The 57,671-nt window shown below is 45.3% G+C and carries 51 protein-coding genes (2 of these 51 only partly in view); 26 read left to right on the top strand and 25 right to left on the bottom strand.

What is annotated here, in order from left to right; genetic code table 11:
* Positions 1-696 carry the 3' portion of a substrate-binding periplasmic protein gene (locus QQL66_RS09135; protein WP_284380889.1) on the top strand. Its footprint begins 96 nt before the window's first position, so 696 of the gene's 792 nt are visible here — the last part of the coding sequence; its start codon lies beyond the left edge, outside the window; its stop codon occupies positions 694-696.
* A 78-nt stretch (positions 697-774) separates the two neighbouring features.
* On the opposite strand, the gene QQL66_RS09130 is transcribed toward QQL66_RS09135, so the two are convergent.
* Positions 775-3,534, bottom strand: a complete 2,760-nt coding sequence (locus QQL66_RS09130; protein ID WP_284380888.1) for a DUF349 domain-containing protein — start codon at positions 3,532-3,534, stop codon at positions 775-777.
* A 207-nt stretch (positions 3,535-3,741) separates the two neighbouring features.
* Complete coding sequence (locus QQL66_RS09125) at positions 3,742-4,707, bottom strand: class 1 fructose-bisphosphatase (protein ID WP_284380887.1); 966 nt, start codon at positions 4,705-4,707, stop codon at positions 3,742-3,744.
* Between the two features lie 212 nt (positions 4,708-4,919).
* Between QQL66_RS09125 and mpl the strand changes: the two genes are divergently transcribed.
* Positions 4,920-6,293, top strand: coding sequence for a UDP-N-acetylmuramate:L-alanyl-gamma-D-glutamyl-meso-diaminopimelate ligase (gene mpl, locus QQL66_RS09120; RefSeq protein ID WP_284380886.1), 1,374 nt, complete (start codon positions 4,920-4,922; stop codon positions 6,291-6,293).
* 7 nt (positions 6,294-6,300) lie between these two features.
* Positions 6,301-6,930 (top strand): flavin prenyltransferase UbiX, encoded by a 630-nt coding sequence (locus tag QQL66_RS09115; protein WP_284380885.1) that lies wholly within the window; start codon positions 6,301-6,303, stop codon positions 6,928-6,930.
* Between the two features lie 176 nt (positions 6,931-7,106).
* Here QQL66_RS09115 and QQL66_RS09110 read toward each other — a convergent pair whose 3' ends face one another.
* From QQL66_RS09110 to gatC, 4 genes are all read right to left on the bottom strand, one after another.
* Positions 7,107-7,298, bottom strand: a complete 192-nt coding sequence (locus QQL66_RS09110) for a PA3496 family putative envelope integrity protein (RefSeq protein WP_284380883.1) — start codon at positions 7,296-7,298, stop codon at positions 7,107-7,109.
* A gap of 206 nt (positions 7,299-7,504) precedes the next feature.
* The gene (gatB, locus tag QQL66_RS09105; protein ID WP_284380882.1) at positions 7,505-8,956 is read right to left on the bottom strand and encodes an Asp-tRNA(Asn)/Glu-tRNA(Gln) amidotransferase subunit GatB; all 1,452 of its coding nucleotides are present in this window, start codon (positions 8,954-8,956) and stop codon (positions 7,505-7,507) included.
* Positions 8,957-9,052: 96 nt separating this feature from the next.
* Positions 9,053-10,507, bottom strand: coding sequence for an Asp-tRNA(Asn)/Glu-tRNA(Gln) amidotransferase subunit GatA (gene gatA, locus QQL66_RS09100; protein ID WP_284380881.1), 1,455 nt, complete (start codon positions 10,505-10,507; stop codon positions 9,053-9,055).
* Positions 10,508-10,578: 71 nt separating this feature from the next.
* Entirely contained in the window at positions 10,579-10,866 is a 288-nt protein-coding gene (gene gatC, locus QQL66_RS09095) for an Asp-tRNA(Asn)/Glu-tRNA(Gln) amidotransferase subunit GatC (protein ID WP_284380880.1), read from the bottom strand.
* A 470-nt stretch (positions 10,867-11,336) separates the two neighbouring features.
* Between gatC and QQL66_RS09090 the strand changes: the two genes are divergently transcribed.
* The 6 genes from QQL66_RS09090 to QQL66_RS09065 all read left to right on the top strand — a co-directional run bounded on the left by QQL66_RS09090 (position 11,337) and on the right by QQL66_RS09065 (position 19,838).
* Positions 11,337-12,380: a rod shape-determining protein gene (locus QQL66_RS09090; RefSeq protein WP_284380879.1), complete on the top strand. Its 1,044-nt coding sequence runs from the start codon at positions 11,337-11,339 to the stop codon at positions 12,378-12,380.
* A 156-nt stretch (positions 12,381-12,536) separates the two neighbouring features.
* Positions 12,537-13,418 carry a rod shape-determining protein MreC gene (gene mreC / locus QQL66_RS09085; RefSeq protein ID WP_284380877.1) on the top strand — a complete coding sequence of 294 codons (882 nt, stop codon included), beginning with the start codon at positions 12,537-12,539 and terminating at the stop codon, positions 13,416-13,418.
* Positions 13,415-13,906 carry a rod shape-determining protein MreD gene (gene mreD, locus QQL66_RS09080; RefSeq protein WP_284380876.1) on the top strand — a complete coding sequence of 164 codons (492 nt, stop codon included), beginning with the start codon at positions 13,415-13,417 and terminating at the stop codon, positions 13,904-13,906. The genes mreC and mreD overlap by 4 nt, the downstream gene beginning before the upstream one ends.
* Before the next feature lie 17 nt (positions 13,907-13,923).
* A complete protein-coding gene (locus QQL66_RS09075) occupies positions 13,924-14,508 on the top strand; it encodes a Maf family protein (protein WP_284380875.1) in 585 nt (194 codons plus the stop codon).
* A complete protein-coding gene (gene rng / locus QQL66_RS09070; protein ID WP_284380873.1) occupies positions 14,493-15,995 on the top strand; it encodes a ribonuclease G in 1,503 nt (500 codons plus the stop codon). Before QQL66_RS09075 ends, rng begins: the two co-directional genes overlap by 16 nt.
* A 3-nt stretch (positions 15,996-15,998) precedes the next feature.
* Positions 15,999-19,838, top strand: a complete 3,840-nt coding sequence (locus QQL66_RS09065) for a YhdP family phospholipid transporter (RefSeq protein WP_284380872.1) — start codon at positions 15,999-16,001, stop codon at positions 19,836-19,838.
* 9 nt (positions 19,839-19,847) lie between these two features.
* Here QQL66_RS09065 and yjgA read toward each other — a convergent pair whose 3' ends face one another.
* From yjgA to QQL66_RS09000, 13 genes are all read right to left on the bottom strand, one after another.
* The gene (gene yjgA, locus QQL66_RS09060; RefSeq protein ID WP_284380871.1) at positions 19,848-20,366 is read right to left on the bottom strand and encodes a ribosome biogenesis factor YjgA; all 519 of its coding nucleotides are present in this window, start codon (positions 20,364-20,366) and stop codon (positions 19,848-19,850) included.
* A 36-nt stretch (positions 20,367-20,402) separates the two neighbouring features.
* Positions 20,403-21,776, bottom strand: a complete 1,374-nt coding sequence (mgtE, locus tag QQL66_RS09055; protein WP_284380870.1) for a magnesium transporter — start codon at positions 21,774-21,776, stop codon at positions 20,403-20,405.
* A gap of 110 nt (positions 21,777-21,886) precedes the next feature.
* Positions 21,887-22,156, bottom strand: coding sequence for an HPr family phosphocarrier protein (locus tag QQL66_RS09050; protein WP_284380868.1), 270 nt, complete (start codon positions 22,154-22,156; stop codon positions 21,887-21,889).
* Between the two features lie 114 nt (positions 22,157-22,270).
* On the bottom strand, positions 22,271-23,119 hold the full coding sequence (gene rapZ / locus QQL66_RS09045; RefSeq protein WP_284380866.1) for an RNase adapter RapZ: 849 nt from the start codon (positions 23,117-23,119) through the stop codon (positions 22,271-22,273).
* A 52-nt stretch (positions 23,120-23,171) separates the two neighbouring features.
* Complete coding sequence (gene ptsN, locus QQL66_RS09040) at positions 23,172-23,618, bottom strand: PTS IIA-like nitrogen regulatory protein PtsN (protein ID WP_284380864.1); 447 nt, start codon at positions 23,616-23,618, stop codon at positions 23,172-23,174.
* A 66-nt stretch (positions 23,619-23,684) separates the two neighbouring features.
* Entirely contained in the window at positions 23,685-23,972 is a 288-nt protein-coding gene (gene hpf / locus QQL66_RS09035; protein WP_284380863.1) for a ribosome hibernation-promoting factor, HPF/YfiA family, read from the bottom strand.
* 157 nt (positions 23,973-24,129) lie between these two features.
* Positions 24,130-25,719: an RNA polymerase factor sigma-54 gene (locus tag QQL66_RS09030; protein ID WP_284380862.1), complete on the bottom strand. Its 1,590-nt coding sequence runs from the start codon at positions 25,717-25,719 to the stop codon at positions 24,130-24,132.
* 172 nt (positions 25,720-25,891) lie between these two features.
* Complete coding sequence (lptB, locus tag QQL66_RS09025) at positions 25,892-26,617, bottom strand: LPS export ABC transporter ATP-binding protein (protein WP_284380861.1); 726 nt, start codon at positions 26,615-26,617, stop codon at positions 25,892-25,894.
* A 74-nt stretch (positions 26,618-26,691) separates the two neighbouring features.
* Positions 26,692-27,243: a lipopolysaccharide transport periplasmic protein LptA gene (gene lptA / locus QQL66_RS09020; protein WP_284380859.1), complete on the bottom strand. Its 552-nt coding sequence runs from the start codon at positions 27,241-27,243 to the stop codon at positions 26,692-26,694.
* Positions 27,227-27,802, bottom strand: a complete 576-nt coding sequence (gene lptC / locus QQL66_RS09015; RefSeq protein WP_284380858.1) for an LPS export ABC transporter periplasmic protein LptC — start codon at positions 27,800-27,802, stop codon at positions 27,227-27,229. The genes lptA and lptC overlap by 17 nt, the downstream gene beginning before the upstream one ends.
* A gap of 35 nt (positions 27,803-27,837) precedes the next feature.
* Entirely contained in the window at positions 27,838-28,362 is a 525-nt protein-coding gene (gene kdsC / locus QQL66_RS09010) for a 3-deoxy-manno-octulosonate-8-phosphatase KdsC (RefSeq protein ID WP_284380856.1), read from the bottom strand.
* 9 nt (positions 28,363-28,371) lie between these two features.
* Positions 28,372-29,343, bottom strand: coding sequence for a KpsF/GutQ family sugar-phosphate isomerase (locus QQL66_RS09005; RefSeq protein WP_284380854.1), 972 nt, complete (start codon positions 29,341-29,343; stop codon positions 28,372-28,374).
* Between the two features lie 59 nt (positions 29,344-29,402).
* Entirely contained in the window at positions 29,403-30,431 is a 1,029-nt protein-coding gene (locus QQL66_RS09000) for a calcium/sodium antiporter (protein ID WP_284380852.1), read from the bottom strand.
* 276 nt (positions 30,432-30,707) lie between these two features.
* Between QQL66_RS09000 and QQL66_RS08995 the strand changes: the two genes are divergently transcribed.
* The 5 genes from QQL66_RS08995 to hisD all read left to right on the top strand — a co-directional run bounded on the left by QQL66_RS08995 (position 30,708) and on the right by hisD (position 35,194).
* Positions 30,708-31,442 carry an MlaC/ttg2D family ABC transporter substrate-binding protein gene (locus tag QQL66_RS08995; RefSeq protein ID WP_284380851.1) on the top strand — a complete coding sequence of 245 codons (735 nt, stop codon included), beginning with the start codon at positions 30,708-30,710 and terminating at the stop codon, positions 31,440-31,442.
* Between the two features lie 127 nt (positions 31,443-31,569).
* Positions 31,570-31,797 (top strand): BolA family protein, encoded by a 228-nt coding sequence (locus QQL66_RS08990; protein WP_284380850.1) that lies wholly within the window; start codon positions 31,570-31,572, stop codon positions 31,795-31,797.
* Between the two features lie 83 nt (positions 31,798-31,880).
* Positions 31,881-33,143 carry a UDP-N-acetylglucosamine 1-carboxyvinyltransferase gene (gene murA, locus QQL66_RS08985; RefSeq protein WP_284380849.1) on the top strand — a complete coding sequence of 421 codons (1,263 nt, stop codon included), beginning with the start codon at positions 31,881-31,883 and terminating at the stop codon, positions 33,141-33,143.
* Between the two features lie 17 nt (positions 33,144-33,160).
* Positions 33,161-33,811: an ATP phosphoribosyltransferase gene (gene hisG, locus QQL66_RS08980; RefSeq protein WP_284380848.1), complete on the top strand. Its 651-nt coding sequence runs from the start codon at positions 33,161-33,163 to the stop codon at positions 33,809-33,811.
* 81 nt (positions 33,812-33,892) lie between these two features.
* Positions 33,893-35,194, top strand: coding sequence for a histidinol dehydrogenase (gene hisD, locus QQL66_RS08975; RefSeq protein ID WP_284380847.1), 1,302 nt, complete (start codon positions 33,893-33,895; stop codon positions 35,192-35,194).
* A gap of 119 nt (positions 35,195-35,313) precedes the next feature.
* On the opposite strand, the gene QQL66_RS08970 is transcribed toward hisD, so the two are convergent.
* Entirely contained in the window at positions 35,314-36,495 is a 1,182-nt protein-coding gene (locus QQL66_RS08970; protein ID WP_284380842.1) for a trypsin-like peptidase domain-containing protein, read from the bottom strand.
* Positions 36,496-36,699: 204 nt separating this feature from the next.
* Between QQL66_RS08970 and QQL66_RS08965 the strand changes: the two genes are divergently transcribed.
* Positions 36,700-37,464, top strand: a complete 765-nt coding sequence (locus QQL66_RS08965; protein WP_284380840.1) for a Nif3-like dinuclear metal center hexameric protein — start codon at positions 36,700-36,702, stop codon at positions 37,462-37,464.
* An 84-nt stretch (positions 37,465-37,548) separates the two neighbouring features.
* On the opposite strand, the gene QQL66_RS08960 is transcribed toward QQL66_RS08965, so the two are convergent.
* The gene (locus QQL66_RS08960; protein ID WP_284380839.1) at positions 37,549-38,028 is read right to left on the bottom strand and encodes a Z-ring associated ZapG family protein; all 480 of its coding nucleotides are present in this window, start codon (positions 38,026-38,028) and stop codon (positions 37,549-37,551) included.
* A 192-nt stretch (positions 38,029-38,220) separates the two neighbouring features.
* Between QQL66_RS08960 and zapE the strand changes: the two genes are divergently transcribed.
* From zapE to QQL66_RS08945, 3 genes are all read left to right on the top strand, one after another.
* Positions 38,221-39,336, top strand: coding sequence for a cell division protein ZapE (gene zapE / locus QQL66_RS08955; protein ID WP_284380837.1), 1,116 nt, complete (start codon positions 38,221-38,223; stop codon positions 39,334-39,336).
* Between the two features lie 185 nt (positions 39,337-39,521).
* A complete protein-coding gene (locus QQL66_RS08950; protein ID WP_284380835.1) occupies positions 39,522-40,205 on the top strand; it encodes a DsbA family protein in 684 nt (227 codons plus the stop codon).
* 132 nt (positions 40,206-40,337) lie between these two features.
* A complete protein-coding gene (locus QQL66_RS08945) occupies positions 40,338-40,592 on the top strand; it encodes a Rho-binding antiterminator (RefSeq protein WP_284380833.1) in 255 nt (84 codons plus the stop codon).
* A gap of 122 nt (positions 40,593-40,714) precedes the next feature.
* On the opposite strand, the gene QQL66_RS08940 is transcribed toward QQL66_RS08945, so the two are convergent.
* Complete coding sequence (locus tag QQL66_RS08940) at positions 40,715-41,899, bottom strand: thiolase family protein (protein ID WP_284380832.1); 1,185 nt, start codon at positions 41,897-41,899, stop codon at positions 40,715-40,717.
* A gap of 500 nt (positions 41,900-42,399) precedes the next feature.
* On the opposite strand from QQL66_RS08940, the gene QQL66_RS08935 reads away from it, so the two are divergent.
* The 4 genes from QQL66_RS08935 to QQL66_RS08920 all read left to right on the top strand — a co-directional run bounded on the left by QQL66_RS08935 (position 42,400) and on the right by QQL66_RS08920 (position 51,972).
* Entirely contained in the window at positions 42,400-45,723 is a 3,324-nt protein-coding gene (locus tag QQL66_RS08935; RefSeq protein ID WP_284380830.1) for a hypothetical protein, read from the top strand.
* A 62-nt stretch (positions 45,724-45,785) separates the two neighbouring features.
* Positions 45,786-47,597, top strand: a complete 1,812-nt coding sequence (locus QQL66_RS08930) for a DUF1302 domain-containing protein (RefSeq protein WP_284380829.1) — start codon at positions 45,786-45,788, stop codon at positions 47,595-47,597.
* 111 nt (positions 47,598-47,708) lie between these two features.
* Positions 47,709-49,082 (top strand): DUF1329 domain-containing protein, encoded by a 1,374-nt coding sequence (locus QQL66_RS08925; protein ID WP_284380827.1) that lies wholly within the window; start codon positions 47,709-47,711, stop codon positions 49,080-49,082.
* Between the two features lie 178 nt (positions 49,083-49,260).
* Complete coding sequence (locus tag QQL66_RS08920; RefSeq protein ID WP_284380825.1) at positions 49,261-51,972, top strand: LuxR C-terminal-related transcriptional regulator; 2,712 nt, start codon at positions 49,261-49,263, stop codon at positions 51,970-51,972.
* A gap of 89 nt (positions 51,973-52,061) precedes the next feature.
* On the opposite strand, the gene QQL66_RS08915 is transcribed toward QQL66_RS08920, so the two are convergent.
* Both QQL66_RS08915 and QQL66_RS08910 read right to left on the bottom strand, forming a co-directional pair.
* Complete coding sequence (locus tag QQL66_RS08915) at positions 52,062-52,865, bottom strand: hypothetical protein (RefSeq protein ID WP_284380824.1); 804 nt, start codon at positions 52,863-52,865, stop codon at positions 52,062-52,064.
* 212 nt (positions 52,866-53,077) lie between these two features.
* A complete protein-coding gene (locus tag QQL66_RS08910) occupies positions 53,078-53,953 on the bottom strand; it encodes a glucosaminidase domain-containing protein (protein WP_284380990.1) in 876 nt (291 codons plus the stop codon).
* A 265-nt stretch (positions 53,954-54,218) separates the two neighbouring features.
* Between QQL66_RS08910 and QQL66_RS08905 the strand changes: the two genes are divergently transcribed.
* Genes QQL66_RS08905 through QQL66_RS08895 form a run of 3 tightly spaced genes read left to right on the top strand, consistent with a single transcriptional unit; the run spans position 54,219 to position 56,209 of the window.
* Positions 54,219-55,301, top strand: a complete 1,083-nt coding sequence (locus QQL66_RS08905; protein ID WP_284380823.1) for a DUF3080 family protein — start codon at positions 54,219-54,221, stop codon at positions 55,299-55,301.
* 30 nt (positions 55,302-55,331) lie between these two features.
* Positions 55,332-55,724, top strand: a complete 393-nt coding sequence (locus QQL66_RS08900; RefSeq protein WP_284380822.1) for a hypothetical protein — start codon at positions 55,332-55,334, stop codon at positions 55,722-55,724.
* A 20-nt stretch (positions 55,725-55,744) separates the two neighbouring features.
* Entirely contained in the window at positions 55,745-56,209 is a 465-nt protein-coding gene (locus QQL66_RS08895; protein ID WP_284380821.1) for a hypothetical protein, read from the top strand.
* Positions 56,210-56,220: 11 nt separating this feature from the next.
* Here the strand turns inward: QQL66_RS08895 and QQL66_RS08890 are convergent, their stop codons facing one another.
* Positions 56,221-57,216 (bottom strand): AraC family transcriptional regulator ligand-binding domain-containing protein, encoded by a 996-nt coding sequence (locus QQL66_RS08890; RefSeq protein ID WP_284380819.1) that lies wholly within the window; start codon positions 57,214-57,216, stop codon positions 56,221-56,223.
* Positions 57,217-57,518: 302 nt separating this feature from the next.
* Between QQL66_RS08890 and QQL66_RS08885 the strand changes: the two genes are divergently transcribed.
* On the top strand, positions 57,519-57,671 hold the 5' portion of the coding sequence (locus QQL66_RS08885; protein ID WP_284380818.1) for an Mpo1 family 2-hydroxy fatty acid dioxygenase. Its footprint extends 324 nt past the window's final position; 153 of the gene's 477 nt are visible here — the first part of the coding sequence; it begins with the start codon at positions 57,519-57,521; the stop codon falls past the right edge of the window.

Here is a 57,671-nt window from a genome sequence, read left to right as displayed (position 1 = left end):
ACTGGGGATTTGTATCCACCCTATGTCGATAAAAGCCTGCCTGAAAACGGTCTGATGGTGCCGATCATTAAAAAAATATTTGATAAGACCGAAAACTATTACGACAACGAGATCATTTATCAACCTTGGGTTCGGGGCTATGAACAAACAAAGCAGGGAATACATTTAGGTACCTTCCCATATGTGTGGGATAAAGAGCGAGATAAGGACTTTTATTATTCTGAAGCCGTTTTTGATATTGGCAGCTATTTGTTTGTACGTGATGAAGTAGAAGAAGAGGAGTGGTCTGTTGAGCTGTTAAAGCAGAAAAACTGGACGCGTATTTGCCGTCCGAATGGCTATTCCGTTGAAGAATTAAGAGAACCTCTGCTCTCATTGATGGATTTCACGGTCTATTCACCTTCGGATTTACCAGACTGTTTTCGTCTTTTGGAGAAGGGCCGAATGGATATCATTCCGATAGAAAAACTCACAGGTGAATACACGCTGTTCAGTCATGTGGGTGGACTCAAGGTGAAGGTGTTCAAGAATTCAGTCTTTAAGGCAGGATTGTACTTTATTGTCTCGAAGCAACGAAAAGACGCAAAACAGATTATTCAGCAATTCAATGATGCATTGAAAGCGGCAAAGGAGTCGGGAGAATTTGATTTGTGGATTAAGGATTTTTACGATCGACTGGCGGTTGAACGTCAGTAAACTTAATCTGCATCGTTCGGCTGCATGGCACGACTTGATTGAATGCCCTGACCTGAGACGTCAGGGCATTCAAGCGCATTACTTATACTCTAGCGCCACCAGTAGGCGATTGAGATACTCGTCGAAGTTATGACTTGGTACTTCCAGGCTTAACCACTCAGAAAGCAACGAAGTGGTTGTTTCCTTTTGATTCTCACCTGATGTCATGCCGCGAGACAAACGCTCAACTTGCAGAGACATACGCAAGCTTTGGTCTGCGTCTGGCGAAGGCTTGTCTGCAATGATTTCACTGCGGATACACAACTCGCGTAACTTATCTTCAGTAGTTGGTTGCAGGCTGGATTTACCAGAAAGCAGGGCGCTCCATGCTGACTCCAACACTTTTCCAAGCTTATCATCGTCAATGTTGAGGGCCTGCCATTGTTGAGTTGCTTCGTCTTCTGGCAACGACTTGGTGCTGATGCTTTGATAGATTCGAAGTTTTTCAACCAGCGCTTCACCTTGTTTTGCTTTGTGAGCTCGCTTCAGTTCTGACATGCGTTCTTTAACGAGATCAGACGCTTCACGATAGCGTTCTTCCAAGGCTTCATAATGGTCTCTTGGCAGACTGCCTAAATTCCCATAATTACCTTGCAGTTCTCTTAATTTTGCAGCCAGCTCTTTGGCTTCTTCAACGTCTGATTGAGCCAGTTGTTTGATCTGGTCAATAATCTCAGCGGCTTGGTGAAGATTAGTTTCACGTTGATCTTGTTGCTCTTTCCATTGATCCGAGCGCTTACCGAACAGCTCATCACAGACCTCGCGGAATTCCTTCCATAGGTGTTGTTCCTGGCGACGGTGACAGATGCCTACTTCTTGCCATTGCTTCTGAAGCGTCTTCGCTTTATCGGTAGCTTGTTTCAGATTATCAAGCGATAGTAACTCTTTCGATTGCTCAAGAAGATCTTGTTTGGTTTGAGTGTTCTTATCGCGCTCAGCTTTGATACGGTCTTTCAGTAAATGCAAAGGTTGATCGAAACTGTCTTGGATTTTCTTCACTTCTGCACGATCCACCGGCGTTGCTTGCTTCCATTCTTCAATGGATTGCTTGTATAGCTTGTCGATGACTTTCCAGTCCGCTTTTTCCCAATCGACTTTTTCAACGAACTCGGTCAGCTGTGTAATGATGGATTTGCGGAGTTCGAGGTTCTGTTCACGCAATGCACCCACGGCTTCAAAGTAAGGTTTGCAGCGCTCATTGACCTTGTCGGACGCATCTTTGAAGCGATGCCAAAGCGCCTGGCCATAGTTGTTGTCGCCATAGCCCAGTTCGCGCCAATCGTTACGTGCTTGTTTTAACTGTGACGACAGGGTTTCTAGCGGCATGTCAGCATCAACCAGAGACTCCATGCGATCACACAACTCTTCCAGTTTTGGAAGAACCGCGTAGTCCTGCCAGTCTTTCATTTCTTTGAATTTGTATTGAAGTTGACGTAGACGCTTATTGATCTTGCGCTCGTTTGGCCAACTTTGCATCAGTTCCTGAGCCTGACGAAGGTTATGATAAATTCCTTTCAGGGTGCCTTCGGTCAGCATCTCTTCTGCCTTAGACAGTAATTCGTCTGCTTGTTTGCAGTCTTGCTTTAGGTTGCTGCGAACACGGCGTTGCTCTTTCTGTGCATCGCCCAAGGCATTGTGAGCCTGAGTCAGTAATTCTGGTTCTTTAAGCTCTGACGGCCAGTTCAGTGAAGCCAGGAAGGATTTCAACGCGTCCAGATCAGGCGTCTCAGAATTCAGAAGGGCTTGCAGCTCTTCTTTCTTTTCTTCCAGAGTATCTTTGGCTTGAATGAAGTGTTCTAGGGATTTACAGACACGAGCGTAACGATTTTCCAGAGACTTGGATGGTTTGGTGGTCTCGCAACTGTCTTGCCAACGGTTGGCTTGTGTTTTAAGTAACGCATTCAAGGCCGGGCTGTTGAAGTCGCCTTGTTCGATGATGCCATCTTGTTCGCTTTCAAGCAGAGTAATTGTTGCTTCCTGCTCTTCCTTAGCGTCTTTGTGTGCTTCAACCTGAGCCTGCTTCTCACTTTCTGCATGATAATGCTCGGCGATGATTTGCTTACACTGGTTTAGTGCGGTTTCAAACTGTGCTTGATACTCGCTGTTTGCATCGGCTTTAATTTTGTTCCAGCGCGTTTGTAGCGTATCCAGTTTTGCTTCACACAAAGGCTGATAAGGCAGTTTTGCCTGCTGTTCTGCGGCTTGAATGGTTTGGATGATCTCAGCTTCCGCCATCGCTTGGCGTTCGCGTGCTTCATTCAGTGAAGAAAGCTTGTCACGAATAATTTTCTGACAACCTTTGTCTTTGCCTTTTACTGCTTTCTCTAACTCTTCAAGAATGGCTTCATCGGAAATTTCAACGGTCGCTTGTTGTCGAACCGCAGCCACTCGTGCTTGCTCTGCAATTTTAGCCAGTTGTTTTTGATCGGTGATTTGCGACACCAGTTCGCTGATGGTTGGTAGATTTGGTAGGGAGATCACCAAGTCTCTAATTTGTTGCGGGTCTTTAGGCCAGTTTTGTTTGTTTTCAATTGAAAGCGTGTCGCTGAGTCGACCTTGAGCGAGAGATTGAATGCTTTTGTTGTTGCTGTGGCTTAGCTCAATCAGGTGATCGAGTTGGGAAATTTGAAGAATGGCAGTTTGTTTGACTTTGTCGGAGGTATCGTTGGTTAACACCTGGATCAGAATGTCTTTTTGCTCTGGGTTCTGATCGGAAAGTTGTGATACTGCAGTTGCTCTTACATCTTCTGATTTATGTTGCCATTTTGGTTTGAAAATTTGTTTAAAAAAGTTTGCCACAGTCTATTCCTCGATATTAGGCTGATCTTTCGATCAGCGTCGAGGGTTAAGTCGAAACTTAACCGCTCGATAGAGTAGGTAGTTAGTTTCTTGGGCTTGGCCTAGACCTAGCCCGGATGGGGATTACCCCGTTGTTATTCTTGTGCAACTTGTTTGCAGTCCGATCGTTGTAGTACAACTGGGAATCAGCACTGCCCACCCGTTGTACTAGGAATTGTGGTACGACGCTGCTCTTTCTACTTCTTCTTTTGAGCCCAGGAATACCGGAACACGTTGATGGATTTCAGTTGGCTGAACGTCCAACATGCGTTCTTTATCGGTACAGCATAAACCGCCTGCCTGCTCGACCAAAAACGCCATAGGATTACCTTCATACATCAAACGTAGTTTACCTGGCTTGTTTGGTTCACGGCTGTCCCATGGATACATGAAAATTCCGCCGCGAGTAAGAATACGGTGAACTTCTGCGACCATCGCGGCAACCCAGCGCATGTTAAAGCGTTTACCAATCGGACCTTCTTCTCCGGCCAGCAAGTCCGCAACGTAGTTTTGAACAGGCTCTGCCCAAAAACGTTGGTTAGACATGTTGATTGCGAATTCTTTGGTTTGCTCCGGGATTTGAACCTTAGCGTTGGTAAGTACGTACTCACCGATGGTGTGATCCAGTGTCCACATAGAGACGCCTTGACCGGTTGTGATTACAAGAATGCTGGATGGACCATAAAGAACGTAACCTGCTGCCACCTGGTTAGATCCTGCTTGAAGGAAATCTTCACCAAGATCTGAATTGCCGGTGGTGTTCATGATCGAGAAAATGGTGCCAACGGAAACATTGATGTCGATATTGGAGGAGCCATCCAGCGGATCGTAGGTTACCAGGTACTGACCACCGTCATTGCCAGGTACGGCAAAATCTTCTTCTTCAGACGCGATGCCATGAACGTAAGGTGATTGTTTTAGTGCATCTTTCAAAAGATCGTTAGAGATAACGTCCAGCTTCTTTTGAGTTTCACCTTGTACGTTTTCATCTTCGGTTGAGCCAAGAACTCCGGCTAGAGCGCCTTGTTGCAATCTAAAAGATATGTCCTTGCTGGCAGACAAAATTCGTTGAATTACGTCAATAAGCGAGGCATCACACCCTTGCTGCGTTAAGGCGTCTTTAATTGTGGTCATTCTTTAAGCTCCAAACGTTTAACCGTAAAAAATTGCCGCCAATTCTATCTAAAAAAGGAAAATTTTGCGACGAGAAAAGGCAAGGGTTATGCTTTGTCGACGAATGTCAAAATTCAGCGTGATGATGTGTTTCTTTTATGCTCGTGTGTGCGCTGGTTTCTATAATACCTAAAGCATTGGTTTGACGGTTTAAGCAAAGGATTTCAGTCGATATGCATATTCATATTCTCGGTGTCTGTGGCACTTTCATGGGTGGTTTGGCGCAGATAGCGAAACAGTTGGGGCATAAAGTGACGGGCTCGGATGCAAATGTCTATCCGCCGATGAGTGACCAACTGGAAGCGGCCGGTATTGAGCTTATCGAAGGGTTTGATCCTGCCCAGCTGGATTCCAAGCCGGATTTGGTGGTGATCGGCAATGCCATGAGCCGTGGAAATCCGTGTGTTGAGCGAATTCTTAATGAAAATATTCCTTATACCTCTGGTCCGCAATGGTTAGGTGATCATCTGTTGCGCGATAAGTGGGTGTTGGCGGTGTCGGGTACTCATGGAAAAACCACTACATCGAGTATGTTGGCTTGGGTATTGGAGTTTGCTGGATTTAAACCGGGCTATTTGATTGGTGGTGTGCCTCAAAACTTTGGTGTTTCTGCTCGTGTTGGCGAAAGTGATTTTTTCGTTATTGAGGCGGATGAGTACGACAGTGCGTTTTTTGATAAGCGTTCAAAGTTCGTACATTACCATGCAAATACCTTGTTGATTAATAACATCGAATTTGATCATGCGGATATCTTTCGCGACTTGGAAGCAATAAAAACCCAGTTTCATCATGCGGTACGTACGGTGCCCTCGAATGGCATGGTGATCAGTCAAGCAATGGAAGAAAATGTTCAGGATGTTTTGGCACGGGGTTGTTGGAGTGATCGAAACACGTTATCTATCGACGGTCAGGACGCTGATTGGCAAGCTGTATTGGTGAACCCTGATGGTTCGGCATTTGACGTGAGCTTTGAGGGTAAGACTGTCGCTCGCGTCGAGTGGTCGCTGCTGGGAATGCATAATGTATCAAACGCTTTGGGCGTCTTTGCGGCTGCGCGAAGTATCGGTATTTTACCCGAGGTGGTAGCTGATGCCTTGGGGAATTTTAAAAATGTAAAACGTCGTCTGGAAGTAAAGGGGCAAGTCGCAGGTGTTACTGTCTATGATGACTTTGCACATCACCCAACCGCCATTCGTTTAACTCTGGAAGGTGTTCGAAGCCGAGTAGGGGAGCAGCCGATTATTGCAGTGTTAGAGCCTCGTTCTAATACGATGAAAATGGGTGTTCATAACGACCTTTTGGAAGCCTCGGTAAAATCCGCAGACAGAAGCTATTGGTATCAGGCTGACACTCTGGATTATCAGTTAGCCGACTACCTTGGTGATGCGCCTCACAATATCGTGGTCACGGATTTGAATGAATTGATTATGCAGGTGTGCGCAGCTGCGAAGCCAGGGACTCACATTGTCTGTATGAGCAATGGGAGCTTTGGTGGTATTCATCAAAAACTTTTAGATCAATTAGCAACTTTGCAGTCCAGAAATTGAGAGAAGTATGCAGACTCAATCTAATCAATTAACGCCCGTTACTGTCGCAATGACAGGTGCTTCCGGTGTGCAATATGGCATGCGTTTGATGGAGTGCCTGTTTGCCCAGAATGTGCCGGTATTCTTAATGGTATCGAAAGCGGCGCAAATGGTAATTACCACAGAGACAGAAGAAAGCTGGCCTGCCAATCCAGATGCATTAAAGGCGTATTTGGTCGAAAAATACGACATTGGCGACAACTTGCTTCAGGTCTTTGGCCGTGAAGACTGGTTAGCTCCTGTGGCGTCAGGGTCAAGTGGCCCAGGGCAAATGGTGATTTGTCCGTGCAGTACCGGCACACTATCGGCGATTGCTTGTGGTGCGAGTAACAATTTGATTGAGCGTGCGGCCGACGTTGTATTGAAAGAGCGTAAGAAATTAATTTTGTTGGTCCGAGAAATGCCGTTATCGGAGATTCATCTTGAGAATATGCTCAAGTTGAGTCGAATGGGGGCTGTGGTGATGCCAGCAGCACCAGGATTTTATCATCAGCCTGAGTCGATCGATGATATGGTGGACTTTGTGGTTGCCAGAGTGTTGGATCAGCTCTCGATACCACAAACAATGGTTCCTCGCTGGGGCTATGGGCAAGACTGAAATCCACATATGACGTTTCGATGAAATTTTTATGAAAGGGCAGATCTGCTCTTTTGTGGTGCGTTTTTGCAGGGCTTTTCTGACTAAGTGGTTGATTTTTAAGTGGGGTGGTGACGGTTTGTGTGTGACCATAGGTAACAGGGTGTTACCTATGGTTCTGGTAGGTTTAATGCGTTTTAAAGTTCATCAAACCAGAATTCTTCAAGATTTTTGGTGAGCTGACGCTCTTCCTGGTAGGCTTCAATGCTCCTTCGTGCGGCCAGTCGCTTAGCGGCAGTGTTCTTGCGGCCTCTTTTCCCTTTCTCTTTCGTAGGTTCGTCGTCTTTTAGATCATAAGATTCAATGAATAGTTCTTCTGCTGCGCCCATCTTGCAGTCTCCCCTGTTTCCTATTTGTAATTTTGAGTTTCCTTAAGAACATCAAGAATATTGCAACTAGAATGCCAACACTGTGTTTCAATTTTTTGAACAAAAATTGAACACCTTGTGTCAAGGTGGGGCATGGGGAAAGATGAGGGGGAAGGGCATAAAAAAAGCCGGGTGGTATACCCGGCTTGTAAGAGGTTAAAAAGATACTAGCAAAGTGCATCCAGTTTCTTTTTCAATACTTGGTTTACTTGCCCAGGGTTGGCAGCACCTTTAGATGCTTTCATCACCTGGCCAACGAAGAAACCAACCATTTTGCCTCGTTTGTCTGGTTCGGCGGTTACATACTGCTCCACCTGCTGAGGACAGTTTGCAATGACCTCGTCGACGATGGCTTCAATAGCACCTGTGTCAGATACTTGCTTAAGACCTTTCTTCTCGATGATTTCATCCACCGACCCTTCGCCAGCCCATAGAGCTTCAATTACGGTTTTAGCCGCTTTGCTGGAGATGGTGTTGTCTTTGAGTCGAGTCAGCATTTCAGCAAGCTGATCTGCAGATACAGGGCTTTCAGTAATGTCTTTGTCATCTTGATTCAATAGACGAGACAATTCCCCCATTACCCAGTTTGCTGCTAATTTAGCATCGTCAATCTTACTTTGTACGGTTTCAAAAAAATCCGCCATAGCTCGGCTGGCAGAGATGACTGACGCATCGTAATGGCTAAGGCCTAGTTCGTTCTGGAATCGCTCGCATTTCTGATCTGGCAGTTCTGGCAAGCTCTCACGTACCGCTTCCACATAGTCTTGAGTGATGTGGATAGGCAGTAGGTCCGGGCATGGGAAGTAACGGTAGTCGTTGGCTACTTCCTTGCTACGCATAGAACGTGTTTCGTTTTTGTTGGCATCGTACAGACGGGTTTCCTGAACTACTTTGCCGCCGTCTTCAATCAGATCGATTTGACGTTCGATTTCAGCGTTAATGGCTTTCTCGATGAACTTGAACGAGTTTACGTTCTTGATCTCGGTACGCGTACCAAACTCTTCCTGACCTTTCGGGCGGATGGATACGTTACAGTCAGCACGCATAGAGCCTTGCGACATGTTGCCGTCAGACACATCGAGGTATTGAACCAATGAGTGGATCTTCTTAACGTAAGCTACCGCTTCTTTTGCTGAGCGAATGTCAGGCTCGGAAACGATTTCAAGCAGTGGCGTACCCGCACGGTTTAAGTCGATACCGGATTGACCGTCAAAGTCTTCGTGTAGTGATTTACCTGCATCCTCTTCCAAATGAGCGCGGGTTACACCGATACGTTTTACTGTTCCGTCTTCCAGTTCGATGTCCACATGGCCTTTCCCAACGATCGGGTAGTCCATCTGTGTGGTTTGATAGCCTTTTGGCAGATCCGGATAGAAGTAGTTTTTGCGGTCAAATGCTGACTTCATGCCGATCTCGGCATCGATCGCCAAGCCAAAGCGAACGCCAAGTTCGATGGCTTTTTCGTTAACTACCGGTAATACACCTGGCAGGCCAAGGTCTACGGCACACGCCTGAGTATTTGGTTCAGCACCAAAGGTGGTGCTGGCACCAGAAAAAATCTTGGACTCGGTAGCAAGTTGAACGTGGATTTCCAGTCCAATAACCGTTTCCCATTCCATACTGTCTTCCTCTTTCTTTGAGCAGTTTATTTCGTGATGTTTGCTAATGGTTGAGTACCAAAAGGTGGTCGTTTGGTCTCTCTATTCATCTTTCAATTAGGCAAACTGCTCAGGTGTTTTCTTATGCCAATCAGTCGCTTGTTGATACTTATGACCGATGTTCAATAGTTTTGCTTCCTGGAAGTAGTTTCCGATCAGTTGTAAGCCTGTTGGCATACCGTCAGCGAAGCCAGCTGGTACGGTAATGGCTGGTAGTCCAGCCAGGTTTACAGAGATGGTGAAGATGTCTTCCAGATACATGGTGACCGGGTCGCTGGTCTTTTCACCCATTTTGAATGCCGTGGTTGGTGCTGTTGGGCCGGCAATGACATCGACTTCGTTAAAGGCATTGGCAAAGTCGTTCTTGATTAAACGGCGTACTTGCTGTGCTTTTTTGTAGTAGGCGTCGTAATAACCGGCTGATAGTGCATACGCACCAATCATGATGCGTCGCTTCACTTCGTCACCGAAACCTTCACCACGGGAACGTTTGTAGAGATCTTCTAGATTTTGAGGATCTTCACAACGGTAACCATAACGAACACCGTCAAAACGAGACAGGTTAGCTGATGCTTCTGCCGGTGCGATAACATAGTAGGCAGGTACAGACAGGTTAGTGGTCGACAGGCTGATTTCTTTAATGATCGCGCCTTGTTTCTCAAGCTCTTTGATAGAAGCTTCAATCACCGCTTTCACAGAGCCGTTCAGACCTTCTGCAAAATATTCTTTCGGTAGACCAATACGAAGACCTTCTAAACCGTTGTTAAGGTCGGCAGTGTAGTCTTGAACAGGTTGATCCATTGAGGTGGAATCTTTCAGATCCAGACCGGCCATCACATTTAATAGCATTGCAGCGTCTTCGGCGGTTTGTGCCATCGGGCCTGCCTGATCAAGACTGGAAGCGAACGCGATCATCCCCCAGCGGCTAACGCGACCATAGGTTGGTTTCAAACCAGTGATGTTACACATAGAAGCTGGCTGACGGATAGAACCGCCGGTGTCTGTACCTGTAGCAATAGGTGCCAGGCGAGCGGCAACTGCAGCTGCAGAACCACCGGACGAGCCGCCTGGAATCTTATCCAGATCCCAAGGGTTGTGGCAGGCACCGTAGAAGCTTGATTCGTTGGATGAACCCATAGCGAATTCGTCCATGTTGGTTTTACCCAACATGATTAAACCGGATTCGTTACATTTCTGCGTAACGGTTGATTCGTACGGCGCGATGAAGTTGTCCAGCATTTTTGAACCACAGCTGGTCTTTACGCCTTCGGTACAGAAGATGTCTTTGTGAGCGATAGGTATACCGGATAAAGCGCCTGCTTTGCCGTCTGCCCGTAACTGATCTGCTTGCTTGGCTTGTGCCAGCGCATGCTCTTCAGTGACCGTAATGAATGCGTTGGTCTTCTCATCGAGAGATTTAATTCGGTCTAAATAGTGTGATGTTAGCTCGACACTGGAAAACTCTCCGGATTGGAGACCTTGAGCTAACTCAGCTAGCGTTTTGTTATGCATGAAATCTGTCCAATAAAACGTTTAAATGTGTTTTGAATCCAGTTTGGTTAAGGCTGCTGGGTGACAAAAAATCACTCAATTACTTTAGGAACCAGGAATAAGCCTTTGTCTGCGCTTGGCGCATTTTTCTGGAAGTGCTCACGTTGATTGGTTTCGGTGACTTGGTCAGGACGTAGACGTTGAACAGCATCTAGTGGGTTGGCAAGGGGGTCAATGCCATCTGTATCTGCTGCTTGTAGTTGATCAACTAAATCAAGAATGCTGGATAGATTTTCCGCATATTGATCCATTTGAGCTGGTTCAATATTTAAGCGTGCCAGCTCAGCAATTTTTGCCACCTGATCGTGGTCAATGCTCATCTCTTGCTCCTGTGGATGACGTTTCGACTTTAGCGTGAGTAATGATCTGTCATTGCTCTTGTTGGTTGCTGCAATTTTTCTTCAGAAAAACTACTGGAAGCCGATTAGTGGTTCATATCTAAGCACATTTCAAAATATTCGGGTTGTGCTGAATGGGCTAGTTTGTTTGAAACTATCATGTTGCTCGAAACTATATGATGAATTCAGCGAAAGTGCGAGGGAATGCGCTCTTAAATAAACTTGGTATTTTAGGTGAAATTCGGCTACAAAATACATAGCTTCAAGGAATATTAATTAAAACAACAACAAAAGATGCGGAATTAGGCCTTTATGGCTTGCTCTAGCGTTGGCTGGTTGGTACAGTTTGTCTCAATTTTTTCGATATATTGTGAGGGTCTTTCTATCCTTGTTCGGTAACATCTAGGGATAGGTGGTTACTCACTCTATTGCATAAGAGCGTTAAGGCGAATATGAGTCTTTTTAAGAAAATCCGCGGGATGTTTTCCAGCGACCTCTCTATTGATCTTGGTACAGCAAATACATTGATTTACGTCCGTGGGCAGGGTGTTATTTTAGACGAGCCTTCGGTTGTAGCTATTCGAAATCACAACGGCAAGAAAACAGTTGCGGCGGTTGGTACAGATGCAAAACGCATGTTAGGCCGTACGCCAGAGAACATTACAGCGATTCGTCCAATGAAAGATGGCGTAATTGCTGATTTCCATGTGACTGAACGTATGCTTCAGTTCTTCATTAATAAAGTGCACGAAAACAGCATGATCAGCCCAAGCCCTCGTGTGTTGGTGTGTGTTCCATGCAAGGCAACTCAGGTAGAACGTAAAGCGATTAAAGAGTCAGTTCAGGGCGCTGGTGCTCGTGAAGTCTATTTGATCGATGAGCCGATGGCCGCAGCGATTGGTGCCGGTCTTCCTGTAGAAGAAGCTAATGGGTCTATGGTGGTGGATATCGGTGGTGGTACCACTGAAATCGCGATCATTTCTTTGAATGGTATTGTTTACGCAGATTCTGTCAAAGTTGGCGGTGACCGTTTTGACGATGCAATAGTGACTTATGTTCGTCGTAACTACGGCTCGTTGATTGGTGATTCTACTGCTGAGCGCATCAAGCAAGAAATTGGTTCTGCATTCCCGGGTGGCGTGGTTCGTGAAATCGATGTTCGTGGCCGCAACTTGGCGGAAGGTGTACCTCGTAGCTTTACCTTGAACAGCGATGAAATTCTGGAAGCACTTCAGGAAGCGCTTTCTCAGATCGTTCAGGCTGTGAAAAGTGCGTTGGAACAGTGTCCACCTGAATTGGCATCGGACATTGCGGACCGTGGTATTGTACTAACCGGTGGTGGCGCGATGCTTCGTGATCTGGACAAACTGATTACTCATGAAACTGGCTTGCCGGTGATTGTGGCCGAAGATCCGTTGACCTGTGTTGCTCGTGGTGGCGGTATGGCTCTGGAAATGATGGACAAGCAGTCGTTCTCGCTATTAGCGGGTGAGTAAACATTTGGTGAATTCATCACCTGTGTAAAGTGCTTGTTACTTGTGTAAGCCGTTTACAGCCTGCTGTAAGCGGCTTTGCTGTTTAAAATTGATAAGAAAAATGAAGGCCGATCAGTCGTTTAGCGTTGGGCTTTTATTTCTGGATATACTGAATTCATGAAGTCGATTTTTAGTTCAGGTTCATCTCTTTATATGCGGTTACTTATTGTAGCTGTGTTATCTGCCATCCTGATTTTGATCGATAAGACCACCAACTGGTTGGACCCGGCTAAGCGTGTAATTGGGTTAACCACCGTTCCCTTCTATCATTTACTGGACATTCCTTACGAGACCGCTGAAGTAGTCGACGATATGTTGACCAGCCGAGCTGACTTAATTGAAATGAACAAGAAGTTGGCCTCGGAGAACATCATCCTCAAGAAGAACATGCAACGAATGGCGGCATTAACGGCTGAAAATATCCGGTTGCGTGAAACCTTGGGTGGTTCCAAACGTGTTGATGTTGATCATATGCTAACGGAAGTAGTGAGCGTTGATCCTGATCCGTTTGTGCATCGTACGGTTGTTGATGTGGGGTTAAATAACGGCGTTCAGGAAGGGTGGCCGGTTATTGATGCGAAAGGGCTGATCGGACAAGTTGTTGAGGTGGGTTATCACTACTCTCGTGTTCTTTTGATTACCGACAGTACCCATGCGGTTCCTGTGGAAGTTCATCGTAATGGAACGCGCGCCATTGCTGTAGGAACCGGTGATATTAATGAACTGAAACTCATTTATGTTGCCGATACTGCTGATGTTGTGGAAGGGGATTTGTTACTCACCTCTGGCTTGGGGGGTAAGTTTCCACCAGGCTACCCTGTGGCACGCGTGACCTCGGTCTATCACGATCCGGGGAGGCCGTATGCGTTGGTTAAGGCGTTGCCTGTTGCTGAATTGGATCGCAGTCGCCAGTGGTTGGTATTGAAAACGCCAAAAGCAGAAATAGAGCAGGATTTCATTGAGCGAAATGCCCAGAAAGAGGCTGGAGTTGCGAAATGAATGATCATACCCCCAAGAATTGGTACTGGCCATTTTGCGCGGGGATCTTCTGTGCCTTGTTGTTGGAGTTGTGGCCTTTACCTGATTGGTTAGCTGTGGCGCGTCCTGAATGGATGGCGTTGATTTTAATCTTTTGGGTGATGTTTCTTCCTTACAAAGTGGGGGTTATCAGCTGTTGGCTTGTCGGGCTGGTAGTCGATATCTTCAAAGGAGATAACCTCGGGCTGAATGCCATCAAGTATGCGGTGATTGCCTACCTGTGTCTTACCTTGTACCAGCGAATGCGGATGTTTAATTTGTTTCAACAGTCGATGATGGTGTTCTTAATGCTGGGGCTTACTAAGTTAATGAGTTATTGGTGGCAAGAACGAGTAGGTTCGATTTCAGATGTATTATGGTTTTTGTTGCCGTCTCTGGTCAGTGCGCTGTTGTGGCCGTCGATGTACCACATGATTCGCCGTTTAAATCTTAGATGGCATATTCACTAATTTAATTGGTTTCTCTGATGACATTAATACTCGCGTCTCAGTCTCCTCGTCGAAGAGAGTTGCTTGAGCAGCTAGGGGTGACGTTTCACTGCTGTCCGGCAGATATTGATGAAACGCCTTTTCAGCAAGAAAATCCTAACGACTATGTGTTGCGTTTGGCGATTGAGAAAGCACAGGCGGTTGCTAATACGAATCCTGATACGTGGGTATTAGGTTCGGATACTAGTGTGGTGATTGATAATATCATTCTGGGCAAGCCTGAATCGAAAGCGCATGGCGTAGATATGCTGCTGAGTTTGTCTAACCGTAAGCACGAAGTGTTAACGGGTATTGCGCTGGTTCACAATGACGAATGCCATTCTCGACTGGTTTCTGCGCAGGTGTGTTTCCGCGAGATATCAAGAAGCATGGCGGAAGCCTATTGGCATACGCAAGAACCCTGCGATAAGGCAGGGGCGTATGGTATTCAGGGAAAAGGTGGAATGTTAGTGCGCTCAATTGAGGGCAGTTACAGTGCTGTGGTTGGGCTGCCGTTGGCAGAAACTGCGGAATTACTCATGGATGTAGAAATAGAAGGGTGGTGGTCATGGCCTCAGGAATAAAAAACGGTGAGATTCTAGTTAATGTGACCCCGGTGGAAACCCGAGTGGCTGTTGTGGAGAACGGCATGCTGCAAGAGGTCTACATTGAGCGAAGCAATACTCGTGGCATCGTTGGTAATATCTATAAAGGGAAAGTGGTCAGGGTGTTACCTGGGATGCAGGCTGCGTTTGTGGATATTGGTCTTGAGCGAGCGGCGTTTATTCATGCGGCGGATATTAATTTACCTCCCAAGTCTTCTGAGTTTGCCAAGCAAAATCCTGATCACATCAGCGCTTTATTGAATGAAGGTGAAGAGATTGTAGTTCAGGTCACCAAAGACCCTATTGGTACAAAAGGGGCGCGGTTAACCACTCGTATTTCGATTCCTTCCCGCTATCTGGTGTACATGCCGGAAAATGAGCATGTGGGTATTTCTCAGCGTATTGAAGACGAACAAGAGCGGGAGCGTTTAAGACGCATCGTCAGTGAGGCCATTGCGGAAGATGTTGCAGAAGGCACCGCCAACCCTGATGGATTTATTTTAAGAACGGCGGCTGATGGTGTTCCTGAGGAAGACATTCTGACCGATGTGAACTTCCTTCGTCGTTTATGGAGCTATATTTCAGCGAGCATGGTCAATGTGAAAGCACCTGCATTGATTTTTGAAGACTTGCCTTTGTACAAGCGTGCACTGCGAGACTTGGTTCGCCCTAACATCGAAAAAATCCGGATTGACTCCAAAGAGACCTTTCAAAAGTCTCAGCAGTTTTCAGAAAAGTATGTTCCCGAAGTGGTTGAGCAGTTGGAGTATTACCCAGGTGAGCGACCAATCTTTGATTTGTATGGGGTAGAAGATGAGTTACAGCGCGCGTTAACTCGTAAGGTCCAGTTGAAGTCTGGTGGCTATATCATCATTGATCAGACTGAAGCCATGACCACGGTGGATGTGAATACCGGTGGATTTGTCGGTCACAGAAACCTCGAAGAAACCATCTTCAAAACCAATCTGGAAGCCGCAACCGCCATCGGTCGTCAGCTAAGACTGAGAAACTTGGGTGGTATCGTCATTCTCGATTTCATTGATATGGAAGACACCGAGCATCAGCGACAGGTGTTGAGAATGCTCGAGAAACAGTTGGAAAAAGATCATGCTAAAACCAAAATTAGCGGTGTCTCTGAGCTAGGTCTGGTTGAACTGACACGTAAGCGAACTCGTGAAAGTCTGGGGCAGTTATTAACAGAATCTTGTTCATCCTGTGATGGTCGAGGCACGTTAAAAACGGCCGAAACGGTGTGTTATGAGATTTTCCGGGAAATCATTCGTGAATCTCGTGCGTATGGCAGTACCGGTTATATGGTGTTGGCATCCCAACCTGTGGTCGATATGTTGCTTGATGAAGAGTCTGCCAGTGTGGCTGATCTTGAAGAGTTTATCGGTACTCCGATTCAATTTCAGGTGGAGCCGGGGTATTCGCAAGAACAGTTTGATGTGGTGTTATTAGGGTAAGTTATGGCGCTTCCATTAACGACCATTACTCGAAAAGTCGAGCTTTGGCTTTGGCGGCTGTTTTTCGTCTGTGCCATCGTATTTATGCTGACCTGGTCGTTAGCTCAAGTCCTGTTGTGGGGCTATAACCACTATAGCAAGGACATTGAATTCTGGCTGGAAACCCAATCCGGTTATGATTTGGCGTTTTCCAGTTCCCATAACCAGATGTCCGGGTTGAATCCGCTGCTGTCATTTTCAGATCTCAAGGTCGTTAATACCGAGACGAAGGAACCTTTAGCCGAAGCCAAAAACATACTGATTGAATTGAACACGCTGAAGTCGCTTATTTATCTGCGGCCGGTGTTCGATGAGTTTGTGATTGATGCGTTGGAGTTGACGGTCCGGCAGCGAGAAGATCTTTCCTGGTCTTTGGATGGCATTTCCCGAAAAACCACTGACTTAGCGGAGAAAGACAGTCTCGAAATTAATCGCTGGATTGATCTGGTGTTGTATCAGGGGAACTTTGATCTCAGAGAAGCCATTATCCATTTGTATCATGCCGATGAACCGTTCGATCGTCCTCTTAAATTGGATGTGTTGGTTACTAAAAAAGGTGATTACACCACGCTGGAAGGCGAGGTTGAAGGGGACAGAAACCCGATTGATTTGTCCTTTCGGGGAGAAGCCTGGCATTTACCTGGTGAGCCTGCGTTCAACTTTGATTTATTCATCGATGCAGATGATTTGGACTCCCTGGATTGGGCTCAAAATTTTCAGTTAACGGAAAGCTATCGGTTGGATCGCTTGGCCGGTTCAATGAACGTCTGGCTTAACTGGAATTATAGGGGCATGAATTTTGTCGCTGAGTCGAAAGTCAGTGATTTGTCTTTATTGAAGCAGGATGATGATAAACCCCTTGATATTAAGACGGATCGTTTTTATGTCAGTGGCGAGTTCTCTGAAGCGTATTGTTCTATCAATATTCCGTCGGCCAATGTGTCGCTAAATAACGAAAACTATGTCACCAGTTCTCATCGTTTGTTGTGTGATTATTTAGGTAATTGGTGGTGGACGACACCAGAAGTGGATGTTGGCAAACTGAATTCCATGATCAGTTGGTTACCGAATTCCTTTGAGAAATTAAAGAAAGATTTATCGATACTAACCCCACAAGGTCTGCTGAGCTATCCCGTCTTATGGGTTAATCGTGATGGCGATTTCCGTTTTGAAAGCGACCTAAGTGAATTGTCGGTAGAGTCTTGGGAAGGGGCGCCAGGGCTTAATCAATTGAACGGAAAACTGGTGGTTGAAGAGAGTCAGGGATATGTGGAGTTTTCAGCCATGAATCCAACCCTGTCTTATCCGGGAATATTTCGGAATACTCAGGACTTTCATTCCTTGGATGGCCGGGTGGACTGGTGGTTAGATGGAGAGAATCTACGGGTATTCAGTCACGGTTTAAGTATTAATTCAGAGAAGATAGATGCGGCGTTAGGCTTTGCTTTTGAATGGGAATTTTTGTCGGACGAAGCAAGGCTGGCGTTGGATGTTAGTATTTCAAACGCCCAACCGGGTCAGGTGCTTGAGTTTTTGCCGGTAGATCTGGAGCCTGAATTATTAACCTGGATGGATTCGGCACTAACACAGACGCAATTAAATGACGGGCGTTTGCTGCTGACCTTGAGTCTCGATCCGGCCGCGCCAGTGACAGATACCTTGATGATTGACACTAAGGCATCGGGTGAGCAGTTGGTGTACGACCCGGCGTGGCCAGCTGTTGATAATTTCTCAGGGCATTTCGAAATTAATAATAAAGATCTTATTGCGAAAGTATCGGGTGTCACGCTTGGTAATCCGATTGAAGATCTTAGTGTTATTTATCCCGATATCTGGCAGGACGATGCTTCTGACCTGAACATCGCTTTGCATTCTCAGTCGCAATTAAAACGCTATCTCAGGTTTATTCAGCAGAGTCCTTTGGACGCCACTTTAGGTAAGGCGCTACAAGATTGGACGCTGGCTGGTGAGGCGAGTGTACTTGGGGGGCTTACCTTTGATTTGAATACGAATGATATCTCGAATGTTGAATTCGAAGTGTTCCCTCAGAAAGCCAGTGTCATTCTTCCTGGTCTTCCTGAAGTGTCTGACGTTCAAGGTGAAATTGTCTATACCAGTGAGCGTGATTTGGCTGTAAGGCAACTTACCGGACAAGCCTTGGGTGGGAATGTTAGCTTAACGCTCGAAACCAACTCGGATCAGTACCAGATTAAAGGTCGAGGAAAGGCCAAAGTCACTTCATTGTTGGAGTGGCAAACATTACCTGAGTCTTTCAACGAGTATCTGGAAGGTGATGTTGATTATTATTTTAATAGTCAGATTACAGAGAATGAATTCTCGGTCAATGTTCATTCGAGTTTGGAGGGCGTTGTTTCTTCTTTGCCTTATCCGATGACCAAAAATGACGCTGACAAGTCTATGATTTTTGTCTACCAGGGGCGCTCGAATCCTGATCAGGTGAGTCACTCTATTGATGTTGGGGCATTGAATGTGGATTACGAGATACGTCCCAAGACCGGAGTGGAGCGCACGGCTGTGTCCTTTGGTCGTTTACCAAAAGAATCCAGAATCCCGGATCAGGGCACCTTTATTTTTGCTCGATTATCTCAATTGGATTTCAAAGCGTGGGCCAATGTGTTGTCAGGTCTTGAACGTGAGGAAAGCAGTGAGCCTTCATCTATTTATGCGGATGTGATGATTGAGAAAGCGAGTCTCGGTGAGTTGGCCTTCGATAATCTATCCTTGAGCTGCTCTTCTTCGTATTTAGGTCATAGAGTTGCTCTTAGATCTCGTCAGGCCTCCGGTACGATTCGTTTCCCTAAAGGGGATAATCCTATTGATGTGGATTTGGATTATCTCATTTTGCCTCCGGCCGAGCTGCCTGCTGAATCGGACTCAAAATTGAAAGATAAGCCGAAAATTAATACGGCGATTGCTAAAGAAGATCCGTTTGAGAGTCTTAATCCGGCAGACATTCCAGCTACCAATATCAAAATCAGTAAGCTCCAAAAGGGAAGCAAAGAGCTGGGCTTTTGGCGAGCCAGCCTGAGTCCGGTCAAGCAAGGTGTTGTACTGGATATTAAGGAATCAAATTTTGCCGAGATTAATTCCACTGGCCAAATTTGGTGGACATTTAATAACGGTGAACACTCTACGTTCCTGGATGCGTCGATCAAGTCGAGACACATTGATTCAACCTTTAAAACATTAGGCTATGAACCTTCGTTCAAGGCAAAACGGGTTAATTTGGATGTGCTGTCCTATTGGCAAGGTAGCCCAGCAGCGTTTGACCGCTTAACCACTCAGGGAGTGATTGATGTTTCGGTTGAGGATGGGCAGTTTCTTAATGTCTCCAATTCTGCCAGTACTCTGAAGGTCTTTGGCTTGTTCAATCTCAGCTCATTGGGACGTCGATTAAAATTAGACTTTAGCGATGTTTATTCGTCAGGTTTGGCGTTTGATGAGATTACCGGACGTTTGTCGATCAACCAGGCGATTGTGGATATTGAAAACCCAATCGAGATTACCGGTCCAAGTGCCAATATCACCCTTGGCGGAGCAACGAATATGGCGGATGAAACGCTGGATATGGATATGCGTTTGTCCGTTCCTGTGAGTGGTACGTTACCTCTGGCGGTTGTGGTGGCCGGGGTGAACCCTCTGATTGGAGGTATTATGCTGCTTGGGCAAGGTGTTTGGGGTGGCGTAGTTGATCAGTTTACTGGAGTGAACTATCAAATCTCAGGTACTTGGGATGAGCCTGTGATGGAAGCAACCACCAAGGTGGATGCTCCGAGCGAATAGTATTTGGTCTTAGAAAGGAATCGCGTCTTTCAGCCATTGAAAGAGTTTTTTGGCATGACCACGGTTCTTCTGTTCTTTTTGATCTTTGCGGGCATTCCTGACTAATTGTCGTAATTGCTGGACGTCCGCTTCATATTCATCAAAAAATTGGGTGATGGCGTCGTCGCTTTCGATTAAGCGATCGCGCCACCGCTCAACTTGATGTAGATGTCTGATTTGCTGGTCACTGCCGGCTTTGGTTTTTTCAAGTGCTTCCTGAATGGCGTCAGCATCCACATCACGCATTAATTTACCAATGTATTGCATGTGTCTGCGCTTGGCCTCTCTCTGCTTTAAGCGTTTGTGCTCCTGAATCGCCTCCATCAAATCGGGCGTGAGATTCATTTCATCCAGAAGGGATTGCTTTTGGTCGACCAATTCTTTTCCGAGATCCTGAAGAAATGATGCTTCGCGTTTGAGTTGGCTTTTGCTGATGATTTCAATCTCATCTTCAAAGTCATCGTTGAGCTCGGGTCTTTTGCGTGCCATGAGAATACCTTAACGATTGAGAGCTTTTTTGCCTGATCAGGCAAAGCTATAAAATGCCGTTGCCAGACCTAAAAATACAAAGTAGCCAACGACATCGGTAATGGTTGTTAGAAGTACACTGCCTGCCAAGGCAGGATCTATGTTGATAGATTTTAACAAAGAGGGAAGCATACTGCCTGAGAAAACCGCAACGACCAGATTAATGATCAATGCGGTTCCGATAATGATGCCAATTTTAGGGTCGGAGAACCACAGTGCAGCGGCAACAGCAACTGCTAAGCCCCAGAGAAGGCCATTGAGTAAACCTACCAAGACTTCACGGCTGAGTAGCCATCTCAGGTTGTTCTGCCGAATGTGTCCGGTGGCGATGCCTCGGATCACCAGGGTTAAGGTTTGGCTTCCGGCAATGCCACCCATGCTTGCAACAATCGGCATTAGAATAGCTAGGGCAACAACTTTATCGAGAGTTTGCTCAAAAATGCCAATAACGGCAGACGCAATAAAGGCCGTTAATAAATTTATGCCCAGCCAAATCGCCCTACGTCGACTGGTTTTGAGTACGGGGGCAAAGATGTCGTCATCTTCGTCCAGACCGGCCATACTCATCAGGGAGTGATCGGCGTCTTCCCGGATAACATCGACCACGTCATCAATGGTGATACGGCCTAAGAGTCGACCTTCTTTGTCGACAACGGGCGCAGAAACCAAGTCTTCACGTTCGAAGAGTTGGGCAACATGATCGTCTGGCGTGTCGGCGGTGATTCTGGGAAAGTCGGTTTCCATGATTTCACGGACTGTAATCGACGGGTCTGTTACCAATAATTTTGAAATAGGTAGTAAGCCAATAAGCTCATCTTTCCGGTTAACTACGACCAGGGTATCTGTAGTGGCCGGAATGCTCTCATGTCGGCGCAAATAACGTAATACCACGTCCAAGGTAATGTCTGGACGAATGGTTACGGTATCTGTGTTCATTAGACCGCCAGCGGTATCTTCCGGGAAGGAAAGAATCGCTTCAATGCGCTGACGGTTCTGGTCATCCATTGCGTTCAGTACGTCCTGCGTGACCCGCTCAGGAAGTATCTGGAGAATATCTACAACATCATCAATGTCGATGTCTTCATCACTGGTCACATCGGCTACTTCTTCCGCGCTCATGTCGCGAAGAACGTCTGCGATCAGATCGTCACCAAGGAAAGGAAGAATGGTGCTTTGCTTTTTCTTCTCCAGCAATTCCCATAAAACTTTACGGGTATGAGGAGGTGATGACTCTAGAAGGTGACCAAGTTCTGCACTGGATAACGTATGGTTGAGCATTCTGCTCACTTGTGACAAAGCCCCGGACTCCAAAGCCCGGTTAAGTGCTCTCATGCGAGATGAGCTGCTTGTACTGCCCATAGCACCTGCCATTATCGTTCCCAGATGGTTTGAATAAAAAGTTAATCAGTGTGTTAAGTAAACTAGATGATAAGTAGCGTTAATTATACACGCTTACAGCATGTTGATTTTATTAAATCGTGCTATTCGGGTTCATCAAAACGGTCTGCAATGAGTTGCTCGATGGCTTTGAGCGCGTTTTCTTCGTCTTTTCCGTCGGCGGTAATGCTAAGTTCGGTACCACACGAAGCCGCTAACATCATGACGGCCATGATGCTCTTTCCGTTCGCGGATTGTTGGTCTTTTTTGATGGTGATATCAGAAGAAAAACTGGTTGCAGTGTTAACCAATTTCGCCGCAGCACGTGCATGAAGTCCTAGTTTGTTGATCAGGGTTACTTCTATTTGCTGCATCGAAACGTTCATCCTTATGTTGTAATTACGCAGAATTCTAACACCAAATGATGATAATCTATTTGACCTAGATGTTGGAAATTTTTTTTGGTTTTTATTTGTACGATCAAGAAGTTAGAGTTGGGTGTGTTTTAGGTGAACCTCAGAATAGATATCTGAGAAATGTTTGGTGAGTTGTTCTGCAATGTATACCGAGCGGTGACAGCCGCCTGTACAACCGATAGATACCGTAATGTAAGCGCGCCCGGACTTTTGATATTGTGGTGTCCAGCGCTCAATAAACTGGGTAATGTCGTTTAGCATCTGATGAGTGCTGTCTTGTTTGTCGAGGAATTCGGCAATTTCTTTGTCTTTACCGGTGAAGTTTCTCAACGTAGGTTCCCAGTAAGGATTGGGTAAGCAACGTACGTCAAAGAGTAAGTCACTGTCCGTTGGAACGCCATATTTAAATCCAAACGACTGAATCAGTAGCGATACTTCATTTTGTTTATGTGTGGCAACGCGGGTTCGCATTAAACTGCGTAGGTCGTGTACCGATAGGGTAGATGTATCTACGACTAAATCAGCGTTATTTAATAAAGGCGCTAATACGGTTCGTTCCAGTTTGATTGCATCTCTTAAAGAGCATTGTTCAGAACTTAACGGGTGCTTTCGGCGTGAGGCGTTGTAGCGCTTGACGATGGTGTCTTCGTCGCTGTCTAAAAAGATGATCTGATACTGGATGTTCTTTTGCTTTAGCGTTTTGAGCGTATTTGTCAGTTGGTCAGGAGAGCCATCGAAGTTTCGTATGTCGACGCTGATCGCTGTTTTTTCAAAGTCTGGAGAAACGGAAATCGTATCAAGTAAGTGAAGAAGAAGAGGTTCAGGTAAGTTATCGACACAATAAAAACCGCAGTCCTCAAGCGCATGAAGCGCGGAACTCTTACCGGAGCCGGAACGACCACTTACAAATACTAATTTCATGGGTTCTCCTTAGTGCTCCGATGTATGAGGCATTTATTAGTATAGTCAGATATCAACTGGTGATTACTTGAAACAGTTCTTCGTTTGAACTTGTGGCTCTCAGTTTGTCCCGAAACTCCGGGTGACTGAATTTCCCTGCAATGGTCGCCAGAATATCCAGGTGATCATCGTTTGCCTCTTGTGGGACAACAAGAGCAAAAATGATATCTACTTTTTGTTTGTCTAAAGAGTCGAAATCGATAGGGCTTTCAAGAACGAGAAGTACACCGGTTGGCTTTTCACAGGAAGGAAGTCTGCAATGGGGGATTCCAATGCCGTCTCCGAGTCCGGTACTGCCCAGTCGTTCTCTTTCAATTAAGGCATCAAAGATCTCATGCGCTGAAGGACCGGGGATGTGCTCTGAAAGAATACTGGATAGTTCTTCGATTGTGCGTTTCTTGCTCTGACAGGAAGCGCACCGTAAGGTGCGCTCTTTGGATAGTATGCTTGATAAATCCATTAATGTTGCTCGTCAATAATTCTTTTAACGAAGCTACATGTTTAAACGTTTCGATGTTTACTTAGGTTAGCGAGACTGAGATTTCTCTTTGTGTTTAATCAACTGACGATCTAGTTTATCTGTTAGTGCGTCAATCGCTGCATAAAGATCGTCGTGCTCAGCGTTAGCAAACACTTCACCACCGGTTACATGTAACTTGGCTTCTGCCAATTGTCTTTGTTTTTCAATACTCAGTGTAACTTGAACATTTGTTATCTGGTCATAGTGTCGCTCAAGTCGGTCTAATTTGGAAGTGACATAATCGCGAATGTTGGTAGTAATATCTAGGTGGTGGCCACTGATGTTCACTTGCATATAGGACTCCTTAAATTTGTATGCTGTGGTCCAAAAGATTCCAGCTACGTTTGTAATTGCTGGAGGAGGTCTGCGCCTCCTTCATCTTTAATATAGTCCTAGCATGGATCGAATACAATGACCTGTATCAATTCGCTTCTCTCGAACAAAACTATTTTTAAACCAATCGTTTACGTTCATTCGATGGTGGGATGTTCATTGCCTCCCGATACTTGGCAATGGTTCTTCTTGCAACTTTAATCCCTTGCTCACCCAGCAATGTGGCGATTTTGTTATCGCTGAGCGGTTTTTTAGGGTTTTCGGCAGCAACAAGTTTCTTAATAATTGCACGGATAGCGGTCGAGGAACATTCACCGCCCGATGACGTACTTACATGACTTGAGAAGAAGTATTTAAGCTCAAAAATACCTCGAGGCGTATGTATGTATTTTTGCGTAGTCACACGGGAAATGGTGGATTCATGCATTTCGACAGCTTCGGCAATATCATGCAGAACCAAAGGCTTCATTGCTTCATCACCATAGTCCAGGAACCCTCGTTGGTGCTCCATGATTTTGGTTGCAACCTTAAGAAGAGTTTCGTTACGGCTTTGGAGGCTTTTTAAAAACCACTTTGCTTCTTGCATGTGATCTTTAAGGAAGGTGTTGTCTGCACTGGAATCAGCTCGTCGAATAAGAGACGCATAACTTGGGTTGATGCGAATTTTAGGCGTGATTTCTGGGTTGAGATCAACTCGCCAACGTCCATTTACTTTTTGAACAATCACATCCGGGACAACGTAATCCGGCGTCTGTTGATTGATTTGTTCACCAGGACGAGGGTGAAGAGTTTGAATCAAACTGATAATTTCTTTAAGCACATCTTCTTTGATGCGGCCTTTTCGCATGATTCCGGCAAAATCTTTATTGCCTAACAATTCCAGATAGCGAAGGACAACAATTTTTGCTTCTGACAAGTAAGGAGTGTCAGCAGGCATTTGATTAAGTTGCACTTGTAAGCATTCTTGTAGGCTTCGTGCGCCTGTGCCTACCGGGTCAAAGCGTTGAATTAGGTGAAGAACGGCTTCAACTTCTTCAGTATCAATACGGTTTTCATCGTCTTCAGCAAAGTTTAATTCTTTGTTGGCGCTTTCACAGATGTCTTCAATCGGGGTGTGAAGATAACCATCGTCGTCGATGCCGTCGATGATATTTTCAGCGATGATTTTATCGGCGTCGGTCATTGGCGTTAGGTTTAACTGCCAATTAAGGTGATCCTGTAGCGTTTCTGTTACAGAATTCCGGGATTCAAAATCAAAGTCGTCATCGTCTGACGGCGCCGATGCCTGCGTTGGCGTGTGTTGATAAATATCATCCCAGCCGGTGTCGATGGTGAGGTCTTCTGGAATGTCATTATTCCATTCACTGTCGGTTTCCGAGGCTTCGTGAGCTGACGTTTTAAATTCGTCCTGGCTGTACTCTTCATGACTGGAACCGTCAAGATCACTGGAAAAGTCATGTGATTCTGAATTGGAGGAATTGTCCGACGGATCATTATCCAATGGCTTTTCGGCCATCTGGTCTTCAATGGAAGGTGCAGAGGCTTGTTCAAACTCTTCTTCCACTTCCAGCATTGGGTTGTTTTCCAATGCGTGTTGAATTTCCTGTTGTAAGTCTAAAGTAGAAAGTTGTAACAGTCTGATTGCCTGTTGCAACTGGGGCGTCATAGTTAGGGATTGCCCCATTTTGAGCTGAAGCGATGTCTTCATAAATTACAACGTATCCTTATGCTTTCACTCAGCGTGCGCGGTTGGTACTTATTGATGATCTACCGAAAACCGCACAAGCAATTTTTTTGCCACTAGCAACCAAGTATAAACCAAAATAATCCCGAAAGTGTTGATTTGTGTATCTGGTTGTCTGGCTAAATTAGGCCGTTAATTAAATATTAAAATTCTCGCCTAAGTAAATGTCTTTCACTTTCTGGTTGTTCAGGACGTCTTCGCTTTGCCCTTCTGCAATGATGTGTCCTTCCCCAACGATATAAGCCTTATCACAAATCCCTAAGGTTTCTCGTACGTTGTGGTCGGTGATGAGTACGCCAATACCAAGTCCCTTGAGATGGTTGATGATTCCTTGAATGTCGTTGACGGAAATTGGATCAACACCCGCAAAGGGTTCGTCGAGAAGGATGAATTTGGGATCAGTGGCCAGAGCGCGAGCTATTTCCGCGCGCCTGCGTTCACCACCGGATAAGCTCATGCCTAATGAATCTCGGATGTGGGTGATGTGGAATTCCTGAAGAAGGTATTCCAGTTTTTCTTTTTTCTCGTTTTCGGACAGGTCGGTTCGAAGTTCGAGGATACCGTAGATATTCTCAGAGACGGTCAGCTTTCGGAAGATCGAGGCTTCCTGAGGAAGGTAGCCTAAGCCAACTTTTGCTCGCCCATGCATCGGAAAGTGGGTGATGTCTTTGCCATCAATAGTTACTTTGCCCTGATCCGCCTGAACCAAACCGACAATCATATAAAAACAGGTGGTTTTACCCGCGCCATTGGGTCCGAGTAAGCCAACAACTTCACCACTTTTTACCGACAGTGAAACATCTTTAATGATCTTGCGTTTGTTGTAGCTTTTAGCAAGATGACTGGCTTCGAGACAACTCATAGTTTACTTATCCTGATTTTTCGGAACTGTCCTGATTAAATGGAACGAGCCAAGTTTGTTCTGCTCCATTGGCCCTATTGTTGTGGCTTAGGATCAGTAGAAGGTGAAGCGGATTTGTCGCTTTTCTTTTCTGGCGGATGGAAAATGAAACGAACCCGACTGTCCGAACTGTTTTCGCTCTTGGTTGCATTCAGCTCCCCTGTTTTAAGCGAATAGGTGATCTTTTCGCTGGAGAGTTTGTCTTCACCTTTAAATACTTTTCCGTTGCCGGTAACTTCCGCTAATTGGTCGGCAATCTTAAGGTCTAAAGTGTTACCCTCGATGTGGGTTGGCGGTTCGTTGGGCTGTAGAATTTGTTGGTATTTGGCAGGCGAACCAAAGGCTTCCATGCGAACCACTTCATTATTTGCAGTGTGAAGAATGACTCTATCCGCTCGAAGCTGTGCTGTACCTTGAATAATGACAACATTGCCTAGGTATTCTGATATGCCTGTTTCATTGTTCAGTTTTGCTTGGTCTGCTTCTAACTGAATCGGCTGAGTCTTGTCTTCCGGAAGCGCATAAAGTGGTGCGCTTATCAGTAGTAATAGAAAACTTGCAATAGATAATTTACTTTTGAACGTCATGCGTCCCTCGTACATTTGCTTTCAATAGGGTTTCATTGGTATTGAGATTTGTCTGAAACCCTTTGCTTTCAATATAACTGTTGCCTGAATGAATGACCGTAAGAACATCGTTTTCTGCAATATTCTGCTTAGTATCAATCGATAGTTCTGATGTGCGTAGCCTAACGGTTTGGTCGGCCGTATTTCTATCAATTTTCACCTGATCTTTAAGAACGATGATATCGGAATCCAGGTTTGCCTGGCCTTGTTCTGCTTCGGCCGTCCATTCGGTACCTTGTTGATTGTTAAATAATCTAGGCTGTTGAAAAACGGCTGTTCGTTCGTCTTTGTAGTGATCGATCTTCGAGGCGGTAAGACGGTACTGTTGTTGTCCGTTTTCGTCGTAGTGTTTAGAGGACGAGTTAATTAAGGTTAGATCGGGTGCGTCAGTAATATTGGTTCGGGAGGTCTGAATGGAAGCATTCTCTTCCTGAAGGTTGAGCCAAAACAGCAAAGCAATGGCCGCAAGGATAAATGGCCCAATTTTGAAAATTTGTATTAGCTTCTCTTTTGTAATCATGCTGTTTGGCTCTTGGCGCTCTGAAGACCTAGTGACTATTGCAAATAGGCTTCGTGAGCAGCAGTGAGCGTATCCTGAGCTTTCATGATCAGTTCGCAGAGTTCACGGACAGCACCTTTACCTCCTGCACGCGTTGTACAGTGGTGTGCATGTTCTTTGACGAGATCGGCACCGTTCGGAACGGTAACGCCCAGACCTACTTTGCGAATAACAGGGAGGTCAGGTAAATCGTCGCCAATGTGTGCAATCTGATCGAGAGTCAAACCAAGATCGTTGGCAATGTCTTGAATGGCGTTGATTTTGTCTTCTCTCCCTTGGTAGAGAATATCAATGCCAAGGTTTTTGGCCCGGTTCTCTACCATGGCTGAGGTCCGGCCTGTAATAATCGCGATTTTAACACCGCTGTTTTGGAGCATTTTGATGCCTTGGCCATCCAGAATGTTAAAGGCTTTGATTTCCTGGCCTTCAGAGGTGAACAATAATGCACCGTCGGTCATGACTCCATCTACGTCGCACGAGAGTAGCTTAATTTTTTTTGCTCGCTCAAATACATCTGTCATGACCCGCTCCTACATAATCCCTGCTTTTAATAAATCGTGCATGTTCAGTGCACCCACCACTTGGTCATTTTCATCGGTAACAAAGAGACCGTTGATAGATTTAGTTTCCATGATGTTAAGTGCTTCAGCCGCCAGAATACCTGACTGGCAACGCACGCCAGGAGAAGTCATTACTTCTTCAATTGATGTGCTATGGAAGTCGGTTTCGTTGTCCAAAACACGTCGCAAATCACCGTCGGTAAATACTCCGACCAAGCCTTTCTTAGGATCGATAATGGCTGTCATACCAAGCTTTTTACGGGTGACTTCCAACAGGGCATCTTTGATCAATGTGTCTGGTGTGACCGTTGGGATGTCATCACCCTTATGCATTAGGTCATCTACTTTCAGAAGAAGACGGCGTCCTAAGGCTCCTCCTGGATGAGAGAAAGCAAAGTCTTCAGGGGTAAAACCTTTCGCTTCTAGCAGAGCAACGGCCAGTGCATCGCCCATCGCTAATGTTGCGGTGGTGCTGGCAGTTGGTGCAAGCCCAAGAGGGCAAGCTTCTTCTTTTACTGATATATCCAGGTTTACCACAGCGGCTTTTGCCATTGCAGAGGCCGGGTTGCCGGTGATGCTGATCATTGGCGTTTGCATGCGTTTGATCAGTGGCAGAATGGTAACGACTTCACTGGTGTTACCTGAGTTGGAGATAGCGATCACTACATCATTAGGTGTGATCATGCCTAAATCACCGTGACTTGCTTCCCCGGGATGAACAAAGAAAGACGGTGTGCCTGTGCTGGCTAAGGTTGCAGCCATCTTCTTACCAATATGACCTGATTTGCCCATACCGGTTACGACAACGCGACCAGTGCAATTAATTAATAATTCACACGCGGTAATGAAATCATTTCCAAGACGGTCTTTTAATGCAGTTACAGCATCAGCCTCAATGGATAAGGTTCTTTGTGCAGAAGAAATATAATCAAAATCAGTCATGAGGTGTCCCAACATCAACACGAATAGTCAAAAACGATTGTTTACTATGAATAATTAAATTAGTTGGCAGTGCTGCTTAAATAAAGCTGAACCATGTAGGTGGTGTACGCCCCTAAAAACAGCAAGCCATGGAATTTAGTTAGTTTACCACTTTCTTGCGTGCTTGAACCTTTTGACGCACTGACTGGTGTTCGCGATTTCAGGAACATAAAAAATGCCAGTGCTACGGTGAGTGCCAACATGACGAAGTAGTCACGTGTGAAGCCCAAAGGTTCTACCGATGTGGTTATGATTAACCCAGGCACTGATAGCACGGTCATAAGGTTAAATAGGTTTGATCCGATGACATTGCCAATGGCTAAATCATGATGGCCTTTTAGAGCGCTGGCGACGGACGCTGCAAGTTCTGGCAAGCTGGTACCAATGGCCACAATGGTTAAACCAATGACTAATTCGCTGACGCCCAGTTCTCTAGCTACACCTGAAGCGCCCCAGACTAACATGTGAGCACTACCAACTAGTACAACCAAGCTAACTACGAGTAACACCCATGCTTTTCCTGTAGTCATTTCTGGCAGATCAGCCACTTCTTCTTCAAGCTCATCTTCGGCCACGTCATGCTCGCTACCCTCATGAGAGGAAATGGAGAACTTGTGGAAAATGAATAGGGTTAAGGGAAGAAGAGAAAGCAGCACAATACCGTCGATTACCGTCAGTTCGAGGTCTGCCATCAGAAAACCTGTGATCCCTGTAACGAGTAATAAAAGCGGGACTTCACGTTTAATTAACCCAGAACGGATTGGAAGCGCACACACTAGTGCTGTTATGCCAAGAACTAAACCAATGTTGGCGATGTTAGAACCAACTGCGTTACCTACTGCAATACCTGGTGAATTATTGATGGCTGAGTTAATGGCGACCATGATTTCTGGTGCAGACGTCCCGAAGCTGACAACCGTCAGGCCAATCATCAAAGTGGACATGCCCAACAGTTTTGCAACAGAGGCCGCAGAATTTACAAATTGATCTGAACTCCAGACCAATGCAATGAGTCCTAGAATAATAGCAAGTATATGAGGTAGGAGCATGATTCCCGGTGTTCCTGAGTTAAATCAGTAAGTAGTGTTTGAATCTGTAATCGGCGCTGATTGTATAGATTTACAGATGATTAAGCGAACTTTTAGGCGTTGAGAGTGGCTAATAGTTCCGTTTCGGATTCAGGTTGTTAGAGTTGTTCATAGATACCTTTATCGGTGGTACAATAGTGCGCTTTTTTGAGGTAAGGATGACTCAGATGGCAATCGAGGGGAATCAAATGGTTGATTGTCCTGGATGCGCTTTGAAAAATGCATGGAGAAAAAGTAATGCGGTTTTTAAATATGGTTAAGTTTGTTCATTTATTGTTGTTGGGCGTATTGGCTGTTGTTTCGGTAGAGTTGAGTGCTCAGACTGCTGAGGCATCTGTGTCTGAGACAGAAGTTGATAATGGTGTGGTCGATATCAATAAGTTCTCGGGGCCTGAACAAGCGGTCTGGAATACAACCCAGATGTTATTGAATATTATTGATGAAGAGCGTGCAGGGTTTACTGAGAATCCAAACAAATTCTACGATCGAGTAGCCGAAGCATTGGAGCCAGCTGTTGGCTTTAGACGTATTGCCGCTATGGTCATGGGATCTTTTTATAAACAAGCGACCAAAGCGCAGAAAATTAAATTTTCTCAGTTATTCCAGAGAAGCTTGGTGGAAACCTACTCAGGTGGTTTGATTGAGTACGATGGCTATAAGATTGATGTTTTACCTGGTGAGCCAGTATCGGAAGGTCAGCGCACAGCCGTGGTGGATGTTGTAATTACGACATCAAGTGGTACTCAGGTTCCGATTAAATACAGTATGTATCAGACCAAAAATGGTGCCTGGAAAGTTCAAAATGTTACCGTGGCCGGGATTAATGTGGGGCTGTTATACCGACAGCAATTTGCCCGTAAAGTCGCGGAAGCAGGCGGGGATATAAATGTGGTTGTCGATCAATGGTCATCCAAGCTGGATGTAGAAGTTGAAGATGGTCAACTTAAAACAGATGACAGCCCGTTAAAATAATGGATTGTTAAATTAGTAGAGAGTTATTTCTTAGGAAATCTACTCTTGAACAGCTAGTTATGAATAACCCGGTAACTTAATGTGCCGGGTTTTTGCAGTTAAAATATTCGATAAAATTGAGGTTAAGATGGACGTAGAAGACGTTAAAGCATTGCTTGCTGCAGAATTTCCAGATGCTGAAGTGGATGCGTCGACGGACGGTTATCATTACCAAGTGACGGTCATTACAGAGGCCTTTGAAGGTCTTAATGCCGTAAAACGTCAACAAGCAGTATATAAAGCATTAAATGCTCAGATTCAGGATGGAACTATTCACGCTGTTCAGATCAAAGCGTTAACGCCATCAGAAGCATAAGCCTGATACCGTCATTGTTGTAGCTTTTCAGTGTGGTGTTACTGAAAAGCTCGTTAGAGAAAATATAATCGGTGAAAAAATAAATGGATAAATTAGTCATTCGCGGTGGAAAGCCATTGTCTGGTGAAATTCGCGCGTCCGGTGCAAAAAACTCTGCACTTCCTATTATTTCAGCTGCGTTGCTTTCCAGTGAGAATGTCATAATTCGGAATCTTCCTCATCTCCAAGACATTACAACCATGCTTAATTTGCTGGGTACCATGGGCATCGAGCCTGTAGTAAATGAGGATTTAAGTATTGAGCTGGACAGTAACTTAATTAAATCTGTGGTTGCTCCTTACGAGTTAGTAAAAACCATGCGAGCTTCTATTTTGGTGCTTGGACCATTAGTTGCGAAGAATGGGTATGCGGAAGTGTCTCTACCAGGTGGTTGTGCCATTGGTAGTCGTCCGGTGGATCTTCATATCCGTGGTCTGGAAGCGATGGGTGCCGAAGTCGTTGTTGAAGACGGTTATATCAAAGCGAAAACCGATGGGCGTTTAAAAGGCGCTAACGTTTTCTTTGATACCGTAACTGTGACCGGAACCGAGAATATTCTGATGGCGGCTACGTTGGCGGACGGTGTGACCACCATTGAAAATGCGGCTCGCGAACCTGAAGTTGTGGATCTGGCTGAATGCTTGATTGCTATGGGTGCCCAAATTGAAGGGCACGGTACCGATGTCATCAAAGTGACCGGTGTCGAAAAACTGCATGGATGTGATTACTCAGTGGTTCCTGATCGTATTGAAACCGGAACCTACCTGGTAGCGGCGGCTGCAACCGGTGGTAAAGTGAAAATTAAGGACACTCGTCCTGATATTCTTGATGCTGTGCTTATCAAGCTGGAAGAAGCCGGTGCGAAAATTGAGAAAGGTGATGACTGGATTTCATTGGATATGGAAGGGCGTCGTCCTAAAGCGGTGTCTTTAAAAACAGCACCTTACCCTGCGTTTCCTACTGACATGCAAGCACAATTTGTAGCCATGAACGCGGTTGCTGAAGGTACAGGCACAGTAGTTGAGACGATTTTTGAAAATCGTTTCATGCATGTTCAGGAAATGACCCGCATGGGTGCCGACATCACTGTTGAAGGTAATACTGCTGTGATTAAAGGCTTGCCAGGTTTGCACTCTGCACCCGTGATGGCGACGGATTTACGCGCCTCGGCAAGTTTGGTTATTGCCGGGTTGGTTGCGGAAGGTGAAACCGTTATTGATCGTATTTACCACATTGACCGTGGTTATGAATGTATTGAAGAGAAGTTGCAACTATTAGGCGCAAATATTACTCGTTTACCAGAATAAGGTTGGATTGATCGATCATGGATCAGACATTAACAATTGCTCTTTCTAAAGGGCGTATCTTGAAAGATACATTGCCTTTACTAAAGGCTGCTGGTATTGAGCCGGCAGAAGATATCTTCAAAAGCCGTAAACTGATTTTTGAAACAAACATTCCTGGTGTGAATCTTGTCATTATCCGCGCAACGGATGTGCCTGCTTATGTGGAGCTGGGTGCTGCTGATTTAGGTGTGTCAGGTAAAGATGTTCTAATGGAGCATGGTGGTGAAGGCATGTATGAATTGCTGGATCTGGACATTGCCCGCTGTAAATTAATGACGGCTGGTAAAGACCCTGTTGAACCAGAAGGGCGTCTACGTGTGGCGACCAAGTTTGTAAATGTCACCAAGCGCTATTACGCAGAACAAGGGCGTCAGGTTGATATCATCAAATTGTACGGTGCTATGGAACTTGCTCCTATTATGGGTTTGGCAGATCGTATTGTAGATATTGTCGATACCGGAAATACCTTGCGAGCTAATGGACTTCAACCATTGGAAGAAATCGCGTATGTGAGTAGCCGTTTGGTTGCAGGTACGTCTGCGTACAAAAATAAGCATCACATGATTCAACCCATCATTGAAAAGCTAAACAAAGCAGTGGAAGCTGCGAAAGAAACCGAAGTGGCTTAATTGAAGTCACGTTAAGTAAGTTTTAACTTCTAGTGTTGTATTAAGTCTCTAATGAGACGTATTGAAAGGTAAAGAAAGCGCATGATTGACATAAAACGATTGGCAAGTAGTAACAATGATTTTGATGCTCAGCTGACTCAACTGACCGCGTGGGAAGGTGTATCCGATGCTGAAGTGAATCAACGAGTTCATGACATTGTGCATGCTGTTCGTGCTCAAGGTGATCAGGCGTTGATTGAATTTACCAATCGATTTGATCGTCTTCAGTTGAATGATTCCTCTGAATTGGAGTTTTCAAAAGAAGAGTTAAAATCAGCGCTAGAGAACTTACCAGAGAAAGAACGTATTGCATTGCAAACAGCGGCAGATCGCGTGCGTTCTTATCATGAGAAACAACTTCAAACGTCCTGGGATTACACGGAAGCTGACGGCACGGTGCTTGGTCAGAAAGTTACCCCTATGGATAAAGTTGGCTTGTATGTTCCAGGTGGGAAAGCGTCTTATCCTTCCTCTGTATTGATGAATGCAATGCCAGCGAAGGTCGCCGGTGTTAATGAATTAATCATGGTTGTGCCAACTCCGGACGGTGAGATTAACTCGCTGGTATTAGCAGCAGCAGAAGTGGCAGGGGTTGATCGTGTATTCCGTTTGGGCGGTGCTCAGGCTGTTGCTGCTCTTGCTTATGGTACTGAGTCGGTGCCTCAGGTCGATAAGATTGTTGGCCCAGGCAATATTTACGTTGCGACGGCTAAACGAATGGTGTTTGGTGTGGTGGGTATCGACATGATCGCAGGTCCATCAGAGATTCTGGTGGTGTGCGATGGTCAGACTGATCCAGACTGGATTGCCATGGACTTGTTCTCTCAGGCGGAACACGATGAAGATGCTCAGTCGATTTTAATTGCAACCAGCGAAGAGTATCTGGCTCAGGTTCAGGCTTCAATCGAGAAGTTATTACCAACAATGGAGCGTGAAGCCATTATTCGCACCTCTCTTGAGAGTCGTGGTGCGTTTGTCTTGGTTAACGATCTGGATGAAGCTTGTGATGTGGTAAATAAAATTGCCCCCGAGCACTTGGAGTTATCGGTAGAAAATCCAGAAGCGTTACTTCCAAAGATCCGCCACGCAGGCGCTATCTTTATGGGACGTTATACCGCTGAAGCATTGGGTGACTATTGTGCAGGGCCAAACCACGTCCTTCCTACTTCTGGTACGGCTCGTTTCTCTTCACCGTTGGGCGTGTATGATTTCCAGAAGAAATCGTCGATTATCCACTTCTCTGCTGATGGTGCATCGGAAATGGGGAAAGTGGCATCTGTTTTGGCGCGTGGAGAAAGCTTAACCGCACATGCACGTTCTGCCGAGTTCAGAATTAAAGACTAAGTTGTAGCTGCTAGTAGAACGTAATAGACAGGGCTTCCTTTGGAAGCCCTTTTTTGTGTCTGGTTGTTTGAAATATTTAGACTGTCTCGCTGTAATCACTCGCTGTAATTTCTTCAAACTCATTGTTTGGTCAGGTTCGGATGCTCTGATGCTGTTAGTGTGGTTTTTAACGAGTTATTTAAACGGGTCAGCTCAATTTCCACCTTATCCTCTGGTCGTACCATGGCGACTTGTCGGCTGGCAGAGCGGAAGCTGGCAATAGGGACGCCGCCAATCTTGGTAATGATATCGCCAGGAAGCAAACCGGCTTTATGGGCAGGACTGTCCTTGAATATTTTGGTGATTAAAATCCCGGAGTGATACGGAATGTCGAAACGCGAGGCCAGTGCCGGGCTTAAGTCAATGGTTTCTACTCCAAGCCAGCCGCGATTTACCCGGCCATATTCAATTAAGTCTGACATCACCAGTAAGGCTACTTCTACCGGAATGGCAAAACCAATGCCCTGAGCTTCGCCACCTTTGTTGAATACAGCGGTGTTGATGCCGATGAGTTCGCCTTTGGCGTTAATCAAGGCGCCGCCGGAATTGCCAGGGTTAATTGCGGCATCCGTTTGAATGAAGTTTTCATAGGTGGTGATACCGAGATTGCTTCGTCCGAGTGCACTGATGATGCCGATGGAGACTGATTGGTTAAAGCCAAACGGGTTACCAATGGCGAGCACGATATCACCTACGCGAAGTGAGTTGTCTGTGAGCGGAAGTGGAATTTTCGGTAAATCCACCAAATCAACTTTAAGGACGGCAAGGTCAGTAGCGGGGTCGGTTCCAATAACGGTAGCGGGTGATTTTCTTCCGTCACTTAATGCCACAGCGATTTGTTCCGCGCCTTGAATAACATGACGATTGGTTAAAATGTATCCCTCTTCACCGATAAACACGCCAGAACCCAGGCTGTTTTGCATCTTTTGCTGTTGCTGTGGAAGGGTGAAACGTCCGAGAAATTGTCGGAATTTAGGATCAGACAGCAAAGGGTGCGTATTCTGAGCTACGGTTCGGCTGGCATAAATATTCACAACCGCAGGCGACGATGCTTCAACGGCATCAGCATAGGAAGCCGTACCCAGAGGGTGTAATTGCTCTTGTTGTGCTGCTGGGAATGAGGTGTCGTTGGATGATTCAACCCTGGTGGTGTGAGGGTTTTGTGAGCTTGATGAGTTAAACAGCCCTTCCTGCTGAATCAGTAAGATAAGTAAGCCAACACAGGCTCCAATTAAAGCAGGCACTAAGATTCTGTTGATCATAGGATTTATCTTATGTCTGAATTCAGTGCTGTTCGGCACTAAGGGTTAAGATCTGTAAATGAGCTCTGTTAACTCATTATTTTACTATCGCTTTCGCCTAATTGATAATGAAGAATTATTAATTTATTGAAAAGTAAGAGACTTCTAAGAGGCGTTTGTGATTTGTGTGACGCCTTTGATCATAAAAGCAGAGAGTAGAAAGAAATGTCGATCGTTTCTCGAATTCAACTAATGGATTATCTAAACACCCTGTTATCGCCGGGTGATTTCAAAGACTACTGTGAAAACGGGCTTCAAGTGGAAGGTCGTGATCAGATTAAAACCATTGTTTCTGGTGTTACTGCCTGTCAGGCATTGTTGGATCAAGCGGTTGCGCTTAATGCTGATGCAGTGCTTGTTCATCATGGGTATTTTTGGAAAGGCGAACCTCAAAGTCTGGTGGGGATGAAGGGCAAACGGATACGTACGTTAATTAAGAATGACATTAATTTGATTGCGTACCACTTGCCTTTGGATGTGCACCCTGAATACGGAAACAATGCTCAGTTAGCCAAGCTATTGGGCTTAACTATTTTGGATGGGCTGGAAGTCGGTAACCCCAATAGCATTGGGTTGGTTGGGGAATTGGCCTCACCAGTGACGGCTGAAGAGTTTTCCAAACAATTAACTGCTGTGTTGGGTCGGACGCCTCTTCATATTGGTGAGGGTTCTGACTCCATCTCAAAAGTTGCTTGGTGTACCGGGGCTGCCCATTCTTATGTCTATAAAGCGCTGGCGGCGGGTGTCGATGCCTTTATTACTGGCGAGATTTCTGAGCCGACTGTACATATTGCTCGCGAAGAAGGCATTCACTTCTATGCCGCTGGGCATCATGCGACGGAAAGATATGGTGCTAAGGCGTTAGGCGATCATTTAGCGGAGAAGTTTGGCATCGAACATCACTTTGTGGATATTGATAATCCGGTGTAGGTGTTCAATTCGAAAGTCGGGTGTAGGCGAGTAGGTAAGTGTTTTTGAACACTTACCTCTGCTAACAAACGCGGCTAATAGCGTTTAGTTGTCAATTGGCGTATCGCGCTTTTTCTGAAGTCCGAAGTCTTCGGCCAGGGTGCCGCCTTGTTGTTTGTCTGCGCTGTGAGCGTAATCCTTCGGCATTTCGTAATCAATTTCTGTATCTAAGTGATCATCTTCCGGTTGAGTGGAAGGTGGCTGAGTTTCTTTGAGTTCACCCAGCTTCAGTTGTTCTGAAATCAGATCATTGTTACACAGGTCTTGAGAGCTTTTTGAAAGGTGGTCATACACTTTCTTGTATTGGCTGGTCAGTTCGGAAAATAGCTCAGCGGTTTCAGCAAAGTGTTCCGTCACTTTATCTTGATATTCTGCTTGATTCTGTTCGGTTTCAGAGAGTTGCTTCTCTAGTTGGCGACTTTTTTGGTTAGCAGGTTGAAGCCAATAGGTCAGTAGAGCGCCTAGGGCTGATCCAAGAATGAACGTCAGGCCATAAGATAACCAATCAATCGAAGTGCTTTCCATAGATGTGTCTCGCTGGTTGATCAAAGTGATAGGGGCTTCGAAGGCAAAGCCTTCTTAGATTGCCTTGTGAGCCGACGATTGGCAACTACTTTTGGCGCATCGGGGTGAGGTTTGGTTGAACATTCCAGGCGTCCGATGTAAAGTGCGCTACCTCTGATTGATTACGATATAAACAGTACTGTTGAAAGGCCTATGACTACTCCGCTAGAGCTTTATAGAAAAGACTTAGAACGTGAAGATTTCAAGTACGACGCTGCCCAGGAAATGGCGGTAAACCACTTACAGCGACTCTATGAAGAGTTGGTTGCAGACTATGAAAAATCCAAGTCACGTCGAAAGGTTCCAAGCCTCAGTAAAGTAATCAAGCGTAAGAAAAAGAAAGAGCCATTACAGGGCTTGTATTTTTGGGGTGGCGTTGGCCGTGGTAAAACCTACTTGGTTGATACTTTCTATGATGCCTTGCCTTTCGAACGTAAAATTCGAACGCACTTCCACCGCTTCATGCAGCGAGTTCATCAGGAATTAACTGATCTGAAAGGGCAGAAAGACCCTCTGGAGACCGTGGCTGATCGTATTGCTAAAGAAGGCGTGGTGATCTGTTTTGATGAGTTCTTTGTCTCGGACATCGGTGATGCGATGATTTTAGGTTCCCTGCTGGGGATGCTGTTTGATCGTGGCGTGACCTTAGTGGCAACCTCTAATATCGTTCCTGATGGCCTATATAAAGATGGCTTGCAGCGTGATCGTTTCATTCCTGCTATTAAATTATTGAATCAATACACCGAGGTAGTGAACGTCGACAGCGGTGTTGACTATCGGTTAAGAGCCTTGGAGCAGGCGGAGCTGTACCACCACCCATTGGATGATGGTGCAGAGCAGAGCTTGCAGACCAGTTTTGATAGCTTGATTCCTGATGCTCAGCACGTTGAGTGTGATGTGCCTGTTGAGGTGTTGGGACGTAATATTCAAGCGAAAGCTATTTGTGATGATGTCGCATGGTTTGAGTTCGATGCGCTGTGTAATGGCCCTCGTTCCCAGAACGATTACATTGAGTTAGGGCGTTTGTATCACGCGGTATTAGTGAGCAATGTACCTGAACTGGGGGCTAAAACAGATGACTTGGCTCGCCGTTTTATCAATATGGTGGATGAGTTTTACGACCGTGGTGTGAAGTTGATTATGTCGGGTGAAAAGCCGATTCCGGACATCTACACAACCGGTAAGTTGGAATTTGAATTTCAACGAACCACCAGTCGATTGCTGGAGATGCAATCGCATGATTACTTGGCGCGAGAGCATAAAGCCTGATTTGGCTTGTGACACCTGATAAAGCTATGTTCTGCTATTTACTGTGTCGGAACTTTCGTGCGTAAATAGATACTAAAGGAAGCCGTAGTTGAAGAATTACGGCTTTTTTAGTGGTTGGACTTTGATGGTTGGACTTTACATAATTGCACTTTAATAGTTAGGGATAAATAAGAGGGCGCCTTGATATGGGTAAACGAGTAATTTCGATAGTGATGGCTTTAGGCGTCGCTGGATTAATAACGGCATGCAGTGATACGGAATCTACAAAACAAACTTCAGCTAATGAACCAATCATGACCGTGGCCTCTGGTCAGCTGGAGGAAGGAACCCATTATTTCAGCTATGAGAATATTCTGGCGAAACAAGATTCGAGTTTAGCTCAAGCGGATATTGTCGAGTTCTTTAGTTATAGTTGTCATCACTGTCAGGAGTTTGCTCCTCAGCTGGAAAAGTGGAATCAGCAAAATCCTTCCAAGAAAGTAAGTTATGTGCCCGTGGTATGGAACCAAACGACAGGGCTTTATGCTCGAGTGTATTATGCAGTAGAGCCGTTAGAAAACTTTGAGTCTATCCATCATGACATGTTTAAGCTGTTTGAAACCTTTGGTAATGAGAAGAGCCTGGGTGAGCAGTTAGATAAAATCTATGCGATGTTGGAAGAGAAGGGCGTAGACGTTGCCTCTGTGAAACAACGTTTGGAAAGCAAAGAATTGGAAGACAAACTGCGTAATTCTATTGAGTTGTCCAAACACTATGAGATCTCAGGTACACCTACCTTGATAATTGAAGGTGCCAAACGAGTGAATAATAAAGTGTTAACCTCTAAGGAAGAGCTGTTCACTTATGTTGACCGCCTGATGGAAATGTAGAAAACATTTCATTACTGAATGTTTTCAGGCTTCTTAAAGAGCCTTCGAAGCCCTGATAGCTATAGTGTTATCAGGGCTTTTGTTTTTGGGTGGGATGATTCAGATCTTGCCAGGTGAATGAAGGAAAGACACATGACCAAACAGATTTCTTGTGAGTCACATGACTACTTTGAGATCGTGTGTATGCGTCACTCTAAAATTCAGTTGACCTTGAAAGACCATCGATCTGTCTTGGGAGTTGCTCGTGACATTATTCGAAAGGCGAGTAGCGAATTGATTGTGGTAGATTCGTCAGAAGGTGTGGTTGAAGTGGATTTGATTGATGTGGTGGTATTAAAGGCGCTGAATAACCCGATAGAAGCGCATAATTTTGAGATGGTGTTTTAGGTGGCTTGTTTGTGTTTTCGATAATAAGTCTCCGGAGTGTTAACTTATTGCTGGGCGGGGCAGGAGATAAATAAAAAGCCCTGTATGAAACAGGGCTTTTTAATCGAACTAGCGGATCAGGTTTAGATCAGCTCGATTGCCATTGCAGTCGCTTCACCACCACCAATACACAGTGCCGCAACGCCTTTTTTCTTACCGTAACGCTGAAGTGCGTACATTAGTGTTACAAGCAGACGAGAACCTGTTGAGCCTACAGGGTGACCCTGAGCACATGCGCCGCCGTGTACGTTTACTTTCTCTGGGTCCAAGCCAAGTTCTTTGATTGGCATCATCGCAACCATCGCGAATGCTTCGTTGATCTCGAAAAGATCAACGTCTTCTTTTGACCATTCTGCTTTGTCCAAAACTTTTTCAATTGCGCCAACAGGAGCAATAGTGAACTCAGATGGATGCTGCGATTGTGTTGCGTGAGCAACGATACGAGCCATAGGCTTAAGGCCACGTTTCTCAGCTTCAGCTTCGCTCATAAGAACAAGGGCCGATGCACCATCAGAAATAGAAGAAGCATTTGCCGCAGTAATGGTGCCGTCTTTTGCGAACGCAGGACGAAGCGTTGGGATTTTTTCGATGTTAGCGTTGTGTGGCTGCTCATCATCAGAAACGACGGTTTCGCCACGACGACTCTTAACGGTGACAGGAACGATTTCGTCTTTGATTAGACCTTCATCAATCGCTTTTTTAGCACGCTCAAGGGAGTTGATTGCATACGCATCCATCTCTTCACGAGTATAACCTTTGTCATCAGCAGTACCTTGAGCGAACTGACCCATAAGCTTGCCTGTTTCAGCATCTTCAAGACCATCAAGGAACATGTGGTCTTTCAATTGGTCGCCATGACCTAAGCGGTAACCTGTGCGAGCTTTTTCCAGAATGTATGGTGCGTTAGACATGCTTTCCATACCGCCTGCAATTACGATCTCATTAGTGCCAGCTTTGATGGAGTCGTGAGCCATCATGGTCGCTTTCATGCCAGAACCGCACAGCTTGTTGATAGTTACCGCACCAGTGTTGTCTGAAAGACCTGCTTTACGCATAGCTTGACGTGCTGGGCCTTGTTTCAAGCCAGCAGGTAGTACGTTACCCATGATTACTTCTTGAACGTCATTAGCATCAATGCCAGCACGTTTAACAGCTTCTTCAATAGCAACTGCGCCAAGCTCAGTTGCAGGAAGTGCGCTCAATGCACCTTGTAAACCGCCCATAGGGGTACGAGCACCGGATACGATAACTACAGAATCTTTAGACATATTTATCTCCATCTGAATGAAGGGCTTAACGGCTACACTCGCTTTTCGTGACAGAGCGTTGTTCGCAGCGTTAACTAATCCTTCCTTAATAATACGAGCTGTAACAATAAAAGTTCGGAACTCTTACATTTAATAGCTCTATTTCCTGGCTCTTAGAATTGCAGACCTAATAAAAAGACTGCGTTTACATCAAGCCAAGTATAAAAAGTGTGCGGCATTATAAGTCAGAAGTAGGAGGAATCCTAATTGGCTTGCTTGAACTATGGGGAATTCCTACTACCTTGTAACAGAATGTAAATTTCTTTGGTGTTCTTGTTGCTATTTGGCCGGAATGGCAAAGAAATCAAATGGAATCATCCTTTAGGGTGATCTCATGCGGGGAACTCCTCCGCTATATTGTGATGTTATTCGCATAGTGGATTGATAGGGTTAGGAATTCTCCACCCAACAAATACCGCTACTTAATAAAGATAAACAATAAAAGTCAGACAAGGTTGCATATGTTGAAGAAATCTCTTCTGAGTCTTGCCATTGCTGCAGGCTTAGGCCTAGCTGGTTGTTCTGGTACGGACAGTACAGGTTCCGTAGATTCAAATGGTGGGAATCCAGACCAGCGTGGAGCTGATCAAGGTTCTTTGGATCTAGTAAATAACCCAGGGACTTACCCTCTGTATGATCCTGGTGCTTCTGTAGTTCCAGTCCCAAGTGATCTTCAATATTCGGGAACAACCGATGGAACGATCGTATTTTCTGGTGAAACAAGTAACTCGTTCAAGTTTATTGATCCTGATACAGGAACTACCGGTACAAACTTCAATCCTGTAACCAATGCTCTGGCTGATATGGATGGTGCTTCAGTTCTTGCTCAGATTGATCTGCCTTTCTCTGGTTCAATTGATGCGACAACTGTAGTAGCTAACCAAAGTGTTTTCCTTGTTCAGTTGGTGGATTGTCAGGACGCTGATGGTAATGATCGAGATCCAATTACTGGTTGTCTTGCAAATGGCGAGTTAACTTATATCAATCCAGCTGCTTTAGATGGTTCTGATGTCACAACGATTTCTGAGTCGTTTGGTGATACACCAAACTTCCGTGCAGAAGTGATTACCCATACTGGCGGTACTGAAAATTCCGTATTGCGCATTACTCCATTAGAGCCTTTGGATGGCGCTACTCGTTATATGGTGTTTTTGACTAACGGTATTAAAACGTCAGAAGGTGAGTCGGTTAATCCTAGTGTGCAATATAACGCGATTGGTGGTGACGAAGTTATCCCTGTTGCTTTAGAACCTGTTCGTTCACTGGTACAAGGGTATGAAACTTTAGCTGGTGGTTATGTTGCCACGATTCTGACTGATGCATTAACAAACCATTTATTATATTTGGCCTCTAGTGGTACCCAAGGTGAATTGTTAAGTACAGAGAACCAGCAGTTACTAGCTGACTTTGGCATTGATTATACAACCATTGTTGATTTGGCAACTGCAACCGCTGCAATTACGCAGGCTTCGGCAGCAACACCGGATTCTGTTGTAATGTCTTATTCGTTCACTACGGGTGGTACGAATGAAGTGCTTAGTGTGATGACTGCTCCTGGTTTGGCTAATTCTGCATTGCAGGCTGCACAAGCGCACCCAACTGTGGCAGCTACTTTTAACGCGCCACAACCAAGAGCGATCAACATTACCAAGACTGAAGTAATTGAGGGTATGGACGTTCGTGTAGGTACTATTGACCTACCATATTTCTTGACTGCTCCATCCTTCTATCAGGATTTGGCTAAAGCGGCTGATCCGGCTGAACAATTAACAGCGGCAAATGTGATCAATGCGAAATGGCAAGCAAACGATGAGATTGATGATCTGGCTGCAACATTGGGTGCTGGTTTTGAAGCATTAGGGGCTATTACTCCTCCTACGGAAAAAGTAACCCGCTTCTTCCCGTTCGCAAAAGCTACAGGGACATTACAAGCGCCGATTGAAGTCTTTTTACCTGCTGGTGCTCCTACACAGACCATTATTTATCAACATGGTTTAGGTACTAACCGTTCAATTGCTATCTCGTTTGCTAAGCAAATGACGGCGGCGGGTTATGCCGTTGTTGCAATGGATTATGCTTTGCATGGTTTGGAACCTACGGACTTTGTTGATGCACTAGGTTTGATTGATTTGACATCGACGGGGGCTAAGTTAAGTCCGCTTAATGCAACTACTGTTGATACAACTTCTAAAGTAGCGGTTACTGCTGAAGCAGCTGGTATTGATACTGCGACTGTGGCAGCAGCTTTGGCTGCTGTGGCTGGCGGTTCTCCAACTGCTGAAGAACAAGCTGTTTATAATGTATTTGTTTCTGTTTCCAGTACTGTCGCAGCGATCGATGATGCGGTTACCACTGTTGCTGCTTATGCTGCTGATAACTCAAATCCTGCTCCAACTGCTACTCAAGTGGCATATGCGACTGCTTATCAGACAGTATCTACGACGGATAACTACGACGTTACTGATCCGGCTATTCAGGCGGCATTGGCTTATCAAGGTTATCAAACTGCAACCCTTGGTCAGTACATGGTGAATGAGAATCACTTTGGTTTAACAACTGATAATGGTTCAACGCCACGTGCTATTTCTGCTGCAGATCTAGTAGATGGTTCTTCTGAATCTGGTAAGTTGTTTGTTTATCCACTTCATTTCCAGATTACACGTGATAACTTCCGTCAATCGGTGATGGGGCTTCTTAACCTTGGTGCATCACTCGGTAATATTTCAACTGAAGTTGGTGTAACGTTACCTCAGCACGACGGTACTAAGAGTCTGGTTAACTTTGTAGGCCACTCGTTTGGTGCGATTCTTGGTGCGTCCTACGCTTCAATTAACAACACCGTTGGTTTCTATAACGTTAACAATAATGCCATTGTGCAAGGTGCTATTGCACAGCTGGATACTGGTAATCCAACGCTGAATGCTACTTTCCAAGGTGCTTTATCAACAGCTCTAGGCACTGATAATTTGGCTTGTGATCAGGCTTCTACGTTTGTACTAGATACGTTGCAGCCAATTGAAGATGGTTCGGGTGGCGCAATTCCTGCGGGTACTGCAGCTGCTGTCGCTGCGAGTGACGAAGTGAAGTCACTTAATGTGCTAGGTTGTGGTAACTCCAACTTACCTCATCTTCAAACAGTAACGCTTGTTAATGGTAGTGGTTCATTAGCTAAGCTAAATGAGCACTCTCCTGAGTATGCCCCTCCTGTAATTGCTGGTTTGACTGCTCTCGGAATTCCGCAAGGCTCTGCAAGCTTTGAGGCATTTATGAGAGTCCTGCAAGGTACTCTGGATTCAGTTGATCCTTTGTCTCTTTCTGCCAGCTACTCAAGCCCGTTGGTGACTAATACCACTGGTGTGCTTTCTATCATGGTTGAGGATGACGATTCTGTTCTAAACAGTGCGGATGATTCTCGCCCTTACATTTATGCAAAAGCACCAGTTGCTAATACGGCCAACAATATGGCTGGTTTCTCTGCACCTCTAGTGGGTACTGAGCCGCAAAATATTGCTATGGGGCTTACGGACATTACCGCAGGTGCAACAGGTGATGGTACTTCACTACAACAAGTGGCGGTACGCTTCCATTCAAATCATGCTGGAACAGAAGCGGATCCAAATCCAGATCACAATACTTTCGAGTTGAATTCTTTGTTGACGGCTGATCCTGACGCGAATGAACAGGAAATGACAGCGATTGTTCAGAGCTTTATTAACTTCTCTGGCACTGTTGTGAGTGTTGGATCTGTTGCTGCTGGCTCAATTGAAGCAACTACAGCACCTTAGATCATTAACCCAGCTAAGAAATTTTGCCTGCTTCGCTGAAGCAGGCCGTGGAGAATAAAATAATGACAAAAAGAAAGTTTATGATTCGTGACCTAGCTGTGGCTGTATCAATGGCAACAGTTTCGTTATCAGCTTCAGCTGCTCAATTTGATGTGGGTGAAGAAGGATCTCTTCAAATTGATACTCAAATCACTGCGTCTGCTGCATGGCGTACAGAAGATCCTAATCTGGGTCGAGTTGCTCGTTCTAACACGGATTACGATGGTAATTCTGGTGAAGGCTCAACGTATAACTACGATGATGGTACGTTGAACTTTAAAAAAGGCCATACCTATACTAAAAAACTGACTATGACCAATGATATTGAATTCACTTATGGTGATGTTGGTGCGTTTGGTCGTGTTAAATCCTTTTATGATTTTGAACTGCAGGATGAGTCTCGTGAGCATGATGAATTGAGTGCATCAGCACGAGACGACGCAGGGTCAGATGTTGATCTTCTGGATGCCTTTGTTTGGTGGAATACTTACCTAGGTGAAGATGAAACTCCTTTAAGTTTACGTGCTGGTAAGCAAGTAATTTCATGGGGTGAGTCTACCTTTATCCAAGGTGGTATTAACTCGACTAACCCGGTTGATGCGACTGCTGCTCGTACGCCAGGTGCAGAAGTTAAAGACATTCTGCTTCCTGTTGAAATGCTTTATGCCTCAGTGGGTTTGACCGATGCGCTGTCAATGGAAGCGTACTATCAGTTGAAGTGGCGTAAAACAGAAGTGGATCCTTGTGGAACCTTCTACTCAACTATTGACTTTGCTACGAATGTTGACTGTGGAAACGTATTGTTATCAACCATTCCTGGTGTTGATGATAATGCGTATGCAGAGGCAGGCTATCCTGCAGTTATTCACACCCCTGATAATGAGCCTGATGATCGTGACCAGTTTGGTATCGCGCTACGTTATTATGCTGAAGAGTTGAATGATACCGAGTTTGGTTTCTACTATATGCAGTTCCATAGCAAGATTCCTGTAATTGAAGGACAGGTTCTTCAACAAGGTACTGATTATGGTTACTTCAATCTTGCTTATCCTGAACGTATAAAATTGATGGGGATCAGCTTCAACACCAGTGTAGAGGGTGGTATCTCGTTATCCGGTGAAGTGAGCTATAAGCAAGACGTACCTGTTCAATACAATGCGTTTGATTTGGTACATGGTGTGATTGGTTTACCTTCTGTCGCTGCTATTGATATTGCTAAGAAGCAATATGGTTTGGAGGCAAATGAGATTTCTCAATTGCAAGGCCAGCGTGTTGAGGGTTGGGATCGATTTGACATAGTTCAGGCACAAATGACCATGATTAAATTCTTTGATCAGGTGCTAGGTGCAAGTCGTTTGACTCTTGCGGGTGAAGTAGGTGCGACTTATGTAAGAGATCTTCCTGATCAGAATGATGCTCGCTTTGGTCGTTCTGGAGCATACGGTATCGGTGCGTACACTTATCCAGGACTTTCAAGCTGTGGAGAGACTGGTAAAACCGGTGCTAACGACAACCCTGATTATTGTACGCAAGATGGCTACACGACTGAGTTGTCTTGGGGCTACCGTATTCGTGGTAAGTTGGAATACAACAACGCATTTGCTGGTGTGAACCTGGAGCCATTCTTCGCTTGGTCTCATGATGTGGATGGTAATGGACCTGAGCCAGGCAGCCAGTTCATTGAAGACCGTATGGCATTGAATATGGGTGTTAATGCACTTTACTTGAATGCTTGGAAGGCGTCTGTAGGTTACACCGCGTTCTTTAATAATGCGGATTACAACGACTTGGATGACCGCGATAACGCATATGCAAGTTTGAGCTATTCATTCTAAGCTGAAAATAACGAATAACGTCGATGGAATGAGTAGTGGCCAAGGACGGGCAAATAAGAATTATGATGTTTGCCCCACCTTGTAGGGTGGAAATTAATTAAAGGGTTCAATATGAAACTGAAAAACACTTTAGTGTTGAGTGGTGCACTGGCTTTATCAGTAGCAGCGTCAAGTGCATGGGCAAAGGTTTCTGAAGCAGAGGCAGCGCGTTTAGGTGCTGACCTTACGCCAATCGGTGCTGAAAAAGCCGGTAATGGCGGTGATATTCCTGCTTGGGATGGTGGTATTTCTGCACCTCCTGCCGGTTTTGATGGTTCGAACTACATTTCGCCATTTGCTGGTGAAACGCCTAAGTTCACTATCGATGCTGGCAATATGGCTCAGTATGCAGACAAGTTGTCTGAAGGCCAAAAGGCCATGTTGACCAAATACGGTACATACAATATTCCTGTGTACCCAACGCATCGTACGGCGGCATATCCTACTGAGCTTTATGATGTAATTAAAAAGAACGCCTCTAATACTGAGTTAGTTGATGGTGGTAACGGTCTAAGAAATTACATCAAAGCTGTACCTTTCCCTGTTATTGACCAGAATGATCCTGATGCAGGTTTGAAAATCATTTGGAACCATATCGTACGTTATCGTGGTGGTTCGGTAATGCGTACCATCAACCAGGCGACGCCACAGGTGAATGGTTCGTATACCTTGGTTAAGTTCCAGGATGAGTTTACGTTCCGTTCTAACCTTAAAGGTGTGGATCTAAGTCAGCCTTCGAACATCTTGTTCTACTTTAAACAGCAAGTACTTGCACCAGCGCGTTTGGCGGGTAACGTTTTGCTTGTTCACGAAACACTGGATCAGGTAAAAGAGCCTCGTTTAGCTTGGTTGTATAACGCTGGTCAGCGTCGTGTACGTCGTGCTCCTCAGGTGTCTTACGATGGTCCAGGTACTGCGGCGGACGGTCTACGTACTTCTGATAACTTCGACATGTACAATGGTGCGCCAGATCGTTATGACTGGAAATTGGTTGGTAAGCAAGAAATGTACATTCCGTACAACTCTTACCAGTTGAACTCTAAGTCGTTGAAGTATGATGACATCATTCGCCCAGGTCACTTGAACCCTGAGCATACTCGCTATGAACTTCACCGTGTATGGAAGGTTGAAGCGACCATTAAAGAAGGTCAGCGTCACATTTACGCGAAGCGTACTTTCTACATTGATGAAGATAGCTGGTCAGCGTCTGTAATTGATCACTACGATGGCCGTGGTGAACTATGGCGTGTGGCTGAAGCTCATGCGATGCAGTTCTACGATTCAGTTATCCCTTGGTATGCGGTTGAATCTTTGTATGATTTGCTAGCAGGCCGTTACTTGGTACTTGGTTTGGATAACGAAGAAGGTAAATCTTACGAGTTTAACTTCGAGCGTTCAGAAAAAGACTATACGCCTGCTGCGTTACGTCGTTCTGGTCGTCGTTAATTCGAATCGAACCATCAGAAAAACGCCCTATATGGGCGTTTTTTTATGCCTGAAAAAAATTAATTGGTGTGATTAGGGGTGATAATTTTGTAATTAGCAGTCACTCTTTAGTATGATGCGTCGATATTAGAATAATAATTCTAATTTTTCTTGAGTGAAGCGGACTACGTTATTAACTATGGAAATGACGCATAAATCACCAGTTACCTCTCTGTTTAAATTGCATTCGTCTCGTCGATTAATTCCGGCGAAAGGCAGTATTTCAGTTCGCCCAAAAGTCAAAGAAGCGGTCGAACATGGCCTGGAACGATCGCGTCTGTTGTTCGCCTGTGCGCCTAAAGGCTATGGGAAAACGCTAGCGGTGAGCGCGTATGCGCGTTCTGTTGTAGCGCAAGGTGGTCAGGCTGAATGGGTTGAGCTGTCCCGAGGTGGTGAGAGCGTTGAAGACTTCCTATGTTACTTACTTGATGCCATTAAAAGTCTGTTAGCTCTGTCTGAACCTACAAGTGAAGAGATCCAACGCGAAATTCAATATGGATGGCGTGATGCTCTGGAGGTATTTCTCTTAGGGATCAATCGCCATTCAATGACGGAGCAGGAAAAATCCGCTGAGCAAAAAAAACTATTAGTGATTAATGGTTGGGATGGGGTTAATACCTCATCTGATGAACGCTACATTCTGGAAACCTTAATACGCTTCACTCCTGCCGATTTAAAAATACTAGTGGTCTCTTCGAAGCTCGATGACGCTTTGATCAACAGTCCTGTGATGATCAATATTCAGCCTCAGCTGATGCAGTATATGGATTTCTCCATGGGCTACAGTGATGTCATGGCTCGTTTGGTGCAGTTACATGTACCTGATGCTGAAGATCGTGCCAATTACATTATGCAGAAAACCCTTGGCTGGCCTTTGGCTGTTGAGGTGATGGTGAAAGAACTCTCATCATTGAGTGCTTCTGCTGCCTTAGATGAGCCTATTTTATTGTCGAGGCTCAGCTCTTTTTTGGCTGAACAATTCAATTTGCCTGAACTACATCAGACCACTCATGTTTTGGCGGTTTTGTCATTGGTTGAACGTGTTTCTGAGCAGTTTTGTACCGATGTTTTCGGCGAACAAGGGGCTCTGTGTTTCAACGTGATCAAAGAGCAATTGATCCTACAGTCGCCACCGGAAGGCGCCAGCACCAATTACTTTTTATTCAATCCTGTTCATCGGAGCTGGCTCGTTGAAACCCATTTGAAGGCCATTTCTAAAGAAAAATTAGAGTCCTGGATAGTTAAATCTGCCGAGTGGTTTGTCCAGCATCAAGCCTTCTCTGAAGCTATCAATCTCTGCACCTATTTAGGAAAAGCCGACGTCATACTCTCGGTGGCTGAAAAGTCGTCAGACTTTTTACTGCAGCAGCACGGTTTTCACCAGTTGAGAAAACTTGAAACCTTACTCACGCCCGAAGTAATGAATTCCAGTCCTAAGCTCTGTTCTTCAATGGCGTGGGCCTGGGCTTATTCAATGGATTTCCGTCGGGCGTTAACCTGGCTGGATAACATTTCTGAAGCGGATGTCCAAGAACATGGATTAACGTCCCTGGTGTTGTTGATTCGTGCCTGGTGTGCGCGTTATCTCGGAGAATATGAAAAAGCCAAGGCGTTAGTGGAAGAGTATCGTTCACATGAGGATCAAGGCGAACTCACAGAAGCTATGTCGCTGATTCTTTCAGCCAGAATTTCATTGGCTGTCGGGGATTTTTCGCTGGGTGAACAACAGATCAATAACTCGTTACGGAAAGCCCGAAACTGGTCTGATGGGCGTCTTGAATCAGCGGTTCTGATTGATTTATGTCGATACCATCAACAGCGCGGAGACTGGCATTCAGCCCTGGCTTCCATCGATAAAGGCATTTCATTACTGCATCAACAAACCCTGGGCACTCAATCGCCGTTTTATGGGCGAATGATGATGTTGAAGTCCTATATTTTATGGATTCAAGGGGATTGGTTGAATGCAGATGATGTCTGTGACCGAGGAGTGAAAACGGCGCTGCATAATGAAGATCCGATGATCGTATTAGGCTTCTCTGTAAAGGCCTTGTTGTATCGTGGCAAACGCTCTTACCGAAAAGCGCACCGGGGAATCTTTGAGCTTGAGCGTTTGATGCACTGCTGGAATGTGCCTGATGATTTTTACCAGCCATTAGTGAATTTGGTAAAAGCTTATCTCAAGCTCGATGAAGGACAACTGAGCATTGCTCAATCTATTTACGACGACCTTGCCGAGCGGGATTTTTGGCACCCAGCGTTGTTGGAATGGTTGCCGCATTTGGGTTATTACCTGGATCTGTTGGGCATTCGCTTGAGTTGTGCCCATGGTCAGTGGCAGCATGCGTTGGAGCTATGTGATCAGTTACAGCGTAAGCTCTCTGTGGAATCACGTGCAGTGATGTACATCCCTGTGATGGTCTTACAGGCGACCTGTTACGACGCATTGGGTGATACCAAACAATCAGCCAAAGTGCTCAAACGGGCTCTTCAGGAATCCATGAGCTGCAGTTACATCGCTCCCTTTATGGAGTTAGGTGTGCAGGTCGCACCTATGTTGGCGAAGTTAAATGAGCGAGGCGAGTTGGGTGAGTTCATTTATCAGTTGCAACACCTGGAAGGGCTTAGAGAGCATTTGAGCATTGGCAATGATGTCTGTGTTCCGCTGAGTGATCGGGAGCAGGGTGTATTGGCGCTGATTGCGGAAGGTCATTCGAATCAAGCGGTAGCGGACAAACTCTTTATTTCGCTCAATACGGTGAAAACGCACGCACGTAAAATTAATAATAAGTTGGGTGTTAAGAACCGGACACAAGCCATTGCAAAGGCGAGAGAGCTAGGCTTGCTGTAATGCAAGCATTGGCTTACAGCTATTGATGTATAACACCTGTTCAAGTGTTATTTATCAATAGCTGATTTAGGAAGACTCGGCGTGAAAACCTAGCCTTCCTGAGACATGATTTTCTGATGTTGTTCGATGAGCTCTTGAAGATTTGCGTGCAGTTTTGTCATAGCTTCTCGCACTTGAGGGTAGTCATGACTGTCTTTTAGGTTTTCCACCTGAATTAAGATGCTCTGCTGTTTTGCCAGAGGCAGGTGGACAAACAGTTCCGGCGATATGTGAGCAAGTTCCCATCCAAAGATTTCAAGATTCTCCCGTTTGAAGAAGCTGCTTAATGCCAGGTATTTGAATGCGGAGGACAACAAGGATGCTGCACCATTCTTGTATTCCGCTAATTCAGCGAGTTTTACCGGAGATTGCGTTTCCTGTGGCGGAAGGGTTAACCAGTACTCAACGGTTAGGGTAAAGAAAATGGCCTGTTGTCTTAACGAGTAGCTGACAATGCCTAACGCTTCGGCACCGTAAGGTTGTTTCTTGGCTTTAAAATCAAAGTAGGTTCGCATCATTTCTTTGAGAACGATGGAGACACGAACAGATTCTTCACGACGCACTTCAATGGGTTGTTTGATGTCCAGCTGATAACGGAAATTATCTTCTGATATGAAACGATCATACACAGGGCCGGTGTACTCACCGCGACGTTTAGGTAATAAATCCGGTTCTGACTTTTGAATGGTGATTAGGCTATCTAACGCCAGCTCGTAATCATCGGCACGCCAGCTCTGTTTGATATCAGGAAAGGGTTGGCCTAAATACTTCAGTTGTTTCGCATTGGTTACACTACTGGCGAAGATGATAGCCAGGAAAATCAGGGCTTGAAACAAAGATAGAATAGTTTTCATGATGTTATCAGTTCGATGCTAGGCGATATCAATTGTCATTATTGTTATGAGCGGATGTTCTATCGACTTAACCTGATACTCGATCCATTGGATATCAGATTAATACGATGCTAAACATTCAGCCAAGGATGATGACACAGTCAATCCTTGGCTGGGAAGGGGCGAGTTCAAATTTCGAGTAAATGCCCGAATGATTGAACTAAATGATTAGACTAGCAGTTAGGGATGGAGAGCTGACTGATGTCAGGGTATTGAGAGCTGGTATTATCCCATTGAGACAAGTTGTTGTAGCCGATCATATGTCGAAGCTCTTCGATATAGTGGTGGCCTCGCTCAGAATAGTTTTCCAAACCACCGACTAATGAGGTGCCTGGTATGACTTCCTGTTGCTGACGATAGGAATGACGAATGTTTCGGACTTTCTCGTAGGAGCTGTTGCGGTTGATATTGAGCATGTACTGGCCCACGGACTCCGATGGGGTTTCAAAGACTTTGACTTCGTACGTCGCCCCTTCCGGTCTAAGTTGCGGCACGACTCCACAACCGGGTGAAAAACACCATTGACCAAACAAGTTGTTGGCTTCAACCGCAAAACGTGAGGTACCCCAGGCCGATTCATTAGCCGCTTGTGCCAAAGCCATTGACGGTGGAATGATATCCATCGACATTAATAATTCACTAAAGAACGCTTCATTTAGCTGGGCGTGTGAGACTCGGTGTAGTTTTGCCAGGCTTTGTAACCAGTTCATTTCTTCCTGATTAAAGATCAGTTCAAATTGAGGTACACCAGCTGTGTCTTGAGTCTTGAGGTCGTCATCGGCCTGAGCTAGTTTTTCCTTCAGGGCATGTACAATTTCACGGGTTTCATTAATTTTCTGGTTATGTTCACGAACCAAGTCCAGAGTATAGCCAAAGAAGAGCTGTTTCTTGGTGCGTACGTCCTGGATGCAGGAAAAAGGGGGGAGTGCGGCATCATCCAGGCTGAGATACAACTCTGACACATCGTTCAATACAACGGGCTTGGTATCTTCGTCTTTCTCCGGCTCGGGACAGAGGCAGCAGCTTACGATAGAGGTCGTTAGGCCCACTGTGAGCAATAATTTTAGTATCTTCCTTGAATGAAATGAGGCTCGCAAACTGAAAACTCCTACACCTATAATTGATTCAATGGTCTCTTGAGCTGACCAATGTATTCTATAGCAACGAACTTAAACTAATACACTAAAAGCAATGCACTAAAAATAAAGCTTTAGCAAGAATCCATGCATCTTGCACAACATACTAAATTTTAGTCCGAAGCATGTTCAGGGACAGGCATTCTACCACTCTTTTCTTTATGAATTTCAAAATTTAATGGAGGTCAGGCGCATCATTCAATCTATCCGTTTATTGGTGTTTCTGTGTCTGTGTTCGGGATTGCTCGCTTGCAGTCAGTCGTCTCAAGAACGAGCAGTGGTGGAAGATTATCTTTGGCGTTTGTCGAATGTACTGGATCAGCCAGACGAAGCAGTGAACGCACCGTTGATTTCTTACCCGGAAAAGCGAGGCATGTCGTTGTCCTTTTCTCAACATTCCATTGATCTGTTAGATTTTTTGGCGATGACCGGCTGCCAACTGCAAATTACCGCCGCACACAAAAACAGTGGCTTGGGCCGAGTGATGATGTCCAGTCAAAGCTTTCTCTATCAGTGGCAGTTTCTTGAAGACAGTGACGCCTGTTTGGCCTATTTGGAGTCAAATGATCCCGAGTTGTATCGTACTTTGGCTCGGGTGGTTGAGATAAAAAGGCAAGAACTGGCTGGTCATGCCTGGTTAGCTGTGTGGGCGGGTCCTGAAATGCGAAACTATTTTGGCGCTACACAACAATGGCTTTCATACGATCAGGCGATATTGTTACCAGCGGACGATTTTCAATTGCTAATGAAGATTCAGGAAATCGTTCGTGGTATTCAAATGTCCCCAGAGTTGGTCATCCCATCCGTTGCCCCGTACCGAGAATCACTGGAACAGGTACTGTCTCGAATCTCACAAACTAATCGAGGAGGCGAAGTGTTAACGACGTTGTTGGATTTGGCTGGTATGCTCAATCAAGGAACCAGAATATTAGAGAGTGGTATGAACGGACGTTTGTGTCCTCAAGGACAAGTGACGCAAAAAGCAAAGATTCTTCATACTGTATTTTTAAAGTTCTACATCGGTCAGGTTCAACCGTATATGGCGTTTGTTCATCAGCAAGGTGCTGAATGGATGAATCAGTTTCATACGTTATTGAACGGATTGGAGGTGCAAACGCCTGAAGCATTTGCTTCGTTTGAATACACCTTAAATCAGACTTCAGCCGATGGCTCTTGGCAAAGGTATCAGCGCTCAATGAAAGCGCATACCAAAGCGTGGCAAGGTTTGCTGAGCGAATGTGGATTAATGCCGGGAAATTAGCGTTTTCTGTGCTTAGTAAAAGGAATCAAGATGTCTTCCTTAGTTGTATTAGCTATGTTGTTTGTGGTGATGTTCCTTTGTTGTGGTATCGCCTTTTTGTTTTGGCGTTCAACGGTCATTCAAGATCGTTTACATGCGTTGGAAAACAATATTATTAAAGAATCAAACCTGGAGTTTGTTCCGCACTTAAAGCTTGTTATTCATAAGCCACATAAGGTAGCGCAGCGCGAGTCCCGACTTGCTAAGGCTGTCAGCGCTGTGTCTCCTGAGTACATTAAATACCGGGTTTATAAACAAGTGGCAGAAGAGTTAGAAATCGCACTCAATGAGCGTGAGATCGATGTCTCGATCGAGTTGGTAGGGATGAAAGGCAGTTCCTCTCGGGGAGCGAAACCTATGTCAGATGACTCTTCCTCCGTCTAAGGAGGATTTTCGGAGGAAATATGGAGATAGCCATTAGTCTTTTCTTGGGGGTTGTCTTTGTAGTGTCCGGACTGTTGTTCTGGCGATTCTGGCAGTTGTCAAATCGTCAGGAACAGCTTATTGCGCGTCTTCAGGTCGCATATCAGAAGCGTATAGAAGAGCTACAAAGCACTCTAAAAACGAAGCAAATAGATGTAGACAGTCTGACTAACGCTCTCAAAGAAAAGCAGCTCGACATCAACAGTCTGACAGAGGCGGTTGATTTAAGTACTAAGACGATTGAAAACATTCATCGCTCAATATCGGACACCTCCTTTAACTGGATTGAAGCGGTACGACCCGTTGAAAAACCTGCGCAAGTGATTCGCAAGGCACATAACATCACCGCTCGTGAAGTTTACGGATCGATACGGAAAGTGAATCGCTTGGTGAGTGACCTTTCTAAATTGCCTCAGTCTAGGTCGGATAAGAAAAAGAATGACTAGCTGCGGGAAGCTCAATCTTGGCTGCGCTTTTCTTGGAGACTGCAGCCGAACCAGCGTTTACATGCTTTATGAAGGCTGCTGATTTCTTTGAAGTCCAATAGGCTGACCAGGTCTGAGGTTGAACAGCCTTGGGCAATGTAGTTCTCAGCCAGGGATTTTCTCAGCTGATCTGACAGTTCAGTGAAACTCGTGTCTTCCTGTTGCAGTTTTCGCTGTAAGGTACGGCTGCTGATATTGAGATCCTGAGCCACCTCTTCCTTCGAGATATTCTGGAATTGTCCTAAGACATTCAGTTTGCTGATGATTTGCGAGCGAATGTTTCCTCGCCCTAATTCGGCCAGTTTCTTATCCGCCAATTGTTTGTGCATTTCAAACAACGATGGATCTGCACCAATCATGGTGTGGCTGAGCCATCGCTCATCGAAGATTAATTGCGCTGCAGATGCTTCGTATTCAATCGGGCAATTAAAGAACGCCTGAAAGGCTTGATCGTTTTTCGGTTTGGCGTGCGGCAGCGATATTTTGGTGGGTGTAAACTGATCATCGATGGACCAGCGAACCAAGGACACTAAGATTGTCAGAACCGCATCAATCTGATGGTAGCTGAAGGCCAGTTTTGCTGCCCTGGGTTGATAGGTGATGATGGCCTGTCCATCGTGTTGTGTTAACGCGAGACTCCCCCCGTCGCTGATCAGGGCTTGGTATTCCAAAGCAATGTTAATCGCGGAGAGCACATCCGGGCTATTGGCCCAAAGGTGGTGAATCAGGTGGAACCAGTTGGGACGAAACTGACGACCCATATGAAAACCAAATAACGGATCTTGCGTCAGCTCGATGGCTGCATTCCAAATGTTCACCGTGGCGTCTAATGGCACGCGTTCGTTTATGGCGTCAGGCAGAATGGCCACTCCGGCCTGAGTGAGCACTTGCTGTTGATCAATGCCTTTTGCCTGAGCACTGGCAAGAATCCCTTTGAGCCAAAACCCGGACACTGTTTGTTCAAACATTTTGACTCCTTTTGACGAGTTCGGAGCTTGTCACTTGTGTAAGTCCGATCGTTCAGGGGATTAAAGTTAATTGCATTTAGGGTTTAGATGCATGAATGCCAGTTAATTTTCTTTTTGGCTCGCCAGGACATATTAAGATCACCGCTGGGCCAATGTCTAGTCTTCCCACTTCCGGTAAGGTAGCTATCTATAATAAACAATAATCAGCCCTGTTCGATTCATTAGTGTGATTTGCATGTGTGACTTGCATGATCAAATCGAAGAATCGTAAGAGAGGTTGTTCAAGATTAGGAGTGGTTAGAATGTTTGCAAATAAAAGTGCAGATCAATGGTTCGAAGAATATGGTGATAGCCATCAGAATAAAGTGAATAAGCTGATTCACTGGATTATGGTTCCCGCCATCTTTTTTACCGTCGTCGGCTTGTTGTGGGAGATTCCTCGTATGGCCTGGATG

Source organism: Litoribrevibacter albus (assembly GCF_030159995.1).
Classification (GTDB): Bacteria; Pseudomonadota; Gammaproteobacteria; order Pseudomonadales; family Litoribrevibacteraceae; genus Litoribrevibacter; species Litoribrevibacter albus.
The sequence above is the reverse complement of the archived record's forward strand: the minus strand, read 5'-3'. Positions and strand labels throughout refer to the sequence as shown.

Bases quoted from the DNA above. Each gene is read 5' to 3' on its own strand.
- QQL66_RS09125 (WP_284380887.1), bottom strand. From the start codon at position 4,707: ATGACCACAATTAAAGACGCCTTAACGCAGCAAGGGTGTGATGCCTCG.
- mpl (WP_284380886.1), top strand. From the start codon at position 4,920: ATGCATATTCATATTCTCGGTGTCTGTGGCACTTTCATGGGTGGTTTG.
- QQL66_RS09115 (WP_284380885.1), top strand. From the start codon at position 6,301: ATGCAGACTCAATCTAATCAATTAACGCCCGTTACTGTCGCAATGACA.
- QQL66_RS09110 (WP_284380883.1), bottom strand. From the start codon at position 7,298: ATGGGCGCAGCAGAAGAACTATTCATTGAATCTTATGATCTAAAAGAC.
- gatB (WP_284380882.1), bottom strand. From the start codon at position 8,956: ATGGAATGGGAAACGGTTATTGGACTGGAAATCCACGTTCAACTTGCT.
- gatA (WP_284380881.1), bottom strand. From the start codon at position 10,507: ATGCATAACAAAACGCTAGCTGAGTTAGCTCAAGGTCTCCAATCCGGA.
- gatC (WP_284380880.1), bottom strand. From the start codon at position 10,866: ATGAGCATTGACCACGATCAGGTGGCAAAAATTGCTGAGCTGGCACGC.
- QQL66_RS09090 (WP_284380879.1), top strand. From the start codon at position 11,337: ATGAGTCTTTTTAAGAAAATCCGCGGGATGTTTTCCAGCGACCTCTCT.
- mreC (WP_284380877.1), top strand. From the start codon at position 12,537: ATGAAGTCGATTTTTAGTTCAGGTTCATCTCTTTATATGCGGTTACTT.
- mreD (WP_284380876.1), top strand. From the start codon at position 13,415: ATGAATGATCATACCCCCAAGAATTGGTACTGGCCATTTTGCGCGGGG.
- QQL66_RS09075 (WP_284380875.1), top strand. From the start codon at position 13,924: ATGACATTAATACTCGCGTCTCAGTCTCCTCGTCGAAGAGAGTTGCTT.
- rng (WP_284380873.1), top strand. From the start codon at position 14,493: ATGGCCTCAGGAATAAAAAACGGTGAGATTCTAGTTAATGTGACCCCG.
- QQL66_RS09065 (WP_284380872.1), top strand. From the start codon at position 15,999: ATGGCGCTTCCATTAACGACCATTACTCGAAAAGTCGAGCTTTGGCTT.
- yjgA (WP_284380871.1), bottom strand. From the start codon at position 20,366: ATGGCACGCAAAAGACCCGAGCTCAACGATGACTTTGAAGATGAGATT.
- mgtE (WP_284380870.1), bottom strand. From the start codon at position 21,776: ATGGCAGGTGCTATGGGCAGTACAAGCAGCTCATCTCGCATGAGAGCA.
- QQL66_RS09050 (WP_284380868.1), bottom strand. From the start codon at position 22,156: ATGCAGCAAATAGAAGTAACCCTGATCAACAAACTAGGACTTCATGCA.
- rapZ (WP_284380866.1), bottom strand. From the start codon at position 23,119: ATGAAATTAGTATTTGTAAGTGGTCGTTCCGGCTCCGGTAAGAGTTCC.
- ptsN (WP_284380864.1), bottom strand. From the start codon at position 23,618: ATGGATTTATCAAGCATACTATCCAAAGAGCGCACCTTACGGTGCGCT.
- hpf (WP_284380863.1), bottom strand. From the start codon at position 23,972: ATGCAAGTGAACATCAGTGGCCACCACCTAGATATTACTACCAACATT.
- QQL66_RS09030 (WP_284380862.1), bottom strand. From the start codon at position 25,719: ATGAAGACATCGCTTCAGCTCAAAATGGGGCAATCCCTAACTATGACG.
- lptB (WP_284380861.1), bottom strand. From the start codon at position 26,617: ATGAGTTGTCTCGAAGCCAGTCATCTTGCTAAAAGCTACAACAAACGC.
- lptA (WP_284380859.1), bottom strand. From the start codon at position 27,243: ATGACGTTCAAAAGTAAATTATCTATTGCAAGTTTTCTATTACTACTG.
- lptC (WP_284380858.1), bottom strand. From the start codon at position 27,802: ATGATTACAAAAGAGAAGCTAATACAAATTTTCAAAATTGGGCCATTT.
- kdsC (WP_284380856.1), bottom strand. From the start codon at position 28,362: ATGACAGATGTATTTGAGCGAGCAAAAAAAATTAAGCTACTCTCGTGC.
- QQL66_RS09005 (WP_284380854.1), bottom strand. From the start codon at position 29,343: ATGACTGATTTTGATTATATTTCTTCTGCACAAAGAACCTTATCCATT.
- QQL66_RS09000 (WP_284380852.1), bottom strand. From the start codon at position 30,431: ATGCTCCTACCTCATATACTTGCTATTATTCTAGGACTCATTGCATTG.
- QQL66_RS08995 (WP_284380851.1), top strand. From the start codon at position 30,708: ATGCGGTTTTTAAATATGGTTAAGTTTGTTCATTTATTGTTGTTGGGC.
- QQL66_RS08990 (WP_284380850.1), top strand. From the start codon at position 31,570: ATGGACGTAGAAGACGTTAAAGCATTGCTTGCTGCAGAATTTCCAGAT.
- murA (WP_284380849.1), top strand. From the start codon at position 31,881: ATGGATAAATTAGTCATTCGCGGTGGAAAGCCATTGTCTGGTGAAATT.
- hisG (WP_284380848.1), top strand. From the start codon at position 33,161: ATGGATCAGACATTAACAATTGCTCTTTCTAAAGGGCGTATCTTGAAA.
- hisD (WP_284380847.1), top strand. From the start codon at position 33,893: ATGATTGACATAAAACGATTGGCAAGTAGTAACAATGATTTTGATGCT.
- QQL66_RS08970 (WP_284380842.1), bottom strand. From the start codon at position 36,495: ATGATCAACAGAATCTTAGTGCCTGCTTTAATTGGAGCCTGTGTTGGC.
- QQL66_RS08965 (WP_284380840.1), top strand. From the start codon at position 36,700: ATGTCGATCGTTTCTCGAATTCAACTAATGGATTATCTAAACACCCTG.
- QQL66_RS08960 (WP_284380839.1), bottom strand. From the start codon at position 38,028: ATGGAAAGCACTTCGATTGATTGGTTATCTTATGGCCTGACGTTCATT.
- zapE (WP_284380837.1), top strand. From the start codon at position 38,221: ATGACTACTCCGCTAGAGCTTTATAGAAAAGACTTAGAACGTGAAGAT.
- QQL66_RS08950 (WP_284380835.1), top strand. From the start codon at position 39,522: ATGGGTAAACGAGTAATTTCGATAGTGATGGCTTTAGGCGTCGCTGGA.
- QQL66_RS08945 (WP_284380833.1), top strand. From the start codon at position 40,338: ATGACCAAACAGATTTCTTGTGAGTCACATGACTACTTTGAGATCGTG.
- QQL66_RS08940 (WP_284380832.1), bottom strand. From the start codon at position 41,899: ATGTCTAAAGATTCTGTAGTTATCGTATCCGGTGCTCGTACCCCTATG.
- QQL66_RS08935 (WP_284380830.1), top strand. From the start codon at position 42,400: ATGTTGAAGAAATCTCTTCTGAGTCTTGCCATTGCTGCAGGCTTAGGC.
- QQL66_RS08930 (WP_284380829.1), top strand. From the start codon at position 45,786: ATGACAAAAAGAAAGTTTATGATTCGTGACCTAGCTGTGGCTGTATCA.
- QQL66_RS08925 (WP_284380827.1), top strand. From the start codon at position 47,709: ATGAAACTGAAAAACACTTTAGTGTTGAGTGGTGCACTGGCTTTATCA.
- QQL66_RS08920 (WP_284380825.1), top strand. From the start codon at position 49,261: ATGGAAATGACGCATAAATCACCAGTTACCTCTCTGTTTAAATTGCAT.
- QQL66_RS08915 (WP_284380824.1), bottom strand. From the start codon at position 52,865: ATGAAAACTATTCTATCTTTGTTTCAAGCCCTGATTTTCCTGGCTATC.
- QQL66_RS08905 (WP_284380823.1), top strand. From the start codon at position 54,219: ATGGAGGTCAGGCGCATCATTCAATCTATCCGTTTATTGGTGTTTCTG.
- QQL66_RS08900 (WP_284380822.1), top strand. From the start codon at position 55,332: ATGTCTTCCTTAGTTGTATTAGCTATGTTGTTTGTGGTGATGTTCCTT.
- QQL66_RS08895 (WP_284380821.1), top strand. From the start codon at position 55,745: ATGGAGATAGCCATTAGTCTTTTCTTGGGGGTTGTCTTTGTAGTGTCC.
- QQL66_RS08890 (WP_284380819.1), bottom strand. From the start codon at position 57,216: ATGTTTGAACAAACAGTGTCCGGGTTTTGGCTCAAAGGGATTCTTGCC.